Source organism: Paraburkholderia sacchari, assembly GCF_000785435.2.
GTDB lineage: Bacteria > Pseudomonadota > Gammaproteobacteria > Burkholderiales > Burkholderiaceae > Paraburkholderia > Paraburkholderia sacchari.
In genome coordinates, this window is sequence record NZ_JTDB02000003.1 from 115,172 (window position 1) to 171,244 (window position 56,073).

The 56,073-nt window shown below is 62.4% G+C and carries 54 protein-coding genes, 1 tRNA gene, 1 pseudogene and 1 riboswitch (2 of these 57 only partly in view); of the genes and pseudogenes, 29 read left to right on the forward strand and 27 right to left on the reverse strand.

From position 1 onward, the window contains the following. The 3 genes in view from NH14_RS12730 to rsmA are tightly spaced (at most 23 nt apart) and all read left to right on the forward strand, a layout consistent with a single transcriptional unit that may run on beyond the window. Nucleotides 1-554, forward strand: partial view of a peptidylprolyl isomerase gene (locus tag NH14_RS12730; protein ID WP_084226013.1) — the final stretch only. It extends 808 nt beyond the left edge of the window; 554 of the gene's 1,362 nt are visible here — the last part of the coding sequence; its start codon lies beyond the left edge, outside the window; it ends in the stop codon at nt 552-554. 23 nt (nt 555-577) lie between these two features. Then, the gene (gene pdxA / locus NH14_RS12735) at nt 578-1,600 is read left to right on the forward strand and encodes a 4-hydroxythreonine-4-phosphate dehydrogenase PdxA (RefSeq protein ID WP_035534703.1); all 1,023 of its coding nucleotides are present in this window, start codon (nt 578-580) and stop codon (nt 1,598-1,600) included. Between the two features lie 22 nt (nt 1,601-1,622). Further along, nucleotides 1,623-2,468, forward strand: a complete 846-nt coding sequence (rsmA, locus tag NH14_RS12740; RefSeq protein ID WP_035534705.1) for a 16S rRNA (adenine(1518)-N(6)/adenine(1519)-N(6))-dimethyltransferase RsmA — start codon at nt 1,623-1,625, stop codon at nt 2,466-2,468. 51 nt (nt 2,469-2,519) lie between these two features. On the opposite strand, the gene panE is transcribed toward rsmA, so the two are convergent. Further along, a complete protein-coding gene (panE, locus tag NH14_RS12745; protein WP_035534709.1) occupies nt 2,520-3,473 on the reverse strand; it encodes a 2-dehydropantoate 2-reductase in 954 nt (317 codons plus the stop codon). Nucleotides 3,474-3,656: 183 nt separating this feature from the next. On the opposite strand from panE, the gene gloA reads away from it, so the two are divergent. After that, the gene (gene gloA / locus NH14_RS12750; RefSeq protein WP_035534725.1) at nt 3,657-4,040 is read left to right on the forward strand and encodes a lactoylglutathione lyase; all 384 of its coding nucleotides are present in this window, start codon (nt 3,657-3,659) and stop codon (nt 4,038-4,040) included. Here gloA and NH14_RS12755 read toward each other — a convergent pair. Continuing rightward, nucleotides 4,024-4,254 carry a hypothetical protein gene (locus NH14_RS12755; protein ID WP_152617364.1) on the reverse strand — a complete coding sequence of 77 codons (231 nt, stop codon included), beginning with the start codon at nt 4,252-4,254 and terminating at the stop codon, nt 4,024-4,026. The two genes, gloA and NH14_RS12755, sit on opposite strands and share 17 nt — an antisense overlap. 524 nt (nt 4,255-4,778) lie before the next feature. Here NH14_RS12755 and NH14_RS12760 point away from each other — a divergent pair. The 14 genes from NH14_RS12760 (at nt 4,779) to NH14_RS12825 (ending at nt 20,466) form a co-directional block, all read left to right on the forward strand. Further along, nucleotides 4,779-6,188: an undecaprenyl-phosphate glucose phosphotransferase gene (locus NH14_RS12760; RefSeq protein ID WP_052148611.1), complete on the forward strand. Its 1,410-nt coding sequence runs from the start codon at nt 4,779-4,781 to the stop codon at nt 6,186-6,188. Between the two features lie 158 nt (nt 6,189-6,346). After that, the gene (locus NH14_RS12765) at nt 6,347-7,447 is read left to right on the forward strand and encodes a polysaccharide biosynthesis/export family protein (protein WP_052148612.1); all 1,101 of its coding nucleotides are present in this window, start codon (nt 6,347-6,349) and stop codon (nt 7,445-7,447) included. Continuing rightward, on the forward strand, nt 7,444-7,884 hold the full coding sequence (locus tag NH14_RS12770) for a low molecular weight protein-tyrosine-phosphatase (RefSeq protein ID WP_035534712.1): 441 nt from the start codon (nt 7,444-7,446) through the stop codon (nt 7,882-7,884). The genes NH14_RS12765 and NH14_RS12770 overlap by 4 nt, the downstream gene beginning before the upstream one ends. 3 nt (nt 7,885-7,887) lie before the next feature. Then, complete coding sequence (locus NH14_RS12775) at nt 7,888-10,104, forward strand: polysaccharide biosynthesis tyrosine autokinase (RefSeq protein WP_035534714.1); 2,217 nt, start codon at nt 7,888-7,890, stop codon at nt 10,102-10,104. A 48-nt stretch (nt 10,105-10,152) separates the two neighbouring features. After that, nucleotides 10,153-11,304 carry a non-hydrolyzing UDP-N-acetylglucosamine 2-epimerase gene (wecB, locus tag NH14_RS12780; RefSeq protein ID WP_035534734.1) on the forward strand — a complete coding sequence of 384 codons (1,152 nt, stop codon included), beginning with the start codon at nt 10,153-10,155 and terminating at the stop codon, nt 11,302-11,304. A 29-nt stretch (nt 11,305-11,333) separates the two neighbouring features. Beyond that, nucleotides 11,334-12,578 carry a UDP-N-acetyl-D-mannosamine dehydrogenase gene (wecC, locus tag NH14_RS12785; protein ID WP_035534737.1) on the forward strand — a complete coding sequence of 415 codons (1,245 nt, stop codon included), beginning with the start codon at nt 11,334-11,336 and terminating at the stop codon, nt 12,576-12,578. Next, nucleotides 12,571-13,179, forward strand: a complete 609-nt coding sequence (locus tag NH14_RS12790) for a polysaccharide biosynthesis protein (protein WP_168727143.1) — start codon at nt 12,571-12,573, stop codon at nt 13,177-13,179. Before wecC ends, NH14_RS12790 begins: the two co-directional genes overlap by 8 nt. Before the next feature lie 30 nt (nt 13,180-13,209). After that, nucleotides 13,210-14,481, forward strand: a complete 1,272-nt coding sequence (locus tag NH14_RS12795; protein WP_407947146.1) for an IS256 family transposase — start codon at nt 13,210-13,212, stop codon at nt 14,479-14,481. A 143-nt stretch (nt 14,482-14,624) separates the two neighbouring features. Next, the gene (locus NH14_RS12800; RefSeq protein ID WP_152617274.1) at nt 14,625-15,374 is read left to right on the forward strand and encodes a polysaccharide biosynthesis protein; all 750 of its coding nucleotides are present in this window, start codon (nt 14,625-14,627) and stop codon (nt 15,372-15,374) included. Continuing rightward, on the forward strand, nt 15,371-16,495 hold the full coding sequence (locus NH14_RS12805) for a glycosyltransferase (protein WP_052148421.1): 1,125 nt from the start codon (nt 15,371-15,373) through the stop codon (nt 16,493-16,495). Before NH14_RS12800 ends, NH14_RS12805 begins: the two co-directional genes overlap by 4 nt. Further along, nucleotides 16,492-17,757, forward strand: a complete 1,266-nt coding sequence (locus NH14_RS12810; RefSeq protein WP_035532301.1) for a VpsF family polysaccharide biosynthesis protein — start codon at nt 16,492-16,494, stop codon at nt 17,755-17,757. The genes NH14_RS12805 and NH14_RS12810 overlap by 4 nt, the downstream gene beginning before the upstream one ends. A 26-nt stretch (nt 17,758-17,783) precedes the next feature. Further along, nucleotides 17,784-18,860: a glycosyltransferase family 4 protein gene (locus tag NH14_RS12815; protein ID WP_161790880.1), complete on the forward strand. Its 1,077-nt coding sequence runs from the start codon at nt 17,784-17,786 to the stop codon at nt 18,858-18,860. A 72-nt stretch (nt 18,861-18,932) separates the two neighbouring features. Then, a complete protein-coding gene (locus tag NH14_RS12820) occupies nt 18,933-19,682 on the forward strand; it encodes a WecB/TagA/CpsF family glycosyltransferase (RefSeq protein WP_035532308.1) in 750 nt (249 codons plus the stop codon). A gap of 7 nt (nt 19,683-19,689) precedes the next feature. Next, a complete protein-coding gene (locus tag NH14_RS12825; RefSeq protein ID WP_084225855.1) occupies nt 19,690-20,466 on the forward strand; it encodes a heparin lyase I family protein in 777 nt (258 codons plus the stop codon). Nucleotides 20,467-20,491: 25 nt separating this feature from the next. Here NH14_RS12825 and NH14_RS12830 read toward each other — a convergent pair whose 3' ends face one another. From NH14_RS12830 to NH14_RS12865, 8 genes are all read right to left on the reverse strand, one after another. After that, entirely contained in the window at nt 20,492-20,929 is a 438-nt protein-coding gene (locus NH14_RS12830) for a serine O-acetyltransferase (protein ID WP_084225856.1), read from the reverse strand. 118 nt (nt 20,930-21,047) lie between these two features. After that, entirely contained in the window at nt 21,048-21,941 is an 894-nt protein-coding gene (locus NH14_RS12835) for a M48 family metallopeptidase (RefSeq protein WP_035532311.1), read from the reverse strand. A gap of 94 nt (nt 21,942-22,035) precedes the next feature. Next, nucleotides 22,036-22,797 carry a lysophospholipid acyltransferase family protein gene (locus NH14_RS12840; protein WP_035532314.1) on the reverse strand — a complete coding sequence of 254 codons (762 nt, stop codon included), beginning with the start codon at nt 22,795-22,797 and terminating at the stop codon, nt 22,036-22,038. Between the two features lie 44 nt (nt 22,798-22,841). Beyond that, the gene (gene gmhB / locus NH14_RS12845; RefSeq protein ID WP_035532317.1) at nt 22,842-23,405 is read right to left on the reverse strand and encodes a D-glycero-beta-D-manno-heptose 1,7-bisphosphate 7-phosphatase; all 564 of its coding nucleotides are present in this window, start codon (nt 23,403-23,405) and stop codon (nt 22,842-22,844) included. A gap of 30 nt (nt 23,406-23,435) precedes the next feature. Beyond that, the gene (glyS, locus tag NH14_RS12850; protein WP_035532319.1) at nt 23,436-25,535 is read right to left on the reverse strand and encodes a glycine--tRNA ligase subunit beta; all 2,100 of its coding nucleotides are present in this window, start codon (nt 25,533-25,535) and stop codon (nt 23,436-23,438) included. 16 nt (nt 25,536-25,551) lie between these two features. Further along, nucleotides 25,552-26,559: a glycine--tRNA ligase subunit alpha gene (gene glyQ, locus NH14_RS12855; RefSeq protein ID WP_084225857.1), complete on the reverse strand. Its 1,008-nt coding sequence runs from the start codon at nt 26,557-26,559 to the stop codon at nt 25,552-25,554. Nucleotides 26,560-26,788: 229 nt separating this feature from the next. Continuing rightward, nucleotides 26,789-28,480 (reverse strand): apolipoprotein N-acyltransferase, encoded by a 1,692-nt coding sequence (lnt, locus tag NH14_RS12860; protein WP_035532322.1) that lies wholly within the window; start codon nt 28,478-28,480, stop codon nt 26,789-26,791. 237 nt (nt 28,481-28,717) lie between these two features. Then, complete coding sequence (locus tag NH14_RS12865; protein WP_035532325.1) at nt 28,718-29,611, reverse strand: CorC family transporter; 894 nt, start codon at nt 29,609-29,611, stop codon at nt 28,718-28,720. 426 nt (nt 29,612-30,037) lie between these two features. On the opposite strand from NH14_RS12865, the gene NH14_RS12870 reads away from it, so the two are divergent. From NH14_RS12870 to NH14_RS12880, 3 genes are read left to right on the forward strand one after another with little or no spacing between them, the layout of a single operon-like run. Next, a complete protein-coding gene (locus NH14_RS12870; protein WP_035532479.1) occupies nt 30,038-30,697 on the forward strand; it encodes a CsgG/HfaB family protein in 660 nt (219 codons plus the stop codon). A 43-nt stretch (nt 30,698-30,740) separates the two neighbouring features. Next, the gene (locus tag NH14_RS12875) at nt 30,741-31,121 is read left to right on the forward strand and encodes a DUF4810 domain-containing protein (RefSeq protein ID WP_052148422.1); all 381 of its coding nucleotides are present in this window, start codon (nt 30,741-30,743) and stop codon (nt 31,119-31,121) included. Nucleotides 31,122-31,131: 10 nt separating this feature from the next. Further along, complete coding sequence (locus NH14_RS12880) at nt 31,132-31,812, forward strand: DUF799 domain-containing protein (RefSeq protein WP_035532328.1); 681 nt, start codon at nt 31,132-31,134, stop codon at nt 31,810-31,812. 28 nt (nt 31,813-31,840) lie between these two features. Here NH14_RS12880 and NH14_RS12885 read toward each other — a convergent pair whose 3' ends face one another. The 4 genes from NH14_RS12885 to miaB all read right to left on the reverse strand — a co-directional run bounded on the left by NH14_RS12885 (nt 31,841) and on the right by miaB (nt 35,611). Next, the gene (locus NH14_RS12885; RefSeq protein ID WP_035532481.1) at nt 31,841-32,464 is read right to left on the reverse strand and encodes a gamma-glutamylcyclotransferase; all 624 of its coding nucleotides are present in this window, start codon (nt 32,462-32,464) and stop codon (nt 31,841-31,843) included. A 108-nt stretch (nt 32,465-32,572) separates the two neighbouring features. After that, complete coding sequence (gene ybeY / locus NH14_RS12890) at nt 32,573-33,034, reverse strand: rRNA maturation RNase YbeY (protein WP_035532330.1); 462 nt, start codon at nt 33,032-33,034, stop codon at nt 32,573-32,575. A gap of 46 nt (nt 33,035-33,080) precedes the next feature. Next, entirely contained in the window at nt 33,081-34,208 is a 1,128-nt protein-coding gene (locus NH14_RS12895) for a PhoH family protein (protein WP_035532334.1), read from the reverse strand. A 29-nt stretch (nt 34,209-34,237) separates the two neighbouring features. Continuing rightward, nucleotides 34,238-35,611: a tRNA (N6-isopentenyl adenosine(37)-C2)-methylthiotransferase MiaB gene (miaB, locus tag NH14_RS12900; RefSeq protein ID WP_035532337.1), complete on the reverse strand. Its 1,374-nt coding sequence runs from the start codon at nt 35,609-35,611 to the stop codon at nt 34,238-34,240. 442 nt (nt 35,612-36,053) lie between these two features. On the opposite strand from miaB, the gene NH14_RS12905 reads away from it, so the two are divergent. Together NH14_RS12905 and ribB are read left to right on the forward strand one after the other, a co-directional pair. Then, a complete protein-coding gene (locus tag NH14_RS12905) occupies nt 36,054-36,935 on the forward strand; it encodes a helix-turn-helix domain-containing protein (RefSeq protein WP_237179624.1) in 882 nt (293 codons plus the stop codon). Between the two features lie 120 nt (nt 36,936-37,055). Continuing rightward, nucleotides 37,056-37,222: riboswitch (FMN riboswitch) on the forward strand. A gap of 172 nt (nt 37,223-37,394) precedes the next feature. Further along, on the forward strand, nt 37,395-38,120 hold the full coding sequence (gene ribB, locus NH14_RS12910; protein WP_035532340.1) for a 3,4-dihydroxy-2-butanone-4-phosphate synthase: 726 nt from the start codon (nt 37,395-37,397) through the stop codon (nt 38,118-38,120). Nucleotides 38,121-38,254: 134 nt separating this feature from the next. Here ribB and NH14_RS12915 read toward each other — a convergent pair whose 3' ends face one another. Continuing rightward, nucleotides 38,255-38,941 carry an HAD family hydrolase gene (locus NH14_RS12915; RefSeq protein ID WP_035532341.1) on the reverse strand — a complete coding sequence of 229 codons (687 nt, stop codon included), beginning with the start codon at nt 38,939-38,941 and terminating at the stop codon, nt 38,255-38,257. Nucleotides 38,942-39,216: 275 nt separating this feature from the next. On the opposite strand from NH14_RS12915, the gene NH14_RS12920 reads away from it, so the two are divergent. Continuing rightward, nucleotides 39,217-39,597 (forward strand): hypothetical protein, encoded by a 381-nt coding sequence (locus NH14_RS12920; protein WP_035532343.1) that lies wholly within the window; start codon nt 39,217-39,219, stop codon nt 39,595-39,597. Between the two features lie 243 nt (nt 39,598-39,840). Here NH14_RS12920 and NH14_RS12925 read toward each other — a convergent pair whose 3' ends face one another. Further along, entirely contained in the window at nt 39,841-40,038 is a 198-nt protein-coding gene (locus NH14_RS12925; protein WP_035532345.1) for a hypothetical protein, read from the reverse strand. A gap of 700 nt (nt 40,039-40,738) precedes the next feature. Between NH14_RS12925 and NH14_RS12930 the strand changes: the two genes are divergently transcribed. Then, nucleotides 40,739-41,542: a ferritin-like domain-containing protein gene (locus NH14_RS12930; RefSeq protein ID WP_152617282.1), complete on the forward strand. Its 804-nt coding sequence runs from the start codon at nt 40,739-40,741 to the stop codon at nt 41,540-41,542. 114 nt (nt 41,543-41,656) lie between these two features. On the opposite strand, the gene NH14_RS12935 is transcribed toward NH14_RS12930, so the two are convergent. The 4 genes from NH14_RS12935 to NH14_RS12950 form a co-directional block, all read right to left on the reverse strand. Next, nucleotides 41,657-43,303 carry a DEAD/DEAH box helicase gene (locus NH14_RS12935; RefSeq protein WP_035532350.1) on the reverse strand — a complete coding sequence of 549 codons (1,647 nt, stop codon included), beginning with the start codon at nt 43,301-43,303 and terminating at the stop codon, nt 41,657-41,659. A 278-nt stretch (nt 43,304-43,581) separates the two neighbouring features. Continuing rightward, a complete protein-coding gene (gene trhA / locus NH14_RS12940) occupies nt 43,582-44,202 on the reverse strand; it encodes a PAQR family membrane homeostasis protein TrhA (protein ID WP_035532352.1) in 621 nt (206 codons plus the stop codon). Nucleotides 44,203-44,310: 108 nt separating this feature from the next. Then, complete coding sequence (locus tag NH14_RS12945; RefSeq protein WP_035532354.1) at nt 44,311-45,606, reverse strand: c-type cytochrome; 1,296 nt, start codon at nt 45,604-45,606, stop codon at nt 44,311-44,313. A gap of 21 nt (nt 45,607-45,627) precedes the next feature. Then, nucleotides 45,628-46,383 carry a c-type cytochrome gene (locus tag NH14_RS12950; protein ID WP_035532356.1) on the reverse strand — a complete coding sequence of 252 codons (756 nt, stop codon included), beginning with the start codon at nt 46,381-46,383 and terminating at the stop codon, nt 45,628-45,630. 587 nt (nt 46,384-46,970) lie between these two features. On the opposite strand from NH14_RS12950, the gene NH14_RS12955 reads away from it, so the two are divergent. Next, entirely contained in the window at nt 46,971-47,897 is a 927-nt protein-coding gene (locus NH14_RS12955; protein WP_035532357.1) for a CopD family protein, read from the forward strand. A 65-nt stretch (nt 47,898-47,962) separates the two neighbouring features. On the opposite strand, the gene NH14_RS12960 is transcribed toward NH14_RS12955, so the two are convergent. Both NH14_RS12960 and dgoD read right to left on the reverse strand, forming a co-directional pair. After that, nucleotides 47,963-48,262, reverse strand: a complete 300-nt coding sequence (locus NH14_RS12960; RefSeq protein ID WP_035532359.1) for a hypothetical protein — start codon at nt 48,260-48,262, stop codon at nt 47,963-47,965. Between the two features lie 290 nt (nt 48,263-48,552). Continuing rightward, entirely contained in the window at nt 48,553-49,701 is a 1,149-nt protein-coding gene (gene dgoD / locus NH14_RS12965) for a galactonate dehydratase (RefSeq protein ID WP_035532363.1), read from the reverse strand. Between the two features lie 162 nt (nt 49,702-49,863). On the opposite strand from dgoD, the gene NH14_RS12970 reads away from it, so the two are divergent. Continuing rightward, a complete protein-coding gene (locus tag NH14_RS12970; protein WP_035532364.1) occupies nt 49,864-50,562 on the forward strand; it encodes a FadR/GntR family transcriptional regulator in 699 nt (232 codons plus the stop codon). 113 nt (nt 50,563-50,675) lie between these two features. Continuing rightward, a pseudogene (locus NH14_RS12975) lies at nt 50,676-51,198 on the forward strand (GAF domain-containing protein); the annotation flags it as partial. 50 nt (nt 51,199-51,248) lie between these two features. Here NH14_RS12975 and NH14_RS12980 read toward each other — a convergent pair. The 3 genes from NH14_RS12980 to NH14_RS12990 all read right to left on the reverse strand — a co-directional run bounded on the left by NH14_RS12980 (nt 51,249) and on the right by NH14_RS12990 (nt 53,924). Next, nucleotides 51,249-51,989 carry a class I SAM-dependent methyltransferase gene (locus tag NH14_RS12980; protein WP_035532366.1) on the reverse strand — a complete coding sequence of 247 codons (741 nt, stop codon included), beginning with the start codon at nt 51,987-51,989 and terminating at the stop codon, nt 51,249-51,251. Nucleotides 51,990-52,184: 195 nt separating this feature from the next. Continuing rightward, entirely contained in the window at nt 52,185-53,525 is a 1,341-nt protein-coding gene (locus NH14_RS12985) for an MFS family transporter (RefSeq protein ID WP_052148425.1), read from the reverse strand. Between the two features lie 102 nt (nt 53,526-53,627). Beyond that, nucleotides 53,628-53,924: an HTD2 family dehydratase gene (locus NH14_RS12990; RefSeq protein WP_035532370.1), complete on the reverse strand. Its 297-nt coding sequence runs from the start codon at nt 53,922-53,924 to the stop codon at nt 53,628-53,630. A 111-nt stretch (nt 53,925-54,035) separates the two neighbouring features. Between NH14_RS12990 and NH14_RS12995 the strand changes: the two genes are divergently transcribed. After that, nucleotides 54,036-54,962: a LysR substrate-binding domain-containing protein gene (locus tag NH14_RS12995; RefSeq protein WP_035532373.1), complete on the forward strand. Its 927-nt coding sequence runs from the start codon at nt 54,036-54,038 to the stop codon at nt 54,960-54,962. A gap of 92 nt (nt 54,963-55,054) precedes the next feature. Here the strand turns inward: NH14_RS12995 and NH14_RS13000 are convergent. Next, a tRNA-Met gene (locus tag NH14_RS13000) sits at nt 55,055-55,131 on the reverse strand. A 115-nt stretch (nt 55,132-55,246) separates the two neighbouring features. After that, a protein-coding gene (locus NH14_RS13005; protein WP_035532376.1) for an MFS transporter crosses the window boundary here: on the reverse strand, nt 55,247-56,073 show its end. The gene runs 832 nt beyond the window's last position; only the last 827 of its 1,659 coding nucleotides appear in the window; its start codon lies beyond the right edge, outside the window; its stop codon occupies nt 55,247-55,249.

A 56,073-nucleotide genomic window follows, 5' to 3' on the forward strand; every position in this document is an offset into this window, starting at 1 on the left:
ATCCCTCGGTGATTCGCACCAACGACGGCTTTGAAATCGTTCGCCTCGTCGAGCGCCGCCAGGGGCAGGGCACGAGCGCCTCGGCGCCGCAACTCGTGCAGACGCACGTGCGCCACATCCTGCTGCGCGTGGGCGACGGCACGTCCGAGCCGCAGGCGCGCCAGAAGCTCCTGGAAATCAAGAAGGAAGTGCAGGCGGGCGGCGACTTCGCGAAGTTTGCGCACACGTACTCGCAGGACGGCTCGGCCTCGCAGGGCGGCGACCTCGGCTGGATCAGCCCGGGCGAAACCGTGCCCGAATTCGAGCGCGCCATGAACACGCTCCAGGACGGCCAGATCAGCGACCCGGTGCGCACCGAATATGGCTATCACCTGATCCAGGTGCTGGGCCGCCGCGAGGCCGAAGGCTCGATCGCGCAGCAGATGGATCTCGCGCGCCAGGCCATCGGCCAGCGCAAGGCGGAACAGGCCTACGCCGACTGGCTGCGCCAGTTGCGTGACACCGCCTACGTCGACTACAAGATCGGCGGCCTGACCCCGCCGCAGCAACACTGACCCATCCTCAAAGGAATCGCGCCGTGAATGCTCCCGCCTCATCGTCTTCTGCGCCGCGGGGGCCGCGGCCGGTTCGCATCGCCATCACCACCGGCGAGCCGGCCGGCGTGGGCCCCGAGCTCACGGCCGCCGCGCTCGCGGGCGCCTCGGCGCACTGGCCCGGCGCGCAATTCGTCGTGCTCGGCGACCCGAACCTCATGCAAACGCGCGCGGCGGCAGCCAGCGTCGACTGGGCCGCGGTGCTGGCGGGCCAGCATGTAAGCGTCGAGCCCATTGCGCTCGCCGCGCCGGCGAAAGCCGGCAAGCTCGACGCCGCCAACGGCCCGTACGTGCTCGCGCTGCTCGATCGCGCCATCGACGGCGCCATGACGGGCGAGTTCGACGCCATCGTGACCGCGCCGCTGCAAAAGAGCACGATCAACGACGCCGGCGTGCCGTTTACCGGCCATACCGAATACCTGGCCGAACGCACGAAGACGCCGCGCGTCGTCATGATGCTCGCGGGCACCGGCGCGCGACCCTTGCGCGTCGCGCTCGCTACCACGCATCTGCCGCTCAAGGACGTGCCGGCGGCGCTGACGGTCGACGGGCTGCTCGAGACGCTGCGCATCGTCGACCACGACTTGCGCTATCACTTCGGCGTGGCTACGCCGCGCATCCTCGTGACGGGCCTGAATCCGCATGCAGGGGAAAACGGCTACCTCGGGCGCGAGGAAATCGACGTCATCGCGCCGGCGCTCGCGCAAGCCACAGCCGCAGGCATCGACGCGCGTGGCCCCTATCCCGCCGATACCCTGTTCCAGCCGCGTTACCTCAACGAGGCCGACTGCGTGCTGGCGATGTTTCATGACCAGGGCCTGCCGGTCCTGAAATACGCGACGTTCGGCGAAGGCATCAATGTGACGCTGGGCCTGCCGATCGTACGCACGTCCGTCGATCATGGCACTGCGCTCGATCTCGCCGGCACCGGCCGCGCGGACGCGGGCAGCCTGATCGCCGCCATCGACACCGCCGTTTCGATGGCTCGCCACCGGCGCGCTGTCTGATTGGCTCATTGACTTGACCAGGATGTCCAATAGCAGCAGACAGCACCAGGGCCACTTCGCGCGCAAGCGCTTCGGCCAGAACTTTCTCGTCGACGCGGGCGTGATCGACTCGATCGTCGACGTCATTCGCCCGCAGCGCGGTGAACGCATGGTCGAGATCGGGCCAGGCCTCGGCGCGCTCACCGAGCCGCTAATCGAGCGCCTCGCCACGCCCGAAGCGCCGCTGCACGCGGTCGAACTCGACCGCGACCTCATTGCGCGCCTCACCAAAAAGTTCGGGCCGCTGCTCAAACTGCACGCGGGCGATGCGCTGGCGTTCGACTTCGGCTCGCTCGCGGCGCCGGGGGAGAAGCCCACGCTGCGCATCGTCGGCAATCTGCCGTACAACATTTCGAGCCCGCTGCTGTTCCATCTCGCGACTTTCGCTGAACGTGTGATCGACCAGCATTTCATGCTGCAGAACGAAGTGGTCGAGCGCATGGTGGCCGAGCCCGGCAGCAAGGCGTTCAGCCGGCTCACGGTGATGCTTCAGTATCGCTATGTGATCGACAAGCTGCTCGACGTGCCGCCCGAGTCGTTCCAGCCGCCGCCGAAGGTGGATTCGGCGATCGTGCGCATGATTCCGTACGCGCCGCACGAACTGCCGCGCGTGGACGAGGCGATTCTCGGCGAACTCGTGACGGCGGCGTTCTCGCAGCGGCGCAAGATGCTGCGCAACACCCTTGGCGACTACCGCGAGCGAGTGGACTTCGAAGCGCTCGGCTTCGACCTCGCGCGTCGCGCGGAAGACGTGCCGGTGGAGGAGTACGTGCGCGTCGCTCAGGCAGTCGAGGCTGCCCAGGCATCGGGCAGCGCACCGGCGGCGTAGGCGTGCGAGTAAACGTGCGAGTAAGCGGGCGCCGCGCCTTCTTCTCCGGCCTCAACTCGCTTCGGCGCGTTGCGCCTCGTACGCCTTGAGCTGGCTATAGACGATCCGCAGCACCGAAAGCTCGCTCGACGCGCGTTGGGCCGCGCCGCCGCGCCGGATCAGGTCGCCGAGAATGTGGTCGGCTTCGATGCGCGAGCCGTTCTGCACGTCGCGCATCATCGAGGCCGTGAGCGTCGACCCGGTGGCGAACAGCATGGCGCGCGAGCGCTCGAGGAAGCTTTCACGCACGGCGTGCCCATGTTCGGCGGCCACCGCGCGGCATTCGGCGAAAAGACGTTCGATCGTGGCCGCACCGTCCGGCGTCGCGACGATGACACCTACGGGCGCGCGAAACAGACACGTGCTGCCTGCGAGCGTCGCGAGGAACACCCACTTTTCCCACATTTCCTGCAGGATGTTCGCGCTGGCTTTCACGTTGAAGCCGGCGTTGCCGAAGGTGCCGGCAATGGCCTCCACGCGCGGCGTGACACCGTTGCCGAGCTCGCCAAACGAGATGGCATGCGCGTCGTTCAGATGCACGATTTCGCGCTTTTCGTTGAGCGTGGAGGCGATCAGGCAGACGCCGCCGAGCACGGCCTGCGTGCCGAAGCGCGCCTGCAACAGTTCCAGATGGCCCATTCCGTTGAGCAGCGGCAGGATCACGGTGTGGGGCCCGACAGCCGCCGCGAACGAATCGATGGCGTTGTCGAGATCGTAGGCCTTGCAGCTCAGCAGCACGACATCGAATGGCTGAGCGCCCGGTGACTCGAGCGCCTCGCGTGTCACGGTCTTGGGATCGCGCAGCGTGAGATCGCCGGCGTGCGGGCTGCGGATCACGAGGCCGTCCTTGCGCAACTGCGCGGCGCGCGCCTCGCGCACCAGAAACGTCACATCGCGCCCCGCGGCGGCGAGTCGCCCGCCGAAATAACCGCCTGTCGCGCCTGCACCCACTACCAGAATCCGCATGTCGGCTCCTTTGCTTCGCTTGTTGTCGGCAACGCTGGCCGGGTTGCATCGCACCCCGGCTGCTTCGAGATGGCGTTCATGCTAGTGCAAATCGGTGTGGCCTGCCTGGCGCGGCCGGCGTCGGCAGGGCCGAGCGGATTTTGGTACAGTCGCGTTTTTGACGATGGCAAAACGGAGTACATGATGCGCCTTCTGCACACGATGATCCGGGTTGGCGACCTGGACCGCTCGATCAAGTTCTACACCGAATTGCTCGGCATGAAACTGCTGCGCCGCGACGACTATCCCGACGGCAAGTTTACGCTCGCGTTCGTCGGCTACACCGACGAGCGCGAGGGCGCCGTGATCGAGCTCACGCATAACTGGGATACGCCCTCGTACGATTTGGGCACGGGCTTTGGCCATCTGGCGGTGGAAGTGGACGATGCCTACGCCGCCTGCGAGAAGATCAAGGCACAGGGTGGCACCGTCGTGCGCGAAGCCGGGCCGATGAAGCATGGGACGACGGTGATCGCGTTCGTGACCGATCCGGATGGGTACAAGATCGAGTTTATTCAGAAGAAGTAAAATTGCTTCGCTCTGTGGCGTCAGATTTTTCTGGCGTCACCACCTTGTTTTTCGGGATAAGTTGTAAATCGGCGAGGCGCTTGACAATAAAAAGAGAAATATAGCGCGATTTAAACAAATTTAAAAATCCCATCGTGAATTGAATGAAGGTTCGGATGTTATTCACCGAACGCATTCGATTGACGCGCCCGGCATCGCTAAAATTTCGACGCATTTCCGCTTTTCATCCTGCTGGATACAAATCGATACATTTACTTCGATATCCTAATTTTGCGATGGCGGATCTTTGTGCCTAAAGCCGCCGGCTTGAATATGAGGCGTATTTCAAGACACCTTTGCGGCGTTCGGGCGTTACTTCGCAAGACCAATTCAGAGCATTCCTATATACGAGAATAGCTCGGAAGACGAGACTCTGTCCCTCGGATATTAACTAACTACAAAACAATTCTGGGGAGGTATCCCGCGTGTGAAGCCGGCGAAGGTGTCGCCTTCGGCAGCTTGCGGATATCAAGTTGCTCTCGACGCGCGAGCACCCAGGGTTTTCTGAGAGCGATTCACGAAATGCAGGCTTTCCTTCAATCAGGCAGTTCTACGTTCTACGCGTGTTCGGGTGCGCTATGTGGCTGGAACCTTATCGAATGATCCGTCCGCTTGTGGCCGCCAATCGGCAGTACCCGGCCTCTCAAGCAGCCGCGCGGGCGCTATCGCGCGGGAACACGAACATCCGAAGGAAATGCGATGAACTTGCCTATTCAAACCGAGGCTGGAGCACCGTCCACCCACAGCAGTCTTTGGGCTCGCCTGCTCGACATGCTGGTTATCGCAGTGGGGGCGCAGATCACGATGTCCGGCGAAGGCATGCCAGGGCACGCCGGATATGACGCCGCTCTTGTTGCATTCACGCTGCTTGCCGCGTTGCTGGTGTTTCCCTTCTTCGGGCTGTACCGCACCGCGCGCGCGCACCTGTTCTGGCGCTGCGTTTGCGTGCCCGGCATCGTATGGCTCTTCACGCTCGCAGGCACCACGTTGATCGCCTCCGTGATGCACCGGCCGTATCATCCTTCGCTTGCGTGGTTCTCCGAATGGACGCTCGTCTCCGGTCTTGGGCTCATCGCGTGCCGGTTGCTGGATTCCGCGTTCAGCTTGCGCCGGGCGGATCAGGCGGCGAGCTATCGCAGTGTCGCGATCGTCGGCAGCGGCATGCACTGCCGCCAGTTGTTGCGCAAGGTCCATACGACGCCCGATTCGGTTTATCACATCGCCACCCTGTTCGACTCCGGCCCGGATCTCGGCGAGCCGCCTGGTAACGTGCCGGCGTTTCGCGACCAAGAAGGTTTCGCGTCTTATGTGCGCCGCTACGGCATCGACGAGCTTTGGCTTGCGCTGCCACTTTCCGAAGAAAAAACCATTCTTGAGTTCACCGAGCTCTTCCGCAACGATCTGGTCAACATCCGCTTTATTCCCGACGTCAGCGGCCTCGCGCTCTTCGAAGGCGAGATGGTGAATCTGGGCGGCACACCGGCGATCAATCTCGTTGGCTCGCCGATCTCGGAGGAGGCGCTCGCGCAAAAGGAAGTATTCGACCGCCTGTTCGCCTGCTTCGTGTTGCTTGCGATCTCGCCGCTCCTGCTCGCCATTGCAATTGCGGTGAAGCTGACTTCACGCGGCCCGGTGTTTTTCACGCAGCGGCGCAAGGGCGCCAACGGCAAGGTCTTCAACATCTATAAATTCCGCAGCATGCGTCTGCACGCCCAGACCCACGGCGTAGTCGAGCAGGCGAAGCGCGGCGACCCGCGCATCACGCGCGTGGGCGCATTCCTGCGTCGCACGAGCCTCGACGAACTGCCGCAGTTCCTCAACGTGCTGCGCGGCGAGATGTCCGTCGTCGGCCCGAGGCCCCACGCCATCGAGCACGACACGCTCTATCAGGACATCGTGGACAACTATATCCATCGCTATCGCATCAAGCCAGGCATCACGGGCTGGGCACAAGTGAACGGATTTCGCGGCGAAACCGATCGCATCGAAAAGATGCGGGGCCGCGTCGAGCACGATCTGTATTACCTCGGCAATTGGTCCTTCTCGCTCGACATGAAGATTGTTGTCGCGACGATTTTCAAGGGACTGGTTCATCGCAATGCTTATTGATTGGCTGGAACGCTGAAGTGTTGAAACGATTGAATAAACTCTCGGCTCCCGTGCACCGTGGCATATATCGCGCTGGAACCCTTCATATTTCCCGGAAGAGCATCGCGGTTGCGATGTGTTCCGTGCTGGCCGCGTGCGGAGTGGCGCCGGGCATGCGCATGGACACCACCTCCCGGCAAGCGGTGAATGCCGTGCCGACGGACGCTTCGTTCGCTGCCGCGGAGGGGGGGGCGAAGGCGACACAGGTTGCCAACGCAACCAGTGCGACTCCCGAGATCGCCATCACCGAAATGGACGTGGCGCTCGTGCGGCGCATTCAGGAAGAGCGCCGCGCAACGCAGCAGGCTCAGGTCAAGTTGCTTTCCTCCGTACCGCAGCCCTATAGCATTGGCCCGGGCGACGTGCTGCAGATCGTGGTATGGGATCACCCGGAGATCGCGGCTGCCACGGGTTCGGGCCAGATGCAGGCATCCACGCGGCCCGGCGATCCGTCTTCGGGCTTCGTGGTGGATCAGGCCGGCGAGCTGACGTTTCCCTATGCGGGAACGATGCGCGTTGCCGGGATGCGCACCGAGGAAGTGCAGCGCCGCTTGACCACCGTGCTCGCGCGCTACTTCGTCAAGCCGCAGGTGACCGTGCGCATGGCCTCGTATCGTGCCCATGAGGTGTACGTCGACGGCGAAGTGCGCAGCCCGGGCGTGGTGGCGGTGAACGACGTCCCGATGTCGTTGTACGAAGCCGTTTCGCGCGCCGGCGGCTTTGCCGATACGGCCGATCAGAGCGATCTCGTGCTCGTGCGCGGCGGCGCTTCGCATCGTATCAATCTGACGCAAATGCTGGCGGGCGGCGTGAGCCCGTCGAAGCTCTATCTCCAGCCCGGCGATCTGCTGCGCGTGATCGCGCGCGACGAAAACGACGTTTACGTCATGGGCGAAGTCAACAAGCCGATCTCGGCCATCCCGCGCCGCACAGGTCGCATCACGCTGGCGGATGCCATTGCGCAGGCCGGCAGCGTCAATTCGTCGACAGCCGATGCTGCACAAATGTTCGTGATTCGCGGGTCGCTCAGCGGCACGCCCGAGGTCTTCCATCTCGACGGCCGCTCGCCGGTGGCCATGCTGGTCGCCAAGGAATTCGACCTGCAGCCCAAGGATGTCGTGTATGTCGACGGCAACGGTCTTGTCCGCTTCAACCGCGTGCTGACGCTGTTGATTCCGGCCATTAACGCGGGCTTGACCGCAGGGTTGGTGGCGAAATGATCGATCGCGTTCTGGTGGTGTGCGAAGGCAATATCTGCCGTAGCCCATTGGCCTGCGCCATGCTCGCGCAGGCGCTGCCCGATATCGGCTTTAGTTCCGCAGGCACGCATGCGCTGGTTGGAGAGGGGGCGGACCCGCGTGTTCTCGAAATGGCGCGTGAGCGTGGCGTGCAGCTAGAAAAGCACGTCGCCACGGCGCTCACCGACGAACAGGTGCGCGCGGCCGACCTCATTCTGACGATGACAAAAGTGCAGCGCGAGCAGATCGAGCAAGCGTGGCCGTATGCGCGAGGCAAGGTCTATCGGCTCAACGAGAACGATGGCGTCGATGTCGTCGACCCGTATCAGCGCCATCGCGTCGCATTCGAACTGGCTTTCGCGCAGATCGAGCACGGCGTCGCGCACTGGAGTGATGTACTGGCAGGACTGGCTCACTGAATCATGACCCTTCTTAAGCAAAACCATCCGGCTGAACAGTCGGACGACGACGAGATCGACCTTTCCGAAATCTTCAATGTCCTTCGCGAAGGTTGGCAGCAGATCGTCATCGTGGCGGTATGCGTGCTGCTCCTAGGTACGACGTACGCCTTTCTCGGCGCACCGGTTTATCGCGCGGACGCCATTATTCAGGTCGATGACGATTCGGGTGCCGGGTCGATCAACGACAAGCTTGGCGATCTCGCGTCGCTGTTCCAGAACAAGGCGACCGCCGACGCGGAAATCGAATTGATCCGTTCGCGCATGGTCGTGGGCGAGACGGTGAACCGGCTGCATTTGGATGTGAGTGCGAAGCCGCACTATTTTCCGTTGATTGGCGGGGCGATTGCGCGGCGATCGCAGGGCGATGGCCGCCCCGAACTGGCGAAGCCGGCACTCGGCTTGGGTAGCTATGCATGGGGTGGAGAACGCATCAGTGTTTCGCAGTTCGAGGTACCTGCGGCGTTGTATGAAAAGACGTTCAGACTGCATTCAATCGATGCCGAGCGTTATGAACTAACGGACCCGGATGGCAGCGTTGTGCTGCGCGCACGCGTGGGCGAAGCGGCAAGCGGTACGGTCGCCGAGGGGCCTGTGCAGCTGACCGTGGCCTCGTTGGTGGCGAGGCCAGGCACGCGCTTCGATCTCAAGCGCTATTCGACCCAGCAGACAGTTGAGGAGCTGCAAAAGAAACTGGACCTTGCCGAGAAGACGAAGCAGTCGGGCATTATCGGCGTCAAGCTCGATGGCGAGGACGCGCAGCGCATCACCGCAACGATCAACATGATCGCGAGCCTGTACGTGCAGCGTAACGTCGACCGCAAATCGGCGCAGGCGGAGCAGATGCTCACCTTCCTTGGCGACCAGTTGCCAAAGTTGCGTGCCGATCTCGATCAGTCGGAGGCGCGCTACAACGCCTATCGCGCGAAGACGGGCGCCATCGATCTTGACGCCCAAGGCAAGCTTCTGTTGCAAGCTGTCGTGGACACGAAGTCCCGCTTGACAGAAATGCAGCAGCAACGTGCCGAACTGGTTCAGCGATATACACCCTCGCATCCTGCGGTAGCGGCTGTTGATGCGCGCATCGCCGAACTGGACCAACTGCAGGATCAATACGAGCACCAGGTGAGCGGTCTGCCGCAGACGCAGCAAGAGGCGCTGCGCCTCATGCGCGATGTGAAGGTGAACACCGATCTCTATATGAAGCTGCTCGACAGCACGCAGCAATTACGTGTATTGAAGGCGGGGCAACTGGGCAACGTGCGCACGGTGGACTTTGCTGTCGTGCCGGAAAAGCCCGTGCGTCCCAAGAAGCTCCTCGTAATTCCGCTCGCGGCGTTGCTGGGGCTGCTGCTTGGCTGCGCCGTGGCGCTGGGGCGTCGCATGTTCAATCGTGGTCTGGAAAGCCCCGCGGAAATCGAGCACGCTGTGGAGGTGCCTGTCTACGCGATCATCTCGCATAGCGACAAGCAACTTGCGCTCGAGCAGTCGGTGCGCCGCAATCCGTCGAAGCCAGGCGTGCTGGCGGTGGCGTTTCCGGACGATGTCGCGGTTGAAGGGCTTCGCAGCCTGCGCACGGCGTTGCAGTTTGGCGTGCTCAAACCCGAGAACAACATTGTCATGATCACGGGGCCGAGGCCCGGCGTGGGCAAGTCGTTCGTCTCGGTGAATCTGGCGACGGTGCTTGCTTCGACGGGCAAGCGCATCTTGCTGATCGACGCCGATATGCGGCGCGGTGACGTGCATTCCTACTTCTCAATCAACGGCAAGCCGGGTCTCTCTGAGGTGTTGACGGGGCGTGAGTCCGCCGAGGTCATCCATCGTCAGGTGCTGCCTAATCTCGACGTCATGATGGCGGGCGCCATACCGGAACGGCCCTCGGAACTTCTGTTGCGTGAGCGCTTTGCAACGGTACTCAAATCGCTCGCCGCAACCTACGACATGGTGATCGTGGATTCGCCACCTGTGCTTGCGGTGACCGATCCCGTGCTGATCGGCAAGGAGGCCGGCGCGACGCTCATGGTGGTGCGCCATGGCCGGCATTCCGCTGCTGAGCTGAGGGAGACGACACGTCACCTCGCCAGCGCTGGCGTTGCGGTGGATGGTGTGCTGTTGACCGACGTGCCGCAGCGTGGCGCGGCTTACGGCGCGTATTCGGATTATCGGAAGAAGGGCGACTAACGCAAGGAGTCCGGCCTCCCTAGAGGCCGGTTGTGCGAGATCACAACAATGAATAAAAAAGTACTGCTAACGTTTGGGACAAGGCCTGAAGCGATCAAAATGGCGCCGCTCGTGCAGCGTTTGCAGCGTGATCAGGACTTCGATTGCAAGGTTTGCGTGACCGGCCAGCATCGCGAAATGCTCGACCAGGTTCTTGCGCTTTTCAACATCGAACCGGATTTCGATCTGAATGTCATGAAGCCCGGTCAAGACCTCTATGGCGTGACAACGTCGATTCTATCCGGCATGAGCGGCGTGCTGGACGAGGCCAGGCCGGACGTGGTGCTCGTGCATGGCGATACGACCACGACGATGGCGGCTGCGCTTGCAGCGTTCTACAAGCGTATCCCGGTCGGTCACGTGGAGGCGGGACTGCGCACCGGCAATTTGCTTTCGCCTTGGCCGGAGGAGGCAAATCGCAAATTGACGGGGGCGCTGGCGACGCTCCATTTCGCACCCACGGCGCGGGCTCGGAAGAATCTTTTGGCAGAGGGTGTGAGTGACGCCTCAATCAACGTGACCGGGAACACAGTGATTGATGCACTTCTGCATGTGCGTGGTCGTCTCGCTGATGACGCAGATTTGCGGGCTAAAGCCCAAAGGGGCTTGCCTGCGCTGCTGGACGGGGACAGACGTCTGTTGCTGGTCACAGGGCACCGCCGCGAGAGCTTCGGCGACGGCTTCGAGCGCATCTGTACCGCGCTTTCGCAATTGGCTCACGCGTATCCCGATGTCGACATTGTTTATCCCGTGCATCTGAATCCGAGTGTGCGCGAGCCGGTGAATCGGCTGCTCACGGGCATTGCCAACGTCCATCTGATCGAACCGCTCGACTACTTGCCGTTCGTGAGCCTGATGGACCGCTCGTATCTGATCCTGACCGACTCGGGCGGCATTCAAGAGGAGGCGCCTTCGTTGCACAAGCCGGTGCTGGTGATGCGCGATACGACTGAGCGTCAGGAAGCGATCGACGCCGGTGTCGTTGAACTTGTCGGGACCGGAGTGCAGGCAATCGTCGAGGGCGTTTCGCGACTGCTCGACGACCACGCGGCGTATGCGGCGATGAGCCGGGGCAGCAACCCGTACGGAGATGGACAAGCCTGCGGCCGTATTGCCGAGGCATTGAAAACCAGTTGGAATCCCGCGCCTCGCGTGGCGTGAAGGCAACGACTAATCAAGGCATGAACATCATGAACTTCGAAACGATCTCGGTTGTAGGTCTAGGCTACATTGGTTTGCCGACGGCAGCGGCATTTGCCGCGCGGCGCAAGAAAGTGATTGGCGTCGATGTGAATCAACATGCCGTCGACACCATCAATCGGGGTGCCATTCATATCGTTGAGCCTGAACTCGACATGCTCGTGCATGCTGCGGTGACGCAGGGTTATTTGCGAGCGACCACGACTCCCGAGCCCGCCGACGCGTTCCTCATCGCAGTTCCCACGCCGTTTTCGGATGGCCACAAACCTGACCTTTCCTATATCGAGGCGGCGAGCCGTGCGGTAGCGCCTGTCCTGAAGAAGGGCGACCTGATCGTGCTCGAATCGACCTCGCCAGTTGGTGCAACGGCAAAGATTGCCGAGTGGATGGCGGAGATGCGGCCGGACCTGACGTTTCCGCAGCAGATGGGCGACGCCTCCGACGTGCGCGTGGCGCATTGCCCCGAGCGCGTGCTGCCGGGCCATGTGATTCGCGAACTGGTCGAGAACGACCGTGTGATTGGCGGCTTGACGAACCGTTGCAGTGAAGCAGCGCGCGAACTCTATCAGGTGTTCGTGCGAGGCGAATGCATCGTCACGGATGCGCGTACGGCAGAGATGTGCAAGCTTACGGAGAACTCGTTCCGCGATGTGAATATTGCCTTTGCGAACGAGCTTTCGCTGATCTGCGACCGGCTGGATATCAATGTGTGGGAACTCATCAAGCTGGCGAACCGCCATCCGCGCGTGAACATTCTTCAGCCGGGACCGGGCGTGGGCGGTCATTGCATCGCTGTGGATCCGTGGTTCATCGTGGATTCGGCGCCGGAGCAGGCTCGCTTGATTCGTGCAGCCCGTAATGTGAACGACGACAAGCCGCATTGGGTGATCGACCGGGTGGAGAATGCGGCCAAGCGTTTCCGTGAGCCGGTTATTGCGTGTCTTGGCCTCGCGTTCAAGGCGAATATCGATGATCTGCGCGAGAGTCCGGCGGTTGAGATTGCGAAGGCGCTCGGCCAACGCTTCCCGGGCCAGGTGATGGCCGTCGAGCCGAATATTCGTGAGTTGCCGGCGGGTTTGCAAGGCGCACTGCATCTTTGCGATTTGCGCACTGCGTTGGCCGAGGCCGACGTGATCGTGATTCTCGTTGACCACTCGCAGTTCAAACAGGTCGATCCGATTCGCTTGCAGGCGAAGGTTGTGATTGATACGCGTGGGGTGTTGGCGCGTGGCTAAGAAGGGTTTTGGGCTGACGATTGGCTATGGCATGTCTCTAATTGGAGGCGTGTTTTCGCTAACGATCTACGCACGGATGCTCGGCCCGCAAACCTACGGTCGCTTGGCAGTCTACCTGGCGCTTGTCGAGGCGTTTCAGGGCGTCCTCTTCCAGTGGCATAGGCTCGCTCTCGTTCGATACTGGAACACCATTGGCGACGGCGAGGCAGATTCATATCTCGTGACCAGTCACTTGGCATGGATCTGTGTCGCAATTTTAGGCGCTCTTATTTGGTTCGTTGCATTAATGTTAGCCGATGGCTCTCGTGTGGAATGGGTGATGGTCGCTATGGTGGCGATTGCCAAGAGCGCCGCACTATATACGCAGGAGATCGCGCGTGCGTCAGGTGCGGTATTGCGATATGCGCTGGCCTCGTTGCTGCTAACGGTCGGTGCGACCTCGGCTGGCATAGTCACATGGTTGGCCACCCATTCGATGCCTCTGATACTGTGCGCGACTGCGATGGTTTTCATCCTGCAGACCGTGTTGTGCGGATACGACCATGTCGCCGTATTTAGGCGGGCCCATTTCGAAAGGACCTGTCCGGCATTTTGTGGGTGAGGCATATCATGAGAGGTAAAAATCATGGATATGCCGATGAAGAAGAAACGTACGGTGGCGTCTCAGGCAGCGGCCCGAGGGCCGCTGCCTGAACTGCCCAAGGCGCTGCTGGACGAACTGGTCAAGGGACCGATGACGCCGGCCCAGGTGCAGGATCTGATGCTGGCGTTCAACAAGGCGGTCATCGAACGCGCGATGGGTGCCGAGATGAACCTGCATTTGGGCTACCCGCCGGGCCAGTCCAAACCAGCCGGGCAAGCCAACGAGCGCAACGGCGCCAGTGGCAAGACCGTTATCACGGATCGCGGCCCCGTGCGCGTGGAGGTGCCCCGCGACCGTGACGGCAGCTTCGAACCCATCCTGATCCCCAAACACGAACGCCGCTTCACCGGATTCGACGAGCGCATCATCGCGATGTACGCGCGCGGCATGAGTGTGCGCGAGATTCAGGCCTTTCTGGCCGAAAGCTACGGCACCGAGGTATCGCCCGATTTCATCAGCTCGGTCACCGATGAGGTGATGGCCGAAACGCTGCTCTGGCAGAGCCGTCCGCTCGATGCGATGTACCCGGTGGTGTTCTTCGACGCCCTGCGCGTCAAGATCCGCGACGACGGCGTGGTCAGCAACAAGGCCGTCTATCTGGCACTGGGCATTCAGGCGGATGGTCAGCGCGATGTATTGGGCCTGTGGATCGAGCAGACCGAGGGCGCGAAGTTCTGGCTCAAGGTGTTCAACGAACTGAAGGTCCGTGGCTGCCAGGACATCCTGATTGCGGTGGTCGACGGCCTGAAGGGACTGGCCGATGCAATCAGCACCGCTTACCCCCGCACGGCCGTGCAGACCTGCATCGTGCATCTGATCCGCAACAGTCTGGATTACGCCAGCTACAAGGACCGCAAGGCCCTTGCCGCGGCACTGCGGCCGGTCTACTCCGCCGCCAGCGAGCAGGCCGCGCAGCAGGCGCTGCAGGCGTTCGCGGACGGCCCATGGGGCCTAAGATACCCAATGATCGTGCAGTCATGGCAGCGCGCATGGGAGCACGTCACGCCATTCTTCGCGTTTCCACCGGAGATCCGGCGCGTTGTCTACACAACGAATGCCATTGAGAGTCTGAACATGCAGTTGCGCAAGATCATCAAGACCCGTGGCCACTTCCCGAATGACGAGGCAGCCATCAAGCTGCTCTGGCTGGCGCTACGCAATGTCCTGGCAAAGTCCGTTCGTGCCGCCTTCGACTGGAAGTCGGCGATGAACCAGTTTGCTATCCTGTTTGGCGACCGATTCACGCAGGCGCGCGGGTAACGATTCCTTTAACCGCCTCGCCCACAAAAATGCGGACAGGTTCTTTCGAAACGGCGCAACTACGCACAATGCTGCAGTATGGGCTTCCGCTCGTACCTGTATTTCTCGCGACGACTGCGCTTACACGGATCGACAGGCCAATCTTGGCCGTGTTCGAGGGTGCCGCGCTTGTCGGCGTTTACGCTGCTGCGAGCGGCCTGGTGACCAACGCAATCTCTGCGGCATGCCTGCTCGTCGTGACACCTTCATATCCGTGGCTGCTGAGGGAAAAGAAAAACCGCTCTGAAGCGGGACATCGGACGTTGCATACTCAAATAGGTTTGATGACGCTGGCCGGCATGTTTGCCATTTGTCTCACGTTCTTTCTTGCGCGGGATATTGCGCTCCCACTCCTTCTCGGTCGCACAATCGGCGTTGCGGCCGAACCTTTGGTTTTTCCTCTGCTGGTCATCGCTGTAGTCGGTGCATTTCGCACACATTTCTTTGATCAGGCTTATCACTTACACGCCCGGACCAAAATACTGATGGTAGTCAATATATCTACGCTCGTTGTGGCAGGGTGTTCCGTCTACATTGGGACTCATTTTGCCGGTCTGCATGGTCTGCTAGCGGGGCTATTGGTTGCCAATCTATTTTCACTCGGCGCAAGTGCCACGTTTGCTCGTGCGTTGGTAGATATGAGGCGGGTAATGATGAGTGGCATGTTTCTCGTGGGAATCACGGGCGTTGCAGCATGGTGCGGTAGTCTGTCGCGGTTAGCGCTGACGCATTTTCTTTATTCGAACGTGTGGATTACGTGCGTTTCAACGATGATTGGCATCGTACTATTTGCTGGATTGTATTTTGGAGGAAACGTCGGATCGATTCGTTCAGCATTGGTGGGACGGTTATGATTCAGAATAGCAAAGTCATTTTTCACATTCCTCACCTGGCGGGTGGCGGAGCAGAGCGTGTTGCAGTAGAGGTTGCCCGATATTTCTTGTCGAAAGGCGTTTTGGTAGTTTTCTTTATTCACAGTGAAAAGCAAGCGTATGTCCTGCCCGAGGGAATCAGGGTCGTTGCAGCACGTAGTACCAGCCATTTCGGCCGACTATTAGAACTCCGGGCGTTGATAAGGAGCATGAAGCCCGCCGCTGTATTGTCCTTTATGCCTTATGCGAACTTGATCTCCCTGTTTGCGAATATTGGGCTTCGGAACGAAATGCGGCTGGTAATCAGCGAACACCTGACCGTTGTTGGCGACCACAGCACGGGCCCGATGGACCTGTTGAAGCGGGTATTAAGACGTTATCTGTATCAAACAGGTGACGCAATCGTGGCGGTATCCGGTGGTGTCGCCGACGATCTCCGGCGTACCCTTGCCGGTCGCGTGGATGAGAAAATCACTGTCATTTACAACCCATGCTTTATTCCCGACGAAACAAGGAGTGTGGGGGCGCCATCTCGAGCCGGCAAGACGATTCTGGCTGTCGGTCGACTGTGTGATGACAAAGGATTCGATGTCCTGCTGCGAGCATTTGCTCAGGTACGGTTGAGGGCTGGCGGCGTAAGGCTGGTCATTGCGGGGGAAGGACCGAGCCGCCGCGAGTTGGAGAGCCTGGTTGGAGAACTGGGATTGTACGATTGCGTCAGCTTGCCCGGTTTTACGAATGATATTCGTAGCCTCTATCGCGACGCGGATCTGTTTGTCTGTTCATCGAGGCGAGAGGGATTTGGAAATGTCATCGTCGAGGCAATGTCTTTTGGATTACCTGTTGTTGCCACTCGATGCCCTCACGGTCCAAATGAGATTCTCGAAGACGGCCGGTATGGTCATCTTGTGGACGTCGATGACGTGCGGGGTCTCGCGGACGCATTAGTTGAATCCTTGGCCTCTGCTGGCGATCCACTAATGCAGATTTCTCGGGCAAGAGAGTTTTCTCTCGATGTGATCGGAAGCCGATATCTCGAACAGGTCGGCCTGTCAAGATTCGCCAAGGAAGAGTTGCACACCAGAACCGGTTACCCGACATGAGACTCTCTAAGTCGCGGTGTGTCGCTGGGTTGTTCAGCATGGCGGTGGTATTTGCACTTTTTGTCAGTGGGGCAGCCCTTAACTATCTGGGCCTGAATTACTCTGGTGACGAAAGCGTGTCGGGTTTGAAGGTTCACCCGTATGTTGTGTTTACCTTAATCGGCGTGCTTGTTTTTGGTGTCTCCTTCGGAACGCGTCAGTCAAAAATGTCAGACAGACGGTTTGTTACTCCGGTCTTCTGTTCCGCCCTCGTTATCGGTGTCCTCATTTTCAAGTCGATGGGAAGTGGGCGCCAATCATTGGGATTTGCAGTCGATACGTTGGTGTCAGCCCTTTGGGCGGCTTCGATTGTTCCGTTCCTGAATGAGAGGATGGCAAGGCGTGTCTGGAAGATGGGATTCGTCTTCGTCATCGTGGAATGTACGATGGCCATCATCGAAGTTTTTACCAAAATCGAATTTATCCCCATCGACACATGGTATGGGAGTTACTTTCGGGCGACGGCGCTCCATGGCCATCCATTGAATAATGCGCTGGTTCTTGTGACGGTGGCAGTTTCGCTCCAATTGAGTGCGACGAAGAAGGCATCGGTCGTTATTTTTCTTCTTACGATTGGTGCATTGTCAGCGTTTGGCGCGAGAGGTGCACTAGCAGTCTATTTGATAACGAACGCGGTCTGGTTCGTCCGATATGGGTTGCAGTCTGTCAGACGTCTGCCATTTGTCATGACAGGTGTTCCGGTTGGAGTGGCAATACTGAGTTGGGTATTACTTTCCGGAGCGTTTGGCGATCGCATCGCGAATGTGGGAGCCTATGACGACAGTTCCGGTGTTCGTCTCCAGTCCATTCAAATGCTTCAAAGCATAAGTTGGGGAAATCTGATTGTCGGTACAGATCCGGATCAGATTCTGAGGATTATGGAAAATGCCAATGTCAGTGTCATTGAGAATTTTCTTGTTGCATATATTTTCATGTTTGGTCTGGCGTGCACGCTTTTGCTGTTCCTGTGCTTCTGGACCAGTGCCAAGGTTTTGGCTCGTCGTTGGAGCAGTGGGTCTGGTGGCTCAATTTACTTAATTTTCATGGTGTTCTTTGCGACGGCCATGACTAATAACTCATTGGTGACCAAGACGCCAGCACTCTACCTGTGTGTCGTATTTTCATGGGCAAGCGCATATATCCGAAATGAGCATAAAAGAACGGGCTGGCATGCGATGTTAGCGGAGGATAGGCTGCATATTGTCAGTTCGGCAAACACATGAGCATATCTCCACAGACGAGCCTAAGAGTGCTCCATATCGGTCCTGACAGGGAGGCGCGTGGTGGAATCGCATCCGTGCTTCGCGTAATGGGCGAGAGCTCAGCGTTATTCGAGAATGTTGGCGTCGAGCTCCGGTTCGTGGGTACGACGCTATCTGGAGGTCGCAGCCTGCTTCCTAAGGCGATGGTATTCCTGCGGGCGATCTGGTGTTTAGTAATAGCGCTGGCCAGATCGGAAATCGATATCGTTCATATTCATAGTGCCCTCAAGGGATCACTGGTTAGAAAGACATTGTTCGCGGGGATCTGTTGCCTGTTTAGAAAGAGATATGTCTTTCAAATTCACAATGGAGGATTCTTCGAACGCTATTCGAAGATGGCAGGTACCAGTCGCCTCATCGTGCGGTTAGCCTTACGACGCGCTGAACGCGTGATCGTACTCTCGGACCATATGCGGGAACGTGCGGTAGAGGGGGGGATTTTGTCGGCGGATCGATGTGCAATTGTTTACAACGGAATCGCAGATCCACTTCACGGACATGTACCGTTAATGAGAAGAGATCACGGCGCCGTACGAATTGTATTTCTTGGGCTGATATCCGAGGCAAAGGGAATTGGGTCGCTTTTGAGCGCAGTTGAGAATCTTGCGGACATGACTGGGGAATTCTTCGTTACCGTCTACGGTACTGGTGAGATCGCATCTTTCGAAAAGGAGTTGATGTCGCGCCGACTAAATGAGGTCATCTCATATGGAGGTTGGATTGATGGGGAAGAGAAGCAAGCGGTGCTGGCGAGTGCCGACATTTTCGTACTTCCATCAAGGAGTGAAGGATTTTCTGTTGCTGTGCTGGAGGCCATGGCACACGGTCTGGCGATAGTGTCGACTGCGATCCCCGGCATTGTCGACGCTGTGCGAAATGATATTGAAGCCATGCTTGTCGCGCCCGATGACGCAGCAGCACTGGCGACGGCAATCAGAGATCTGCTCGGAAATTCAGAACTTCGGGTGAAGCTAGGTGCTGCCGCGCGTCGTCGTTACCTCGAGTGTTTCACCGTGGAAAAGATGGCGTGCGATTTGAGCGAAATTTATACGTCGTGTGTATAGCGGAATTCAGCAAACTCTTACGGATTGTTGTTCGTCGGCATTGGTAATCTAATTTCTGTGGATGAGGGAGTGATGAAGAGAATCAATATATTTTCGTGTCCAATGGATATTGCATCGATAGATGAAACAGTAGATTGGATTGCGGATAGAGCAAGCCGCAGGCAGTTCACTCAGCACGTTGTAGTAAACGTTGCAAAACTGGTGAATATGAGCAGCGATTCAAGCCTTGCGGCGTCCGTGCGAAATTGCGATTTGATAAATATCGACGGTATGGGGGTGGTCTGGGCCGCACGTCTGCTGGGGCACGCGGTTCCAGAGCGTGTGGCTGGCATTGATCTTTTCGAGCGGTTGGTCAAGATGTCTGCTGTGAGAGGCTTTCCGGTGTTCTTTCTTGGGGGGACAGAGGAAGTGGTCGAGCAGACATGCGCAAAATTGAAAGCTCAATTCCCGACACTAAAGGTAGCGGGATTTCATCACGGCTATTTCTGGGATGATGAGCAGGAAGTCGTAGAAAAGATCCGCTCGTCGGGTGCGATGTTGCTCTTTGTGGCGATAACGTCGCCAAAGAAAGAGATATTTATTGAGCGCTGGAAGGAACGACTCGGCGTCGATTTTGTAATGGGTGTCGGGGGAACCTTTGATGTTATTGCTGGAAAAGTTCGCCGAGCGCCGAAATGGATGCAGATGGCTGGTATGGAATGGCTGTTTAGGGTAATTCAGGAGCCGCGCAGGATGTGGAGACGGTATCTGATTACGAACAGTAAATTCGCACTAATGCTAATTAAGGCGCGAATTGTCGCTAGAGTCGGATCAACCATCTAATACTGCCATGAAAAAAATACTGTTACGCGCGGGGATGGTTGTCATTGTCCTGGCGAGTACGGGCTGCACGTCGCAGGTTACGACGGGTGCCAAGAGTCACGAGCAATCTTACAGCAGTACATGGACACAAGGAATTGACCCACGCTTGGTTGTGCAAGCTCCGCGTAATGCAATATCAATCGTTGATAATCCGGTATCTCAAGCGCCGATGATGCGGATCTCCATCCATCAATCCGACGATTTTCGTAGCGTCGCGAACGGTACGCCACGCGGAGAAATCGCGTTCAATCGAATTTTTCATTTCGAACCCAATCGGCTGTACCAGATTACTTGGTCAACAGTGATCCCACAGGACTATCAATTCGATTCCATGCAGCCTGAATTATTTACTCAGATACTGCAAGGACCAGAAGGCGGCCTTGGCCCGCCGCCATTTTCTATTCGATTTGTAGATAAGCGCTATCAGGTTGAAATTCGAAGTGCCGCCAAAGCCGTGCCACGCGTGTTTGTGTTCGGTGACCCGTCGGTAGATCGGGGCAAGGTCGTACACTGGGTTTTGCGCTATCGGCCGGATCATACTGGCGCAAATGCTGTAATGGATTTGTCGATGAATGGCGTCAATGTCGTCAACTGCCAAGGTTGTGGGAATGCTTATGCCAACGATCGGGAAGCCTATCTTAAGATGGGAATCTATAAATGGTGGTGGCAATCGAGACCGTCAGATGTCAAGGACCGGACGCTCTTTTTTGGAAACGTGGAAGTCAAATGGTTTCAGGTGAAATAGCCCAAAGTCACGGAGTAAAGACTAATCAGAGAGACGAAACACTCTCGACTTTTTGTGTGACCGACCGCGCTGGTATGCCGACAACCGTTGCTTGTGGTTCTATGTCTGTAAGCACAACAGAGTTTGCACCGATAACCGCACCACGTCCAATGCGGACATTGCCAAGGATGCAGGCACCAGCGCCGATTACGACATCGTCCTCGATGACGGGCGCCCCCGGTTTGCCTCTGCCCTTACCGCCAATAACGACATTGGGCGAGATGATGACGTTGGAGCCGATACGCGCATTCTTATGAACCACAATGCCAAGACCTTGATAACCGAATGTCACGTTCTTTCCGACCTCCACCGACGGCGGTAGCGATACTGAGAAGAGGATGCGGTTCGTGATCTTAAGGATCCACGGCAAAACGGGAATTCGTAGCCGAAACAGGAGGTGCGCCAACCGATAGATATAAATCATTGCAGGACCAGCTAACAATCAGGACATTTGTTAGCATGTCACGAGACAACGGCGCAATTCAATAATACTGTTCCTAATCTTCCAATTGATCCGGGCATTGACCGATGGAGTGCCCCCCTCACATCCCCGGCACCATCTCCGGCGGATGCTGCTTGAGCTGCTTCCTGGCCTCCCTGAACTCAGGAAAGATCGACTCCACAGTCTGCCAGAATCGCGGACTGTGATTCATCTCGCGCAAATGCGCGAGCTCATGCGCCACGACGTAATCCACAACCGAAAGCGGAAAATGAATCAGCCGCCAGTTGAGCCGAATTCTTCCTTCGCTCGAGCAGCTTCCCCAGCGCGTCATCGCTGCGGAAAGCGCATAGGACCGAAACGTCACCCCAAGCCTGGCCGCATAAACCCCAAGCCGCTCGCCAAAAATACGCATCGCCTCGCCCTGTAGCCACCCGGTCACGCGATCCTTGATCTGCTGCGCATCCGCATGCAGCGGCAGCGGCAACGCCAGCACGCGCGTCACCTCGTCAAAAGCCAGTACAGAAGCCCCAAGCCTCACGCGCATCGGCTTCCCGAGATAAGGCAACTCGGCCCCATCGCCCCATTCCACGCGCGGCAGCGCTCGCTGCTCCACGCGCGTTTGCCACTCGATCAGCTTCGCAAAGATCCAGCGCTGTTTTTCGGCAATGGCCGTTTCGATATCGGCAATCGTCACCCATCGGGGCGCGGTGATCGTGAGCCCAGTCCCGTCGATGGCAAATCCAATCGATTTGCGCGACGACCGCTTGAGCCGATAGTGCAACGTGCGCGCGCCCATCTCGAGCGTGCGCACGCGCGTGCCATCCGGCGCAAGCGGCCCCTTGGGCGATTTGAACGGCGATGGTGGGGAAGGGGGTGCGAGGAAGGGCGATGCCGGGGAGGGAGCGACAACGGGCGCCGGCTCGGCAAAGAGCGGCAAATCGAGTTGCCCGTTATCGAGCGCCGCTGAAGGGCGCGGCGTGGGTGACTTCTGCATCGTCAGGCTGGGTGCGGATTTGCGTGCGTGGCGTATGACGAGTGTGGATAACGCAGCGGGCGGTGAGGTGGGCAACAGCCTTGCCGCCGGAGCATCAAGTCCGCGCGGCGTCCACCGATGCGCTATCCGATTCGCGATACGCGCCAGGATCGATGCGCCGCATTTCGGTTTCGATCCATTGCTCCACGCGGGTGTTCAACTGGTCGGGCGTGAGCCCGGTTGTGTCGATCGGCTTGCCGATCGACACCGTGACTATACCCGCATATTTGAGGAACGAGTTGCGGGGCCAGACATGTCCCGCGTTGTGCGCGATCGGCACGACGGGCGCGCCCGTGGAGATGGCGAAGCGCGCGCCGCCGGTCTTGTACTTGCCTTGCTTGCCTACCGGCGTGCGCGTGCCTTCCGGGAACATGATGACCCACGCGCCTTCGGCCATACGCGCCTTGCCCTGGCGCGTCACGGACGCGAACGCGTATTTGCCTTCTTTGCGGTCGATATGAACCATCTTCAGCATGCCCAGCGCCCAGCCGAAGAACGGCACATACAGCAGTTCGCGCTTGAATACGTAGCACATCGGGCGTGGCATCAGCGCCGGAAAGGCGAGCGTTTCCCAAGCCGACTGGTGCTTCGAGAGCAGTACGGCGGGCCCGTCGGGCAGGTTCTCCATGCCCTCGATGCGGTACTGGATACCGTTGAGCCAGCGCGCGACGAACAGTGTCGAACGGCACCAGCCGGCGGCCATCCAGTAGCGCCGCTCGGCGTTCAGGAACGGGAACGCAATGAAGCACGCAATCGCGTACGGGATCGTGTAGACGACCAAATAGATCGACAGCAGCAGGGAGCGGATGAAGCGCATCGGTATCGGTTGGACCGTTTGGGAGGCAGGGCTACAGGGCCAGGCTAAGCAGGCTCGTTCGCGAGGAAGTCGAGGACGAACGCGCGCAAGTCGTCGTGCACTTTCGTGCCGTCGGGCAGGCCGCCTGCCGCGAGTGTTTTCTTGCCCTTGCCGGTGAGCACGAGGTGCGTGGGAAAGCCGAGCACCGCGCCGGCCTGGAGGTCGCGCAGCGAATCGCCCACCACGGGCGTATCCGCAGGATCGATCTCGAAGCGCTCGGCGATCATCTTGAGCATGCCGGGCTTGGGTTTGCGGCAGTCGCAATGGTCCTGCGCGGTGTGCGGGCAGAAGAACACGGCGTCGACGCGTCCGCCCACCGCAGCGGCCTGGCGTTGCATCTTCGCGTGCATCTCGTTGAGCGCCGTTGTGTCGAACAAGCCCCGGCCGATGCCGGACTGGTTCGTCGCGACGGCGACACGGTAGCCCGCCTGGTTCAGGCGGGCGATCGCTTCAAGGCTGCCCGGCAGCGCGATCCATTCGTCCACGGACTTGATGAACGCGTCGGAGTCGACGTTGATCACGCCGTCGCGGTCGAGGATCACGAGTTTGCGGCTGTTGCTGGTCGGCATGGCGTCGCTCAGTGAAGTGTCACGACGCCATCACGCCGCAAGGCGCGAGATGTCGGCAACGCTGTTCATCTGGCGATGCAATGCCTTGAGCAGCGCGAGGCGGTTCGCACGCAGCGCGGGGTCTTCGGCATTCACCATCACGTCGTTAAAGAACGTGTCGACGGTTTCGCGCAGTGCCGCAAGCGCCGTGAGCGCGCCCGTGTACTCGCGCGCGGCCAGTTGCGTCTGCACGCGCGGCGTGACCTGTTCTAGCTGCGTGAAGAGCGCCTTTTCCGCGCTTTCCACGAAGAGCGCGCTTTGCACGTCAGCGTCCACGGCGCCATCGGACTTCTTGAGGATGTTCGAGATGCGCTTGTTGGCCGCCGCGAGCGAGGCCGCTTCCTCGAGCGCCGCGAATTCGCGCACGGCGTCGAGGCGCGCGAGGATGTCGTCGAGGCGCGTGGGGTTCATCGCGAGCACTGCGTCGATTTCCTGCGCCGCGTAGCCGCGTTCGCGCAGCATGCCGCGCAGGCGGTCCATGCTGAAGTCGTAGATCGCTTGCGTCGATTCCGTTACTGCGTCGATGCCTCCAAATTGCGCGTAAGTCGTGCGCAGCAGTTCGACGAGATCCAGCGGCAGTTGCTTCTCGACGAGAATGCGCAGCACGCCCAGCGCGTGGCGGCGCAGCGCGAACGGATCTTTTTCGCCGGTCGGCGCGAGGCCGATGCCCCAGATGCCCACGAGCGTTTCGAGCTTGTCCGCGAGCGCGACGAAGGTGCCCGTGGCCGTGCCCGGCAGCGCGTCGCCGGAGAAGCGCGGCTGGTAGTGCTCGGAGCACGCGAGCGCCACTTCTTCGGGCTCGCCGTCGTGGCGCGCGTAGTAGGTGCCCATCGTGCCTTGCAGCTCGGGGAACTCGCCCACCATGTCGGTCAGCAGGTCGGCCTTGGCGAGGCGTGCGCCGCGCTTCGCGAGCGCGACATCGGCGTCGCACATGTCGGCGATAGCGCCCGCGAGCGCTTCGAGGCGCTCCACGCGCTGCAGCGTCGAGCCGAGCTTGTTGTGATAGACCACGTTCGCGAGCAGCGGCACGCGATCGGCCAGCGGCTTCTTCTTGTCCTGCTCGAAGAAGAATTTGGCGTCGGCGAGGCGCGGGCGCACGACGCGCTCGTTGCCTTCGATGATTTCGCCAGGCGTTTCGGTTTCGATGTTCGAGACGATCAGGAAGCGCGAGCGCAGGCGGCCTGCGGCGTCGGTGAGCGCGAAGTACTTCTGGTTCGTCTGCATCGTGAGGATCAGGCATTCCTGCGGCACTTGCAGGAATTCGTCCTCGAACTTGCACGCATACACGACGGGCCATTCGACGAGCGAATTCACTTCGTCGAGCAGCGCTTCAGGCATGACGGCCTTGTCGTCGCCGGCTTGCTCGATGAGCTGTTCGCGGATGGCTTCGCGGCGGTCCGCGTAGCTCGCGATCACGCGGCCCTTGTGCTGCAGCGTGTGTGCGTAGTCGTCGGCGCGCGTGATGGCGACGTTGCCGTGCGAAAGAAAGCGGTGGCCGCGCGTGGTGTCGCCCGAGTCGATGCCGAACGCGGTGACCGGCACGATCTGCTCGCCGTGCAGTACCGTGAGACGGTGCACCGGACGCACGAACTGCACGTTGCTGCCGTCGGGGCGCTGGTACGTCATGACCTTCGGAATCGGCAGCTTGCCGAGCGTTTCGTCGAGCACGGCCTGCAGGCCGTCGGCGAGCGTGGCGCCCGGCGCCGAGTAGCGCAGGAAAAACGCTTCGTTCTTGCCGTCGCTCGCGCGTTCGAGGTCGCTAACCGGGAAGTCGGGAAAGCCGAGTGCGGCGAGCTTCTTCGCGAGCGGCGCGGTGGGCTGGCCGTTGGCGTCGAGCGCGACCGAAACCGGCAGCACTTTTTCGCGCACCTGTTTTTCGGGCGCGACGTTGCGCACGTTCTTGATCGTCACGGCGAGACGGCGCGGCGTGGCGTAGCGTTCGAACGAGAGATCGCCTTCGATCAGGTCGCGCGCGGCGAGGCGCTGCGCGATGCCTTCGGCGAATGCGTCGCCGAGGCGTGCGAGGGCCTTCGGCGGCAGTTCCTCGGTCAGCAGTTCGACGAGGAGGGTGGCGTGATGAGCTTGCGTCATTGTTCTTGAGATCCGGTCATGCCTCGTCGAACTTGCGTTCGACCTTCAGCGGCGGCGCCCAGGCGGGCATCGCGGCGTCCTGTTCGTCGGTGGTCAGGCCCGGCACGCCGTGCACCGGATTGCCGAGCATCGGGAAGCCGAGCTTCTCGCGCGATTCGTAGTACGACTGCGCGACGCTGCGCGAAAGCGCGCGAATGCGGCCGATATAGGCCGCGCGCTCTGTCACGGAGATCGCGCCGCGCGCGTCGAGCAGGTTGAACGTGTGGCCGGCCTTGAGCACGAGTTCGTAGGCGGGCAGCGCGAGCTGGAGCTCGATCATGCGCTTCGCTTCGCTTTCGTACGCGTTGAAGAACGTGAACAGCAGATCGACGTTCGCGTGCTCGAAGTTGTAGGTCGATTGCTCGACTTCGTTCTGGTGGTAGACGTCGCCGTAGGTGAGGCGGCGCAACTCGGGGCCATTCGGGCCTTCTTCTTCCCACTCGGTCCAGATCAGGTCGTAGACGTTCTCGACCTTTTGCAGGTACATCGCGAGACGTTCGAGACCGTAGGTGATTTCGCCGAGCACCGGCTTGCAGTCGATGCCGCCCACTTGCTGGAAGTACGTGAACTGCGTGACTTCCATGCCGTTGAGCCAGACTTCCCAGCCGAGGCCCCAGGCGCCGAGCGTGGGGTTTTCCCAATCGTCTTCGACGAAGCGCACGTCGTTTTGCTTCAGGTCGAAGCCGAGCGCTTCGAGCGAGCCGAGGTACAGGTCGAGGATGTTTTCCGGCGCGGGCTTGAGCACCACCTGGTACTGGTAGTAGTGCTGCAGGCGGTTCGGGTTCTCGCCGTAGCGGCCGTCCTTCGGGCGGCGCGACGGCTGCACGTAGGCCGCGCGCCACGGCTCGGGGCCGATTGCGCGCAAGAAGGTGTGGACGTGCGAGGTGCCGGCGCCGACTTCCATGTCGATCGGCTGGAGCAGCGCGCAGCCCTGCTTGTCCCAGTAAGACTGGAGCGTCAGGATGATTTGCTGAAACGTGAGCATGTGTGCCTGCAGTGTCTTTTAGGGCGAACGGCGTGGGCTGCGGCGGCAAGGACGGCCACGCGCGGCCGGGTTGGCCTGGTGTGGCCGGTGTTTCGCGCGTGACGGGCGTTCCTTGCGTGCTGCGGTCCCGGCCCCGGTCAGGAGGGGCGGCCCGGTGCTAAAACCTTGAATTTTACCGGATTGGCGCAGCGTTGAGACCGGCGCGGGGTTCGGGGCGCATTTTGGCGCATCAAGCCTTCTTCCGACCGGGCCGGGCGGGCCCGAATGCGAAGCCGAGCGCGAGCAGCACGAGCGACACGGCGATCACCGTGTTGTTGCCGCTCGTCACGTAGGGCGTGAAGCCCTGGGTGCCTTCCACGCGCACGTCGAGCGAGCCCTCGGTGAAGGCGGGCAGGCGCGCGATCACGTTGCCGTGCGCATCGATGGCGGCGGTCGCGCCCGTGTTGGTTGCGCGCAGCATTGGCCGGCCGGTTTCGAGCGAGCGCATGCGCGCGATTTGCAGATGCTGGTCGAGCGCGATGGTGTCGCCGAACCACGCGAGGTTCGTCGAGTTGATGAGGATGCCCGGCGAGGTCGGATTCTCGCGCACGGTGCGCGCGATTTCCTCGCCGAAGATGTCCTCGTAGCAGATGTCGACGGCGACGGGCTGGTTGTGCACGAGGAACGGCGGCTGCACGGGGGCGCCGCGCGCGAAGTCGCCGAGCGGAATGTTCATGAGGTTCACGAACCAGCGGAAGCCCCATGGCACGAATTCGCCGAAGGGCACGAGGTGATGCTTGTCGTAGCGGTACAGGCCGTTCTGGCCGGGCGTGATGCCAAAGAGGCTGTTGGTGTAGTCGACCACGCGCCGCTCCGGCGTGATCGTGCCGCCCACGGCGCCGAACAGGATCGCGGTGTGGGTGCCGTCGGCGAACGCGCGGATATCGCGGCCGAATTTTTCGGGCATCTCCTGCAGCAGCACCGGAATAGCGGTCTCGGGCGTGATGACGAGGTCGGCGGGCTTTTCGGTGATGAGCCGCTGGAATTCGGCGAGCGATTCCTCGAAGCCGGATTCGGTGAACTTCATCTCCTGCTTCACGTTGCCTTGCAGCAGGCGCACGTTCAGCGGGGTGTTTTCAGGGTGCGTCCAGCTGACGAGCGGCAACAACAGACCAACGACGATCACGGCCACGGCAATCCCGGCCGGCGTGGCCACTGATCCGATCGTGCCGATGGAACCGGTGGTGGCGCCGGCAGGCCCTCCGATTGCATCGGACCCTGCCTTGCGCACGTGGACGAGCGCCTGCACGACGAACGCCGCGACGAGCGCGAGCACCCAGCCGACGCCATAGACACCGACGATCGGCGCGAATCCGGCCAACGGCCCGTCCACCTGCGCGTAGCCGCTAGAAAGCCACGGAAAGCCGGTGAAGACATAGCCGCGAGCCCATTCACCCAGCGCCCACGCGCTCGCGAAGGCAAACGCGCCATGCCATGTCGGCGAAAACGGCAGGGTGCGCCCGTTCTTTGCGTGTCCCGCGCAAAACGACCAGACCAGCGCGGCCAGCGCCGGATAGAGCCCGAGGTAGAGCGAGAAGAGCACGAGCGCCGTGCCTGCAAGCACGGCGGGCATGCCGCCGTAGAAGTGCATGCTCACATAGAGCCACCAGACGCCGGTCACGAAGTTGCCGAAGCCGAACGCCCAGCCGGTGAAGAGCGCGCTTTTCCACCCCGTGGTGCGCGTGAGCCAGAAATAAAAGCCCGCGAAGATCGCGATTTCGAGCCAGCCGCCGTGCGGCGTGGGCGCGAACGAAAGCGTGTTGAGCGCGCCCAGGACGGCGGCGGCCGCGTAGTGCCATACGGGCAGCGCGCGGCGCGCGGCGATGGGGGTGTCTGCGGCGCGCGCGCCGTCGCGCGCGCGGGAATCGATTGGTTCAGCCATGGGTATGCTTGGGCGCTGCAGTCCGACTGCAGGGGCGCGCGGGGCGCGGGTTGCAAAACGTTCGCTGCACGCGCCATGCGCGCAGCGAGCGCAACGATAGCATTTTCACGCGTCGGCATTGTGTGACGCCGGGGGCGTTTCTGGGGCGGCGTTTGGGGCTCGATCGCGCTTCGGCGGCTTGAAAAGCGCAACGCCGGCCCGCAGGCCGGCGTCGTCCAAAGCACGCGCAGCAGGGTGTCAGGTGCCCTGCGGCTGCAACTCGGCTTCACGCTGGCCCGCGAGCGGATCGCGGCGCACCAGCAGCATATGTACCTGGCGCGCGTCGGCGCGCAGCACCTCGAAGATCAGGTCGTCGATGCGGACCTTTTCGCCGCGATGCGGCACGTGCCCGAAGTGATTCGTGACAAACCCGCCGATGGTGTCGACTTCCTCGTCCGAGAAATGGGTGCCGAACGTTTCGTTGAACTGCTCGATTTCGGTGAGCGCGCGCACGCGGAAGCGCCCATCGGGCGAGGCGATGATGTTGCCGCTTTCCTCGTCGAAGTCGTATTCGTCCTCGATGTCACCAACGATCTGCTCGAGCACGTCCTCGATTGTGATGAGGCCGGCCACGCCGCCGTATTCGTCGACGACGATGGCGATGTGGTTGCGGTTCTGGCGAAAGTCGTGCAGCAGCACGTTCAGGCGCTTGGACTCGGGAATGAACACGGCCGGGCGCAGCATGCCGCGCACGTCGAATTCTTCCTCGGCGTAGTAGCGCAGCAGGTCTTTCGCGAGCAAAACGCCGATGACGTTGTCGCGATTGCCTTCGTAGACCGGATAGCGCGAGTGCGCCTTGTCCAGCACGAAGGGGATGAATTCGTCGGGGCTATCGGCGATGTTGATCGCATCCATCTGGGCACGGGGCACCATGATGTCGCGCGCGCAGAGCTCGGACACCTGGAACACGCCTTCGATCATCGAAAGCGAATCGGCGTCGATCAGATTGCGCTCGTGCGCGTCCTGGAGGATTTCGAGAAGCTCGCTGCGCGAGTCGGGCTCGGGCGAGATGAGGTCGGTCAGCCGCTCGAGCAGCGAGCGCTTTTCCTGGGGTTTGCCGGTTTGTCGTCGACTGGGATAAGAGTCGTTCATGGTGGTGCGCCCTGAACCTCTTGATGGCTGGGCGCGCTGTTGCGGATAGGAAAGGATACAGCATGCGTGTGGCGCGCCTGTGTAGGGCATGCCCGTGGTTCATCGTAACGCAGATGCGGGGTGCCCGGGGACGCTCGGCATGCGGCAACGGTTGTCGATGTGCCTGCCCGGCCCCCCTTGCCATATCTCACGAATCTTCGGGCCTCGGATTTAGATGATTTTGGACATGGGTTTGATGGGTGTCACCTGTACCAGAATGTTTGACATTTGCCTTTCAGTGACGTTGCTCTAATTCGGACCTTCACGCGGAACCCCCAATCGTTCCGCGCGTCGTTGACCGGGCACGAGGTCCGGTCCAGGTGCGTAAGGAGAACCATCTTGCAGGTGTTATCGAAGCAGCGCGCAACGCGGTGTGCGGCATGGCTCGTGCCGTCTTTGTTCATTGTCCTGGCAGGTTGCGCGACCGAAGCGTCGCGCACGCTGCCGGTCCCGGAAGTGGCAGTGGCGCGCACGCCATACGCCGGCAAGCCGGTGGCGGTCGCCGTCGGCAAGTTCGACAACCGTTCGAGCTATATGCGCGGCATTTTCACGGACGGAATCGACCGTCTGGGCGGCCAGGCCAAAACCATTCTGATCACGGCGCTCCAACAGAGCGGGCGCTTCAACGTGCTCGACCGCGACAACCTCGACGAGATCCGCCAGGAGGCTAGCTTCGCGAAGCAGGCGCAGGCGCTCAGGGGCGCGCGCTACATCCTCACCGGCGACGTGACGGAATTCGGCCGCAAGGAAGTCGGCGATCAGCAGCTATTCGGCATCCTCGGGCGTGGCAAGAGCCAGGTGGCCTACGCGAAGGTGAGCCTCAATGTGGTCGATACGGTTACGTCGGCGGTCGTGCTGTCGGCGCAGGGCGCGGGCGAATACAGCCTGTCGAACCGCGAGGTGATCGGCTTCGGCGGCACGGCGGGGTATGACTCGACCCTCAACGGCAAGGTGCTCGACCTGGCGATTCAGGAGGCCGTCAACCGCCTCGCGGAACGCGTCGATGCTGGCGCGCTCGCCCCTGCAGGGCAGCCCCTCGTGAAGTGACGACCGCGTGAATCCATCCTGTTTGAACAGAAGAATCAGACCCATGACCCAAACCCCCACCACACGGCGGTCCGTTGCTGGGCCGCTCGGCGTTGCCCTGGCCGTTGCCGGCGTGTTGCTCGCCGGCTGTGCGACGCGCCCGCAACCCACGCTCTATCAATGGGATGCCTACCAGCCGCAGGTCTATGCGTACCTGAAAGGGCAGACGAGCCCTGAAGAGCAGATCACGGCGCTCGAACAGGCGCTTCAACAGATCCGCGCCAAGGGCAACCGGCCGCCCCCCGGTTTCCACGCCCACCTCGGCTCGCTTTACGCGAGCGTCGGCAAGGGCCAGCAGGCGCAGCAGGAATTGCGTGCCGAGAAGGAGGCCTTCCCTGAGTCGTCCGCATACATGGACTTTTTGTTGAAGAACCTCTCGAAGTAGGCACGCCATCATGCTCAAATTTTCGATACTGAAATGCCTGCCGGTGCTCGCGGTTTCCGCGCTGCTCGCCGCGTGCGTGGCGCCGCAGAAGCAAACTGCCGGCTACGACTACACCGCGTTCAGGAGCGCAAAGCCGCGCTCGATTCTCGTGCTGCCGCCGCTGAACGAAACCGTCGATGTGAATGCCACCAACGGCATGCTGTCGCAGATGACGATGCCGCTCGCGGAGTCCGGCTATTACGTGCTGCCCGTTGCCGAAGTGGCGGAGACCTTCCGCCAGAACGGCATTGCGTTGCCCGTGGAGATGCAGGCTATGTCGCCGAAAAAACTGCGTGAAATCTTCGGCGCCGATGCCGTGCTCTACACGAAGGTCACGCAGTACGGCTCCGTCTATCGCGTGGTTGACAGCAATACGTTCGTCTCGGCGACCGCGAAGCTCGTCAGCCTAGGTACGGGCGATGTGCTCTGGCAAGGCACCGCGACAGCCAACGGCAAGGAACTCGGCAACGTGGACTTCGGCAGCGGCAGCATTATCGGCATGATGGTGCAGGCGGCGGTCAAGCAGGTCGCGCATTCGCTCGCCGACGAAAGCCAGGAGGTAGCGGGTTTGACGAGCCAGAGGCTGTTGTCCGCCGGGCAGCCGAACGGAATCCTCTACGGCCCGCATTCGCCGAAGTACGGCAGCGATTGAGTTTGCTGCGCCGAACCGGGCCAGGTGCTCACGCGCAGCGCGCGAGCAAGCGCTCCAGCGCCCGGTCGGGCATGCCGCTCTCGCGCAGGGCTTCGACGGTGCGACGCACGTAGTCGAGCGTCGTGCCGTAGCGGCCCGATGCGCAGCCGAACACCTGGCGCACCGTGTCTTCGCCGAGCTTGCCCGTGTAGGTGGGCACGTCGCGGCGCATCACGAAGGCGAGCGCCGCGACGCGTCGGCCATCGGCGAGCGAGCAGGGAAGCCAGGCGGGCCGGTACGAACCCATCGGCATTTCGCGGCGCCACAGGGCTTCCAGATGCGGCATGACGCCGTCGGCGGCCAGCCGGAACGCCACGCCGGCGCACGAGCCGCCGCGATCGAGCGCGAGCACGAGTCCAGGCTGCTCGGGCGTGCCGCGATTCACGCGCGACCAGAGATACAGCCCGCGATGATAGCCATGCACGCGCGAGCGCACGTTTTCGACGGTCGGCAGGCCCGGGTTCCAGATCAGCGAGCCATAACCGAACAGCCAGATGTCGCTCGTGCGGTCCCATTGCTGGAGTGTGCGCTCAAGCGATGCGCGCAGCTCCTCTTCGCTGAGCAGACGCGACTCGCCGAGCGACGGCGGATAGCCAGGGCAGGGTTTGGGCATGCCGCTGGCGGGCGCGCCATCCACCAGCGGTTCGGCAACAACACTGGAATCGCTCGCGCGCTTGTCGTTCATGTCTGAAGGGCTCGGGCCGGAAGGGGGCGTGTCGCCTTACTTGTACGGATCGGGAAAGCCGAGTGAGTTGAGCACCTCGGTTTCGATGCCCTCCATCTCCTCCGCTTCGGCGTCGTCCTCGTGATCGTAGCCTTGCGCGTGCAGTGTGCCGTGCACGAGCAGATGCGCGTAGTGCGACGAAAGCGGCTTGCCCTGTTCGGCGGCTTCCTTCTCCACCACCGGGCAGCAGAGGATCAGGTCACCGGTCACCGGGTCATCCTCGCTTTCGGCGTAGGCGAACGTGAGGACGTTGGTCGCGTAGTCCTTGCCGCGATACGTGCGGTTGAGCGTGCGGCCTTCCTCGGCGTCGACGAAGCGCACGGTCAGCTCGGCATCGGCGAAGAGCGCGGCCTTTATCCACGCTGCCACGGTGGCCCGTGGCAGCGCGGCCTTGTGCTCGGGAAACGCCTTCGCGGCGGGGAACTGCACGTTTAGTTTGAGTTTCGGTGCGCGGGCCATGGATGCGTGGTTCTTTGCTACTCGAATTCGGGCTCGATCTCGCGCTTTAGCGCGCGTCGCCGCCGCTTTCATCCTTCTTCGAATGCGCGTCATAGGCCTCGACAATACGCGCGACGAGCGGATGGCGCACGACGTCCGCGCTCGTGAAGCGCGTGAGCGCGATGCCGCGCACGTTGGCGAGCACCTGCTGCGCCTCGATCAGCCCGCTCTTGTGGCCGCGCGGCAGGTCCACCTGGGTGGTGTCGCCAGTCACGACGGCCTTCGAGCCGAAGCCGATACGCGTCAAGAACATCTTCATCTGCTCGGGCGTGGTGTTCTGCGCCTCGTCGAGGATGATGAACGCGTGATTGAGCGTGCGTCCGCGCATGTACGCGAGCGGCGCGATTTCGATCATCTGGCGCTCGAACATCTTCGCGGTCTTGTCAAAGCCAAGCAGGTCGTAGAGCGCGTCGTACAGCGGGCGCAGATACGGATCCACCTTCTGCGCGAGATCGCCGGGCAGGAAGCCGAGACGCTCGCCCGCTTCCACGGCGGGGCGCGTGAGGACGATGCGCTTGACCTGATCGCGCTCGAGTGCGTCCACGGCGCAGGCCACCGCGAGATAGGTCTTGCCCGTGCCCGCCGGCCCGACGCCGAAGGTCACGTCGTGCGAGATGATCTGCTTGAGGTATTCGCGCTGTGCAGGCGTGCGGCCGCGCAGGTCGGCGCGTCGCGTGTAGAGCTTCGGGCCGAGTTCTTCTACGTCGACGCCTTCGCGCGCGGGCTCGTCGAACGGGTGGTCGGGGTCGCCGCGAAAACGCGGGTCGATCTCGGTGGCGTCGATGCCGTTGTTGCCACCGCTGTTTCCACCGCTGTTTCCACGTACGCCGCCGTTGCCATTGCCGCGCGGGTCATTGGCGGGATTGCCCGGGTGCCGCGCCTCGACCAGCGCGAGCTGAATGTCGTCGACGGAGAGCGGGTCACGCGCCTGGTTGTAGAAGTTTTCGAGCGCGGCGAGCGCGAGTTTCGCGCCGCGGCCGCGGATCGAGATGCGATGGCCGCGCCGCGCGAGGGTCACGTCGAGCGCCTGCTCGATCTGCCGCAGGTTTTCGTCGAGCGGGCCGCAGAGGTTCGCGAGCCGCGCATTGTCGTCGCGCGGCGCGTTGAATTCCAGATGCTGCTGATTGGGCTTCAAGGTATCAGTGAACTCCGTTCAGGCGCCGCTCAATGCGGGAGCGCCGAAGTGTCCTCGTGCGCGAGCACGAGTTCGCCGCGCAGCGAGTGCGGATAGGCGTGATTGATCTTCACGTCGATCATCTGGCCGATCAGGCGCGCGTGCGAGGCCAGCGGCGCCGGGAAGTTGACGACGCGGTTGTTCTCGGTGCGGCCCGAGAGTTCGCTCGGGTCCTTGCGCGACGGGCCTTCCACGAGAATGCGCTCGACCCGGCCAACCATCGACTGGCTGATGCGCTGCACGTTTTCTTCGATCGTGGCCTGCAGATGCTGGAGGCGCTTCAACTTGACCTCGCGCGGCGTGTCGTCGTGCAGATTCGCAGCGGGCGTGCCTGGGCGCGGGCTGTAGATGAACGAGAAGCTCGTGTCGTACTTCATTTCCTCGACAAGCGCCATGGTCTTCTCGAAGTCCTCCTCGGTCTCGCCGGGGAAGCCCACGATGATGTCCGTGGAAAGCGACAGGTCCGGGCGAATCGCGCGCAGCTTGCGGATGACCGACTTGTATTCGAGCACGGTGTAGCCGCGCTTCATTGCCATGAGCACGCGGTCCGAGCCGTGCTGCACCGGCAGATGCAGATGGCTCACGAGCTTGGGCACCTTGGCGTAGGCGTCGATGAGGCGCTGCGTGAATTCCTTCGGGTGCGAAGTGGTGTAGCGGATGCGCTCGATGCCGGGAATGTCGGCGACGTATTCGATCAGCGTGGCGAAGTCGGCGATATCGGGCGAGCCTTGCGTGAGCGCGCCAAGATAAGCGTTCACGTTCTGGCCGAGCAGCGTGACTTCGCGCACGCCCTGGTCGGCGAGGCCGGCGATTTCAGTGAGCACATCGTCGAGCGGACGCGAGACTTCCTCGCCGCGCGTGTACGGCACGACGCAGTAACTGCAGTACTTCGAGCAGCCTTCCATGATCGAGACGAACGCGCTCGGACCCTCCACGCGTGCGGGCGGCAGATGGTCGAACTTCTCGATTTCGGGGAAGGTGATGTCGACCTGCGCGCGGCCCGAGGCGCGGCGCGCGTCGATCATCTGCGGCAGGCGGTGCAGGGTTTGCGGGCCGAACACGAGGTCCACGTAGGGCGCGCGCTGCACGATGGCCGCGCCTTCCTGGCTTGCCACGCAGCCGCCCACGCCGATCAGCAGGTTCGGGTTCGCTTCCTTCAGCTCGCGCACGCGGCCGAGGTCGGAGAACACTTTCTCCTGGGCTTTCTCGCGCACCGAGCAGGTGTTGAAGAGAATCACGTCCGCATCTTCGGGCGTGTCGGTTTTGACGAGGCCTTCAGCGGCGCCGAGCACGTCGACCATTTTGTCGGAGTCGTACTCGTTCATCTGGCAGCCAAAGGTCTTTACATAAACTTTCTTGGTCATCGGGGTCGCCGTTCGCAGTGGTTTACCTGGGGGCGTCGTCCGGTTGATGCACTCGTGCACTTCGGGACTACGGTGATAAAGGGGCTGAAACAGGTGGCCGGCCGGCCTGGGCCGTGGCGCACCTCAGCGGGCGCGATTCGCGGGCCGATTCAGGTGCCGATTCACGTCCTTTTGCGTACTTTTTGCCGCCAGTTCGCGGTGCAAATCGTGCTTTCAGGTGCTTTCAGCGCAATCCAACATTATAGCCTCATGCGCTGTCGGGATATGCACGGGCGTGCGGTGCGCGCGCATATCGCCGGAGGGCAAAAGCATTTCCGGAACCGCGTTCGGCAATGCTGATATCAGTGTGAAGATAACTTCGTTGGGCGTGGCCGGACGCGATGCTACTCTGGCCTCCGTTCAAGCTCTTGCGCCCTCTGGCGGCGCGCTACGGAGGCATGCCATGCATTCAACGCTCGCGTTCGTGAGGGACGCGCAGGCCGATCGCGCTGATCGGCTCGATCGTGTCGACCGTCTCGATCGCCTCATTACGCATCGGAGTGCGAATCGTCCCGCTGACGATCTTCCCATCGCCGACTTTCGCGCGGACCGAATCGCCGACGACAACCACGCACCGGCTCTGGCCGTGCATCCATCGGTGCAATCCAATGCTGCCGCGCGCACCGATGGTGCTTTCGACTCACTCGAATATCTCGTCGGTGTAAACCTTGCGCGGCTGCGCGCCGAGCGTCAGTTCTCGCTCGACGCGCTCGCCCGCGCCTCGGGCGTTTCGCGCGCGATGCTCGCGCAAGTGGAGTCCGCGCGCAGCGTGCCGTCGATCAAGGTCCTCTGCAAGGTGGCGGCGGCGCTCAAGGTCTCGGTGTCGGCGTTCCTGCGGCGGTACGCGGTGAGCGGGTTCGAGCACCTGCCCGCCGACCGCGCGTCGCGCCGCGTGAGTGCCGATGGCCGCTACTCGGCGCGCGCGCTCTATCCGGAGGACAGTCCCGCCGCCGCCGAATTTCACGAGCTTCGCATCGCGCCGCTGCATACCGAGCCGGGCACGCGCCGCGCGCCGGGCACGACGGTGAACCTCGTGGTGAGCGAAGGCACGCTCGAGGTGAGCGTGCACGACCGGCGCCAACTGCTCGCGACCGGCGATGCGATCGTCTTCGACGCGGATCAGCCGCACAGCCTGCGCAATCCCGGCGACACCGAAGCGCGCGTTTTTCGCGTGACGCTCAACGCCGAAGCGCCGCCTCGCTGGGCCGTGCCGCCGGCGAGCGATTACCGGAACGCGGGGGACGCCGGGAACGCCAGGCCGGCAGCGCCCGTGCAGCCGATATAAGGGTGATATCGCGCGCTGCGCAATGCGCGAGACGCGCGCCGCCCGTTTACTGGTTTTTACTGCGCTGCACAACGGCGCAACTCTGCGGTATCCTTTGCCAGCCGGTTCAACCGGCAATCAGTGCGTCTTCAGGGCGGGGTGAAATTCCCCACCGGCGGTATGCCGGCCGCGCCGCAAGGCAAGGCCGACGAGCCCGCGAGCGCCTGCGCGAAGCCTTTCGCGCAGGGTCAGCAGATCTGGTGCGATGCCAGGGCCGACGGTCATAGTCCGGATGAAAGAAGATGTGCAGATAGTCATGTTTGCCCAACCGCCGCGGCTGTTCTGCCTGCGCGGGCCTCGCGCGCGACGTTCCGGCGTCGTGCTCCGGCACGCGCGCGCCAAAGCCGTTCGCCGGGGATTCCTGTCTGTTTGCAATGCCCTGAAACGTTTTTCGCCCAACTCTTGCGAGGAGCGTTTCACATGTCCCTTACCCGCAACCGCAACGCCACGGCTGTCGAGCCGCCGCTTGATGCCATCGAAGATCTTCCCCTGCTTGACACCGAACCGGTGCCGCCGCGCATCGCCGCCGCGCTGCAAGCCATGCGCGAGGGCCGTCCGGTCGTGCTCCAGGACGACCACGACCGCGAAGACGAAGCTGACCTCGTGCTGGCCGCCGAGCGCCTCACCCCGGAAACGATGGCGCTGTTCATCCGCGAATGCAGCGGCATCGTATGCCTGTGTCTGTCCGACGAGAAGGTGCGCGCGCTCGAGCTGCCGCCCATGGTCGCGCACAACGAAAGCCGCAACCGCACCGCGTTCACGGTATCGATCGAGGCGCGCGACGGCGTGAGCACGGGCGTGTCCGCCGCCGACCGCGTGACGACGATCCGCGCCGCCATCGCCCCGAACGCGCAGCCGGCCGACATCGTGCGCCCGGGCCACGTGTTCCCGTTGCGCGCGCAGCCGGGCGGCGTGCTGGCGCGCCGCGGCCACACCGAAGGCACCGTCGATCTGGCCGTGCTCGCGGGCCTTGCGCCCGCCGGCGTGCTGTGCGAGCTGATGAACCCGGACGGCACGATGGCGCGCGGCCAGCAGGTCGACGACTTCGCGAAGCGGCACAACCTGCCGATGCTGACGATCGCCGAGCTGGTGGCGTTTCGTGAATCGCTCGCGCTGGCACGCGAGCGCTGCGCCGAACCTGCATAAGGCGCCTGGCTCATTTCGATCCAGACCGGGTAGTGAAAACGGCGCGTGAGCCCAAGCGACCTTGCGGCTCACGCGCCGTTTGCCGTTTTGCTTGCGTGCACGCGCCGCGTTACGGCTCGCGCGCAGGCAAGCGGCTACGACTGTTGATCGCCGAATTCCCCGCGTACGCCCGCCTCGACTAGCGCGGGCAGCTCATCCATGCGCTTCATGATGCGCGTGATGCCCATCTCGCGCAGTACGTCGGCATAGCCCGACGGGATATGGCTTGCGCCGACGAACGCAATCGTCTTCATGCCGGCCACGCGCGCGGCGTTCAGGCCCGAGAGGCTGTCCTCGACGACGAGGCAGCGCTCCGGTTCCACGCCGAGTGCGAGCGCCGCGTGCAGATAGACGTCCGGATAAGGCTTGGGCCGCTCGACCTGCTCGGCGCTGAAGATGCGCTCGCCGAAGATCGCGTCGAGCCCGGCACGCCGCACCGAGGCGTGCACGCGCGTGAGCCGGCTGTTCGACACCACGGCGGCGGGCAGCGTGACCTGGCGCAGTGCGTCGCGCACGCCGTTGATCGGGCTCACGGATTCGGCGATGGCGATTTCGCAGTTGTGTTCGATGGTTTCGAGAAAATGCTCGGGCAGCGTGAGATCGAAGCGCGCCGCGACGTCGGCGAGAAAGCGCGAGGTTTGCTGGCCGAATGCCGTGGCCACGGCGGCACGGAAGTCGATGTCGGGAAAAGTGCGGCTGAGCGTATCGAAGAGGACGTGGTCGGCAATGACTTCGCTGTCGACGAGTACGCCGTCACAGTCGCAGATGAGATGGTCGATCATGCGCAAGACGAAAGGGCGGAGAAGCGGGGCGGCCGGGCCAGGCGCGGCGCGGGTGGCCGCGCAAGACGGGAAGGTTGAAAACGTCATGATACGTGCTTTTGCGGGGGCCGGCCCACGGCCGCGGCGGCCTTCTATCCGACTTTCCAGTGAGGCATGGGCCTGCGCGGTCAGGGTGTGGCGCGCGCCGCGCGATGCGACAATAGCCAGCGTGACCGAACGCCGTCGAAACCGGCGGAAATCGGTCGCGCCAGGCGAATAAAGACGAGGGGATAGCGATGCGTGGACTTGCGATGATCGGTGCGGCGGTGCTGGCCGTCGGGTGTGCCGGATGCGCCGGCGGACCGGGGCTCCTGGGCGGGAGCGCGCCGCCATTCGCCCAATTGCAGCAGATGTGCAGCGCTCAGCAAGCCGACTATGGCGGCGATACGCCGGCCGTCTATTCGGCTGTCTACGACGCCTGGGTGGCGAACCGTCACGGCAAGCTGTCGCAGGCGCAGTTCTGCAGCTTCCAGGCCGCTCTGGCGCAGCAGTACGCCGCGCACGGTGCGGGCGAGAACGCACCGGCACGCAACCAATGGGTGACGTATCTCAACGAGCAGCGCGCCCTGGCGCTGTCATGGCGCGCAGCGGCCGACCCTACGCTGCGCGGGGGCTGAACGCGGCGTAGCGGCGCATCATTCTTCTGCGCAGGCACGAAAAAAATGGTCACGCGGGCATGAAGCGCGCGGGTCCGCGTGACCATGCACTGCAGGCGTACGTCTACAGCCGTGCGCCTGCATCGGGGAAGGTCCCGACACATCCCGCTCGCGGACGGTTCCGACGTCCGCGCAGGTCGAGAAAAATTAGCCAGGCGTCAGCGAGAGGACGCAGGCCGGCGCGCGTGCCACGTGCCGGTTCCTCTATGACAATCGTTTGATGGCGCGCAACGCGGAGTCGCCGATTTCTGTCAGTCGCCACTGCTGGAGACCGGACGCGAGGCGCTCCAACTGGACGAGCTGTCGTTCGAGGAGGGCGTCCAGTTCTTCACGTTCCATGTCGATCTGGTTGGGGGCGTCCTTCACTAGCAGCAGGGTGGCGAATTCATGCGGACTCAGCATCGTTCTCTCCGTGTTGCCGCATCAGAGGTCGTCAATCGCGGCCCGCTGGGCGGCGTGACGACAATCATGCGGTGGGTGTGAGCGAAAGCCTGCAACGGCGCGATTTGTGTGCCGGATGTGCGGTCCATTTGCTGTCGTGCGTCACGGAATCTGCAAAGCGGCGACACACAATGCAAACGGCATCCAGCCCGGATCGACGCCGGGGAACTGGAGTGTAGTCAACCGCCCTGCGTTGTACAAATCACTCTCTGAAAATATTCTGTTTGACATTCCGTGCATGCTGCGGCGGTCGAGCTCTGCGCGCAGATCCTTGATTTCACTTCAAGTTTTTGCCGCAGCGCGGGAGAGCGCAGCGACGGCGCCCGGCGCATGTGCGGGTGCGTAGCGGGAGCCTGCACGCGCGGCGCAAGGTCGCCGGTGCCCCCGCCGCCACGCGCTCTGGCGTCTAATCGGGGCATGACAACGCGCTCGCATGCGCCTTACAAGTCGACTCTTCCTGGAACTGCGGTAAGCGGGATCGGTCTGTGCTCTCAGACTGCAGCTTCGCGAAACAACATCTAAGATGAAGTAATGACGGCTGGTGCCTTTCACCGCGCGGTGCAAACGCAAGTCCGGGTTGCCACCCCGGTGGCGCGCCACGCGAAAAGGGGCCGCTTTGGAGCAAGACAGAATGCGCAACAAGACCGAGCCTCGCCACGTAATGCCCTGGCGTATCGAAGATATCGACCTCACGCGGATCGACTGTCAGCGTGCCCGCACCAACGAAGACCTGCTGTTGCTGCTGTGTGCGTCGTCGTTCATTGAAAGCGGTTCAGACCTGTACACGAGCAACCTCAGCGTCTTCTTCAACGGTGACCCAGAAGTTTCCGAGTGGCTCAACAACGAGTGGGAACACGAGGAGCTTCAGCATGGACGCGCGCTGAAGACCTACATTCAGTATGTCTGGCCCGAATTCGACTGGGACACGGCATTCCGAAACTTCATCGAAGAGTATTCGAAGACCTGCTCATTCGAGGAGTTCGAGCGCACGCGCGCGCTGGAAATGGTCGCGCGCTGCGTGGTGGAGACGGGCACGGCCACGCTCTATCGAGCGATCGGCGAATGCTCGGACGAGCCGGTGCTCAAGGAAATCACCGACAACATCCGCAGCGACGAAGTGCGCCACTACAAGCACTTTTTCCGCTACTTCAAGAAGTACAACCAGGTCGAAGGCCATGGGCGCCTCGCCGTGCTCGGCGCGCTCATGCGTCGTGTGATGGAGATCAAGAACGAGGACTCGGAGATCGCGTTGCGTCACGTGTTCGCGGTTCGCTATCCCGACCGGGTGAAGGATCTCGCCTACAACCGCGAACTGACGGCGCGCGTGAACAAGCTCGTGCGCCACAATCTTTCCGCCGACATGTGCGTGAAGATGCTGCTCAAGCCGCTCGACATTCCCGCGAAGATTCAGCCGGGCGTGCACTATCCGCTCGCGAAGATCACGCAGCACGTGTTCTTCCGCTGAAGCGCCGTCTTGCTGCTTGGCCGGCTATCCGGCTTGAAGTTCGGTTGAAAACGCAAAGGCCCGCTAAACAGCGGGCCTTTGTACGTTCAGCGACTAACGGCTATTAACGCACGATCAACGGTCGCGCTGGCCGTTGCCGTCGCGGCGCGAGCTTCCGCCCGGGCGGCCGCCGAGCAGGGCGCCCGGATTCGATTGCGGCTTGCGTTGCGGGCGTCCTAGCGCGCTTTCGTGCGACACCCCGCGCTGGCTTTCGCGGCGCGTGTGCTCGCCGCGGCTGCCCGGCGCGCCGTGATTCGCGCTTTGCTGCTTCACCGGCTTGGCCGTGCGCACGCCGTTCGGCGCGGCGGGCTTGGCTGGGCGCTGGCCGCCGCCGTTGCCACCGCTGTTGTCACCACGATTGCCACCGCCGTTGGCGCGATTTCCACCGCCATTGGCCGCCTGAGCGCGGTTCCCGTCGCGGCCACCCTCGCGGTTGCCGCCACGCGTGTCGCGTCCTTCACGTCCCTGTGCGGGTTTGGCCGCCGCGGCATTGCCGGCCGCAGCACGCCCCTGGCCTTGCCCTTGACGCTGCCCACGGCCTTGCTGCTGGCCACGGCGCAAGATCGGCTCGGGCTTTGCGTTCGGGTCCGGCTCGAAGCCCGCAATGACCTCTTGCGGCACCGCGCGCTTGATGAGCTTTTCGATGTCCTTCAGCAGCTGGTGCTCGTCCACGCAGACGAGCGAAACCGCTTCGCCTGTCGCGCCCGCGCGTCCGGTGCGGCCGATGCGGTGCACGTAGTCCTCGGGCACGTTCGGCAGGTCGAAGTTGACCACGTGCGGCAACTGGTCGATGTCGATGCCGCGCGCGGCGATGTCGGTGGCCACGAGCACCTGCAGTGTGCCATCCTTGAACTCGCTCAAGGCGCGCGTGCGGGCCGACTGGCTCTTGTTGCCATGGATCGCGAGCGCGCTGATGCCGTCCTTCGTGAGCTGCTCGGCAAGGCGATTCGCGCCGTGCTTGGTGCGCGTGAACACGAGCACCTGGAACCAGTTGTGCTGGCGGATCAGGTGCGTGAGCAGGTCGCGCTTGCGGTCGCGATCGACGGGGTAGATCTTCTGCGCGACGGTTTCCGCCGTGGTGTTGCGGCGCGCGACTTCGATGAGCGCGGGCGAGTCGAGCAGGCTGTCGGCGAGCGCCTTGATCTCGTCGGCGAAGGTGGCCGAGAAGAGCAGGTTCTGGCGCTTCGGCGGCAGTTTCGCGAGCACGCGCTTGATGTCGTGGATGAAGCCCATGTCGAGCATGCGGTCGGCTTCGTCGAGCACGAGGATTTCGAGATGCGCGAGGTCGATGGTCTTCTGCTGCATGTGATCGAGCAGACGGCCCGGCGTCGCGACCACGATGTCCACGCCGCGCTTGAGCGCGTCGATCTGCGGATTGATGCCCACGCCGCCGAACATCACCGTCGACTTGAGCTTCAGATACTTGCCGTAGGCGCGCACGCTTTCCTCGACTTGGGCGGCCAGCTCGCGCGTGGGCGTGAGAATGAGCGCGCGCACGACGCGTTTGCCTGAAGCGGCGGGCGGCATATCGGACAGACGCTGCAGGATGGGCAGCGTGAAGCCGGCGGTCTTGCCGGTGCCGGTCTGGGCGCCGGCGAGCAGATCGCCGCCGTTCAGCACGGCGGGAATGGCTTGCAGCTGGATAGGCGTGGGCGTGGTGTAGCCCAGTTCGTTGACGGCGCGGACCAGCGGTTCGGACAAGCCGAGAGAATCAAAAGACATAAAGACCTGTTGTATTGCAGTGGCGCGAGTGGCAAGGCGCTGCTGGCCGAGGCAACAACACGGCGCGGCGCGCGAGATGCGGTTGCGCCCGCTCGCGTTCATTCGGACGGCGCGCCAGTGCGCGCGCCGGGTGTCGGCGGTCTATGCAGACCCGCCTGCTGGCGTAAAGTTGCATCGCGCAGCTGCGGACACTGCGGCCGCCGCGCGATGGTCTTCGTATGGGCAACGTGCGCCCTGTGTGCGCCCTGTGTGCGTCCGGTGAATGTGCCGGCGGCGCATCACGCGACGTAGGCCGCGACGCTCACGAATTGACAGACGCTCCCGGCGAGCACGAACAGATGCCAGATACCATGTCCGTGCCGGATGCGTTCGTCGTTGACGAAAAAATAAATGCCGACGCTATAGATGATGCCGCCTGCCAGCAACCACGCTGTACCGGCGGCCGGCAGCGCGCCAAGGAGCGGCCCGGCCGCGACCAGCGCGAGCCAGCCCATGATCACGTACAGCACCATCGAGAGCTTGCGAGTGCGGCGCCCGATCGTGAGTTCCTGCACGATGCCGAATATGGCAAGCCCCCAGCTTACGCCGAAGAGCGACCAGCCCCACGGCCCGCGCAGCGTGACAAGCGAGAACGGAGTATAGCTGCCCGCGATCAGCAGATAGATCGCGGCATGATCGCATTTCTGCATCACGGCCTTGATGCGCGGCCCGCGCACGCCGTGATACAGCGTGGAGACGGTGTACAGCGCGCACAGCATGGCGCCGTAGACGGCGAAGCTCACGACCTTGTACGCGTCGTGATCGAGCGCGGCGAGCGTCACTAGCGAAACCAGCCCGGCGACCGACAGCAACGCGCCCACGAGGTGCGTAATGCTATTCAGACGCTCACCCGGGTTCATGACGGCTACTCCTTGTTCTTCTTGCCCCAACAATAGCGAAGGGCGCAGCCGGCGGCGTTTTGCCGGCTGCGCCCTTGATCAGGCAGACGCCACTATAACAAACGAGCGTCAGTCGAGCGGTGCGGAGCGCAGATCGGCCACCTGTTGCGGGGACACCGGCGTGCCCTTGTTGCCCCACGACATGCGGATGAACGTCACGACCGCCGCCACTTCCTGGTTGGACAGCGATTGCGCGAACGGCGGCATGCCGTAGGGGCGCGCATTGCCCTGCGTGCTGGGCGGATAGCCGCCGTTGAGCACCATGCGGATCGGATTCACCGCCGAATGCATCTGGATCGACTGGTTGTTCGCGAGCGGCGGGAAGTTCGGCGGCATGCCGAGACCGTTTTCCGCGTGACACTTTGCACACTGGTCATGGTAGATCTTCTGACCTTGCTGTAAGAGTTCGCCTCCGAACGCTTCGGATGTTTCCATCTGCATGTTCTCAGGCGCTTCCTTCTTTTGTGGAATCGTCTTGAGGTAGGTCGCCATCGCCTGGATATCGTCGTCCGGGAGATATTGCAGACTGTTATGGACCACGTCCGCCATCGGACCGAATACCGCGCCGCGTTCCGAGACGCCGGTTTTCAGAAGGCTCGAAATCTCCTTGATGTCCCAGTCGCCGAGGCCGCCTTCGCTCGAGGTGAGCGACGGCGCGTACCAGTTCTGCAGCGGGATCAGGCCGCCCGCGAACGCCGACGAGTTGACCGGCCCGCCCATCATGTTGATGGACGTGTGGCACATGCCGCAGTGGCCGAGGCCCTCGACCAGATAAGCGCCGCGATTCCATTCGACCGACTTGGTGGGGTCGGCCTTGTACTCGCCTTCACGGAAGAACAGCGTGCGCCAGCCGATCAGCAGGTTGCGGTTGTTGAACGGGAACTTGAGCTCGTGCGGGCGGCTCGGCACGTTCACGGGCTCCACCGAGCGCAGGTACGCATAGATTGCGTCCGAATCGGCGCGCGTGACCTTCGTGTAGCTCGTGAACGGGAAGGCCGGGTAGAGCAGGCTCCCGTCCTTCGAACGGCCCGTGTGCATGGCGCGATAGAAGTCGTCGGCGGTCCATTTGCCGATGCCGTATTTGTCGTCGGGCGTGATGTTCGGCGTATAGAGCGTGCCGAATGGCGTCGCCATCGGCAGGCCGCCCGCGAAGGTCTTGCCGCCGCGCACCGTGTGGCAGGCCACGCAGTCGCCGGCGCGGGCGAGCAGCTCGCCCTTCTTGATGAGTTCGGACTGGTCGGCGGGCGTGGCTGCCCGCGCCGAGCTGTTGCGCAGATAGTCGGTGCCGTTCCACAGCACCGGCACGAGCGTGGCGGCGGCGGTGACGACGACTGCGGAAAGTGCGAACAGGGACTTGCGGTTCATATGGCTGTCTCCCCCGGCGCCTTATTGCGGTTCGCTGCCGCATGCAAGCGGCGTCTTCAACGAGCCAGCCGGTGCCGGCACGGGATTTTGCGGTGCGCTTTGCGTCGAGAGCCAGGCAGCGACCGAGTTCACGTCGTCATCCGTGAGGCGCGTGGCGATCTCATGCATGCAGTCGGGCGCCTTGGCGTGGCGCGAGCCCGAACGCCAGGCGCCGATCTGCGCGCTGATGTAGTCCGAATGCAGGCCGACGAGGCCCGGAATCGCGGGCTCCATGCCGGTGAGTTTCGCGCCGTGACAGGCCGCGCACGCGGGCACCTGTTTTGCCGGGTCGCCATGCAGCACGATCTCGCGGCCGCGCTTGAGCGTGCTTTCGGCGACCGCCGACTTCGAAGGCGGCGGGTAGGGTGGCCGCTGCTGCGAGAAGTACGTCGCGATCTCGTGCAGGTAGTCGTCGGAGAGATACGTGACCAGGTAATTCATCGGAGGGTACTTGCGGCGACCCTCGCGAAAATTCATCAGCTGGTTGTACAGGTACTCCGCCGGTTTGCCAGCGAGGCGCGGGAAGTAGTCATTGTCGGTCCCCTGGCCGTGCGTGCCGTGACACGCGGTACAGCCCTGCACGCGCGCTGCAATCGTGTCGGGGGCTTTGGGCTGCGGGGTCTGGGCGGACGCTGCGCTAAGGATACCGGTCGTGCCGAACAGGAAGGCGGCCAACAGCGGCGCGGCAAGCGTATTGAGCGGTCTGGAGATACGTCTTGGGGACACGCGCGACTCCATTCTTTATCGTGGACCTGACCAGGCTTCGAACGACCCGGCTAGTAGGCTGCGCGCGCTTGAAACAGAAGACCGTGCGCGCCGCGGCGACGCAGCAGATTCTATCATCGCGACCTGATAGTGACTATTTGCCACGCGCGCTATCGGGTCGCCTGCACAGGCCTGCCCGAACGCGATTGCGGCAGAGAGTCGCAACGTCGCCGGTTATGATTCTGCACCTGTTGGCCGATCCGCGACTCGGGATTGACCCTGCTTGCGCCTCACTGCATGCCATGCGCATCGGTGCGTGCCGCGCATGCCCGCAGCGTGTTCGCCGTTCGTTCGCGGCTCGTTCATGGGTTGTTCATGGTTGAACCGATCGGCGCGCCGGCTATCGAAGCAGGCACGTCGCGAACTGGCACGCATGCGCGCCACCGGAACGCGTGCATCGTTGCGCCAACGTCGATGTTGACTTCACCTTGTTTTCTTGTTGTTTCCTTGCCACTCGTCTCGATGACTCCAATTGCACATTCCCACTCGATGCCGCAGCCGCGCGCAGCAGATCTTGCCCCGCTCCCCGTATGTCGTGAATGCCTGGAGGTCGTGGTCCGATGAAAGCTGACTGGTTGTGGATCGGGCAGGTCGCGATGGCCGCCCTCGTGAACATCGCCTATGCGTTCGCGCTGGGTTCGACACTCTATGGCGCATGGCTCGAAAAAGACGCACGCAGCGCGGTTGCGCCGGCGCGGCCCGCATGGCTGCGCGCGCAAACATCGTTGCGGGCGGGCTCGTTCGTGCTCGTGGTCGCGCTCGCCATGTGGCTGTTGTACGAAAGCGCGTCAATCAGCGGCGGGACGCTGCCCGGTTCATTCGGCGTCGTGCCGACGGTGCTCGCGCAAACGCACGTGGGCCACGCGTGGAGCGTTGCGTTCGTGGGCGCGCTGGTGGTGGCCGCCATGGCGCTGATGCCGGCCAGTGCGGCACGCGACGGCGTGTTGTGGCTCGCGCTCATCGCCACGGCCGCCGGGCGCGCGGGACTCGGCCATGCCGCCGATGCCGGCTTTGCCTCGGCGGCGCTCGGCGTGCAGACGCTGCACGTGCTCAGCGCGAGCGCATGGAGCGGCATCGTGATGGCCGGCGGGCTGGCCGTGCTGCCGGCGCTCGGCGCATCGACGGCGCGCGGCGTGCTGATCCGCACGGCCGGGCAAGTGTCGAATGTGGCGCTGTTCGCCGTGGGGCTCGTGCTCGCGACGGGCGTGTTCAATGCGCTGCGCGGCACCGGCGGATCGCCTGAAGCGCTCGTGACGAGCGCATGGGGCCACGTGCTGCTCGCCAAGCTGGCTCTCGTCGTGCTGGTCATGTTGCTGGGCGGCTTTAACCGCCTCGTGGCGATGCCCGAACTGCGCCGCGCGGCGTCGACGGCCGCGGCGCGCCGCTTCGTCAACGTGCTGCATCTCGAAGCGCTGGTGATGATGGCGGTGCTCGTCGTCGCGGCGGTGCTTGGGCACAGCGTGCCGGGCTATGTGTTGCAGGGCTGAAACGCCGGATCAATGAAGGCGTTCGCGCATCGCACGTACACCTTCGTTCGAGCGTTAGCGCAGCCTCATTCGTAGCCGAGCCGGTGACTGAGGATCGGCGAAAAGAAGAGGGCGATGGCGCAGCCGATGGCCTTGCCTTCGAGTTCGGCGAGCGCGAGCGCTGACGAAGGGTGAGCGATCAGCTCGACGAGCTGCGGCGCGCACCACAGCACCGCGAGGCCGATCAGGCTCTGCTCGACAACGAGGATGCGCCAGCCGCGCGTGCACGCGACTGCGGCAACGATCACGCGCATCAGGCCAAAGACGACCAAAGCGCCAACGGCGGCCTGTTCGCGGATCAGATAGTCGGGGAGCATGGCTTGCATGTGAATCCCTGCGGCGGGTATGAGTGCCGCAGGGAATTCAGCAAGGAGCAGGCCAGCGAAGGCCGGAAGTCGCCGCCGATGGCGCCGCGCATGGCGCGCGGGCAGGGTCCGAAGCGCGCGGAGCCTTGCGTGACGGGCGTTCGCAGACGCTTTCGCTATGCGCGAAAGCGCCATTCGCAGAACCCGCCCGAAGGCATGTCGCGGCTTTTGGGCCGCAAAACGGCCTCAAACGTTACGGCGCTGAAACGCGCGACAGCGAGCGTGTCACGTAACGCGCGTTGGCAATGCGATCACCACTCGGCGACGCTGCCGTCCTCATGACGCCAGACCGGGTTGCGCCAGCGATGTCCCGTCTTCGCCATCTCGCGCACCTTCTCCTCGTTGACCTCGATGCCGAGACCCGGACCTTGCGGAATCGACACGAAGCCGTCCTCGTACTTGAAGACCTCGGGATTCCTGATGTAGTCGAGCAGATCGTTGCCCTTGTTGTAGTGGATGCCGAGACTCTGCTCCTGGATGAACGCGTTGTAGCTCACCGCGTCGATCTGCAAGCATGTCGCGAGCGCGATGGGCCCGAGCGGACAATGCAGCGCGAGCGCGATATCGTAGGCCTCGGCCATCGCGGCAATCTTGCGGCACTCGGTAATGCCGCCCGCGTGCGAGGCATCGGGCTGGATGATGTCCACATAGCCGCCCGCGAGGACGTGCTTGAAATCCCAGCGCGAGTACAGACGCTCGCCCAGCGCGATCGGCGTGCTCGTCTGATTGACGATGTCGCGCAGCGCCTCGACATTCTCCGAGAGCACCGGCTCCTCGATGAACATCAGCTTGTACGGATCGAGCTCCTTCGCGAGCACCTTGGCCATCGGCTTGTGCACGCGGCCATGAAAGTCCACGCCGATGCCGACGTTCGGCCCCACGGCCTCACGCACCGCCGCGACGTTGTTGATCACGCCCTGGACTTTGTCGAACGTGTCGATGATCTGCAGCTCTTCCGAGCCGTTCATCTTGACGGCCTTGAAGCCGCGCTCGACTACGGCGCGCGCGTTGTTCGCGACATCGCTCGGACGGTCGCCGCCGATCCACGAGTAGACCTTGATCTTGTCGCGCACCTGGCCGCCGAGCAGCGCGTGCACGGGCACGCCATGATGCTTGCCCAAGATGTCCCAGAGCGCCTGGTCCACCCCCGCGATCGCGCTCATCGAGATGGGACCGCCGCGGTAAAAGCCTGCGCGATACATCACCTGCCAGTGATCTTCGATAAGCAGCGGATCCTTGCCGATCAGATAGTCGGCGAGTTCGTCGACCGCGGCTGCGACCGTATGCGCGCGGCCTTCGACAATGGGCTCGCCCCAACCGACGATGCCCTCATCCGTTTCGATCTTGAGAAAGCACCAGCGGGGCGGCACGACGAAGGTTTCGAGCTTGGTAATTTTCATGCGGGGTCTCCCATCCCATCAAAGCCAATCAATTGCGCGGCGCGTGGCGACATCGTCACGTGTCGCCACGCTGAAGACCATGCTACTGCAAAAATCGCTTTTAAGTGCTATTAATAGTACTATTTCGTCTGGACTCCCAGTATCTGGGCTTTTACAGCGGACATAACCCCCAGGAGAACGGTCATTCAGCGCGATCTGCATGGAACGGTGGCGTTCGAACTCGGCAGCGCGATCCTGCGCGGCGACTACGCGCCCGCCGAGATACTGCCCCGCGAGGCCGACCTCATGGCGGCCTTCGACGTGAGCCGCACGGTGTTGCGCGAGGCTTTGCGCACGCTAACCTCGAAGGGGCTCGTGGAGTCGCGTCCGAAGGTGGGCACGCGGGTGCGCGAGCGCGCAGCATGGAATCTGCTCGACGCCGACTTGCTCGACTGGTACGCGCGCGTCGCGCCGCCGCTCGCGTTCGCGCTCAAGCTCCAGGAGATGCGCGAGATGATCGAGCCGTTCGCGGCGGGCCTGGCCGCGAGCGCGCACGATGCCCCCGCGCTCGAGCGGCTCGCAAACGCCCACACGGCAATGGCCGAAGCGCGCAACGTCGACGAATGGGTGCGCGCCGACTTGCGCTTTCACCTCGCGGTGCTGGCGGCGTGCCGCAATGAGCTGCTGGTGCCGCTCGGCACACTGATCGAACGCACGCTCGAAGGCCAGTTGCGCGTGAACGCGAAACGCGCGGACGTGTTCAACGCCGCGCTGCCCGACCATACGGCGGTGTTCGAGGCGATAGGTCGGCGCGATGCGCAGGCGGCGAGCGCCGCGATGGCCGCGCTGCTGCGCGTGACGCGCGAGCGGATCGAAGGCTGAGCGGCGTGGCAGCGAGGGTTTGCTATCCTGCTATAGATCAGACCTTTGGCTTTCAGAGCTGTCAGGCGCGCTCACGCAACGCCATTCGGCTCATTTCGCAACCGTTCGTCGCAATGAAAATCTCAACTGGCGTCTCGACCCTGGACAACGCAACGCTCCTCGAAATCATTCGCGCGCAATCGGATATCGCGAAGCTGGGACTGGATCTCGGCGGCGTGATGGCCTTCGTTGCACAACGCGCCGAAGAACTGACCGGCGCACAAGGCGCCGTGGTCGAACTCGCCGAAGGCCACGAGATGGTGTATCGCGCGGCCTCGGGCAGCGTCGGGAACATGCTGGGCCCGCGACTCGCGCGCGAAACGAGTCTCTCCGGGCTGTTCCGGGCTGTGTGTGAGCAGCGGCGAAATCCTGCGCTGCGACGACTCGGAAAGTGACCCGCGCGTGGATCGCGAAGCGTGCCGGCACGCGGGACTGCGTTCGATGATCGTCGCGCCGCTCAAGCACCTGGAAACCACCGTGGGCGTGCTGAAGGTGGTGGCGCCCGATGTGGATGCATTCGACGAAGCCGATATCGAAGCGCTCTCGCTGATATCCGGCCTGATCGCGGCGGCGATGTTCCATGCCGCGCGCCACGAGACGCCCGCCATCGCGGGAACCCTGCGCGTTGAAGGAGCCTGCCAGTAGCGTTAGCTCAGTTCCCTGGACAGCGCCTTGACGAATGTATTGGCACGCATGGGTCTCCCGAAATGCGCCCCATGGTTCGTCATGTGCGGCTCGAACGCGCAACGGACCTCTTTGATTCGTTCTGGCGTGAGCTGGAAATCGCTGTGCGTAACGCGCATGACCTTGCGTTCGAAGTCCTCGAAGTCCAGAAACTGGACGGGGACGCGGTAGTGCACTTCTCTCGCGCAGTCCCAGCGGGAATCGTCCGATGCGCGCACGAGCGCCTCGAACGCTGCTTGCCGGACAATTTCCTCGTCGTGAAACAGGCGGATGATTTCGTTCAGTTCTCCTGCAAACACGGGTTCGGCGAAATAGGCGACGCCGCCTGGCCGCAGCACGCGATGAATTTCGTTCAGTGCCTGATCGAGCAATGCGCCAGGCACATGGTGGAGCGACTTGAACATCAGCACTGCATCGAAGATGCGCGCGCCAAATGGTATGTGTTCGGCGGGGCCGCCGAGAAAGGTAATGTTGTCGTGGCGATTGCGTTGCTGGTTCTTCTCGAGTTGTATCGTGTCGACTTCCAGTGCGCAGACCTTGGTGTCGGGCCAGGCGTCGGCGATTCGTCGTGTCATGTCGCCGGTGCCGCAGCCGATTTCCAGCACGTTACGCAATTGTCCCTGCGCGTGTAGCGGTTCGAGGACGTCTTTCAGAACCGCGATCTCATCGCGGATGTCGCTGCAGTAAGGATCGTGGAGCTGCATGGGTTGAGATCATCAAGGTTGAACGGAGTGTGTCGTCTCATTCGTCGGCAGGTGCGAGTATCGTGAGAAGACTACGCGAAAAACTGACAGGGCAGGAGGGGTCGTTCGGGAGCCGCCAGGCACGGCGGCCGGGCAACGCCGGCTGTTGCACGTTGCCCGCGTGCGCAATACGTTGAGCCTTGCTCGTGGCCCGCGTTATCGCAAGCCGGCATTCGCTTCGACCTGGCCGTCGCCATCCAGATAACCGTGCTTGCGCAGGTCGGGCATCAGCCAGGCCGCGAGGAACGTGAGCGCGGCCATGAATGCCACGTAGTAAAAGAAGGCGTTTTCAACGTTGATGGAGCGCAGCCAGAGGGCGACGTATTCGGCGGTGCCGCCGCACAGGGCGTTGCCAATGGCATAGGGAAAGCCAACGCCCAGCGCCCGCACGCTTGGCGGGTACAGATCCGACTTGAGAATGCCGGTGACGGGCGTATAGAAGGCCGCGATCACCATGCCGACCATGACCAGCCCGAATGCGACCCAAGGGTTGGTGGTCTGCTTGAGCGCCATCATCAGGGGGACAACGGCCACCGCAGCCAGCGCGCCAAACAGCATCATGTTCGCGCGTGTTCCAATGCGGTCGCCTAGCAGGCCGAACACCGGCTGCAGCAACATGAAGATGACCAGTGCCGATGTCATGATCAAGCTGACGATCTTGGAGTCGATACCCGAGGACACGACCAGGAACTTCTGCATATACGTGGTGAAGGTGTAGAAGAACAGCGAGCAGCCCATGGTGATGAACAGCGTCACGAACACGGCCCGCTTGTGCCGCAGAAGCCCCCGAATCGAGCCCGCTTCCTTGCGCTTCGCCTCCTTGGTGTCCAGCGTTTCGATCATCGAGCGGCGCAGATAGACGACCACGACTGACGAGATGGCGCCGATGAAAAACGGAATGCGCCAGCCCCATTCGTGCATGGCGTCCTTGCTGAACAGATGCTGGAGCACCGTGATGGTCAGCAGTGCCAGCAATTGACCGGCAATGATGGTGGCGTACTGAAACGAGCCATAGAAAGCGCGGTTGCCCTTGCTGGAGACCTCGCTGATATACGTGGCGCCGGCTCCATACTCCGCGCCCACCGACAGACCCTGAGCCAGCCGGGCGATCAGCAACAACACGGGGGCCAAGCCGCCAATGCTTTCATAGGTCGGTATGACGGCGATGCCGAGGGAGCCCGCGCACATCAGGAAGACCGACAGAATCATCGCTCGCTTGCGGCCGTGGGTGTCTGCAATGGCGCCAAAGATCCAGCCGCCCAGCGGGCGCATGAGAAAGCCGACGGCAAAAATACCGGCGGTTGCCATCAATTGGCTGGTTTGATTCCCCTTCGGGAAAAATTGGGACGCGAAATAGATCGCGGTATAGGCGTAGATGAAGAAGTCGTACCACTCCACCAGGTTGCCGGAGCAGGCGCCCACGATGGCGCGAATGCGTCGAGTAACGGGGAGGGCCCGGATTTGGTCCGCTGGATTTGAAAGTTCAGAAAGTGTCATTGATTGGTCTCCTTAATAATATGTCGCCGGGCATCACGGACCGGCGGAGCATGCTTGTCACCCTGTGATCGGCAGCGGTTGCATCATGATGATCGCGCCGTCTTAATACGACCTGGGCAGGCCGGCGATGTGTTCGGCCGCAAAGCGGCTGGGCAATGGCACCAGTGGGAGGAAGCCGCCGCGCCGCGGGTGGCCGTTGAGGCCGATCTCGGATTGGCGCGTCGCGGGCAGGAAATAAAGCCAGTGCCAGCAGGCAGGCAAGGGGGCAGCGGGCATGACCGGCGAGTCGTTGCGATCCAGCGTGGCAGCCGATGCGCGCAGCGGTGCCGGCGCCGCGAAGTTGTCGATGGTCTCGGTGCGGCCGACCCAACTGCGCAAATGGTCCAGGTCCTGGGTCATGTGTGTCTCCTTACCGCGAAGAATTTTGGAGGTGCGTGCGGTAGTTGTGAAATACTTAATCGACCTATGCGCTATATGAAAATCAGCTAGCCAACGAAACAGGGGTATCGAATGGAGCTTCGCCAACTTCGCTATTTCGTGGGCGTCGCGGAAGCCGGCAGTTTGCTCAAGGCCTCGGGCCGGCTAGGCGTGGCGCAGCCGGCGCTTGGCCAGCAGATCGCCATGCTGGAGCATGAAGTCAGTGCACGCCTGTTCGATCGCTCCAGTCGCGGCATGAGTCTGACTGACTCGGGGAGGCTATTTCTGGAGCACGCGAGGGTGGTGCTTGCCGATGCCGAGCGGGCGCGCATGGCAGTACGGGATTGCGCCGCCGTGCCTCGCGGCGAGGTTGCTCTGGGCCTGCCCACCACCGTGGCATTGGCGGCCACCATGCCGATCCTGAGCGCTTGTCGCACAGAGTTGCCCCATGTGCGGCTAAAGCTGGTCGAGGCTTACAGCGGATTCTTGCGCGAGTGGCTGCAATCCGGACGGCTCGACCTGGCTTTGCTGTATGGCGAATCAGTCGATCCTGGCTTGTCCAGGCGCCCGCTGCTGGACGATCAACTGGTATTTGTCACCAGTACTGCCAAGGTGCGCTTGCCCAAGCGGCTTTTGTTGAAAGAGGTGGCTCGCTGGCCGTTGGTGTTGCCCGGACCGGAGCATGCGCTGAGGCGCATCATCGACGATGCTTGCGCTCCAGAGCGACTGGAGCTGAATGTCGTTGCGTTGATCGAATCGCTCAGCAGCGTCAAGCGCGCCGTGGAGGCTGGTATCGGCAGCACGATCTTGCCGCTGGGATCGGTGGCCCAGGAAGTCGCTGACGGGAAAATGCGTACCGCCGTGATCGACAATCCACACATGCAGCGGCGGGTGGTTTGCGCGACCAACGTTACGCGGCCCGCTTCGCTGGCTTGCGCGGCGGTGACCGCGCTGACTCAGCGCGTGATCCGCGAAATGGTCGAGTCCGGAGCCTGGCCTGCACGGTGGGTAGGCGGATAGCAGTCGGATGGTAAAGAGAGGGTTCGCGGGTAACCGGCAGAGCCAAAAGTGAAAAAGCCCGGTAGATCAAAGATCTACCGGGCTTTCGCATTTGGTGGCGAATCAGGGATTCGAACCCCGGACCTGCGGATTATGATTCCGTCGCTCTAACCGGCTGAGCTAATTCGCCTAAAAAGAAGAATTATGAAGATGCCTGGCGAAGCTGTCAACCCCTATCGCCATCTTTTTTCAAGATTCTCCGAACCGGCGTTTGCGCCGGTCCATCAGTGCTTCAAATCAGCGCATCAATCCTGCGCGTAGATATCCGAGTCCTTGGTCTCCTTCACGAACAGCACGCCAATCACGCAGGTCGCGAGCGCGATGACGATCGGATACCAGAGCCCCGAGTAGATATCGCCCTTGGCCGCCACGATCGCGAAGGCCGTCGCCGGCAGGAAGCCGCCGAACCAGCCGTTGCCGATGTGATAGGGCAGCGACATCGACGTATACCGGATGCGCGTCGGGAACATCTCCACCAGCATCGCCGCGATTGGCCCGTACACCATCGTCACGAAGATCACGAGGATCGTCAGGATCGCCACTGTCATCGGCCAGTTGAGTTGCGCCGGGTCGGCCTTGGCCGGGTAACCCGCGGATTTCAGCGTGCCCGAGAGCTTTTTCTCGAACGCCGCGCCCGCTTCCTTCGCGCCCGCCGCCTTGCCGTCATAGGTGTCGATCGTCGCGTCGCCCACCTTGATCTGCGCGAGCGTGCCCGCCGGCGCGGCCACGTTCGAGTAGTTCAGGCCCGCCTTCGAAAGCGCGCTCTTGGCGATGTCGCACGAGCTCGTGAACTTCGAGGTGCCCACCGGGTTGAACTGGAACGAGCATTCGTCCGGGTTCGCGATCACCACGATCGGCGCGCGCGCCGTCGCGGTTTCCAGCGCCGGGTTGGCGAAGTGCGTGAGCGCCTTGAAGAGCGGGAAGTAGGTGAGCGCCGCGATCAGGCAGCCGGCCATGATGATCGGCTTGCGGCCGATTTTGTCGGAGAGCGCGCCGAAGAACAGGAAGAACGGCGTGCCGATCAAGAGCGCCAGCGCGATCAGGATGTTGGCGCTCGCGCCGTCAACCTTGA

Excerpts from the sequence above, each read along its gene's own strand:
- rsmA (WP_035534705.1), top strand. The coding sequence starts at position 1,623 with ATGTCCAATAGCAGCAGACAGCACCAGGGCCACTTCGCGCGCAAGCGC.
- panE (WP_035534709.1), bottom strand. The coding sequence starts at position 3,473 with ATGCGGATTCTGGTAGTGGGTGCAGGCGCGACAGGCGGTTATTTCGGC.
- gloA (WP_035534725.1), top strand. The coding sequence starts at position 3,657 with ATGCGCCTTCTGCACACGATGATCCGGGTTGGCGACCTGGACCGCTCG.
- NH14_RS12755 (WP_152617364.1), bottom strand. The coding sequence starts at position 4,254 with ATGCGTCGAAATTTTAGCGATGCCGGGCGCGTCAATCGAATGCGTTCG.
- NH14_RS12760 (WP_052148611.1), top strand. The coding sequence starts at position 4,779 with ATGAACTTGCCTATTCAAACCGAGGCTGGAGCACCGTCCACCCACAGC.
- NH14_RS12765 (WP_052148612.1), top strand. The coding sequence starts at position 6,347 with ATGGACACCACCTCCCGGCAAGCGGTGAATGCCGTGCCGACGGACGCT.
- NH14_RS12770 (WP_035534712.1), top strand. The coding sequence starts at position 7,444 with ATGATCGATCGCGTTCTGGTGGTGTGCGAAGGCAATATCTGCCGTAGC.
- NH14_RS12775 (WP_035534714.1), top strand. The coding sequence starts at position 7,888 with ATGACCCTTCTTAAGCAAAACCATCCGGCTGAACAGTCGGACGACGAC.
- wecB (WP_035534734.1), top strand. The coding sequence starts at position 10,153 with ATGAATAAAAAAGTACTGCTAACGTTTGGGACAAGGCCTGAAGCGATC.
- wecC (WP_035534737.1), top strand. The coding sequence starts at position 11,334 with ATGAACTTCGAAACGATCTCGGTTGTAGGTCTAGGCTACATTGGTTTG.
- NH14_RS12795 (WP_407947146.1), top strand. The coding sequence starts at position 13,210 with ATGCCGATGAAGAAGAAACGTACGGTGGCGTCTCAGGCAGCGGCCCGA.
- NH14_RS12805 (WP_052148421.1), top strand. The coding sequence starts at position 15,371 with ATGATTCAGAATAGCAAAGTCATTTTTCACATTCCTCACCTGGCGGGT.
- NH14_RS12810 (WP_035532301.1), top strand. The coding sequence starts at position 16,492 with ATGAGACTCTCTAAGTCGCGGTGTGTCGCTGGGTTGTTCAGCATGGCG.
- NH14_RS12820 (WP_035532308.1), top strand. The coding sequence starts at position 18,933 with ATGAAGAGAATCAATATATTTTCGTGTCCAATGGATATTGCATCGATA.
- NH14_RS12825 (WP_084225855.1), top strand. The coding sequence starts at position 19,690 with ATGAAAAAAATACTGTTACGCGCGGGGATGGTTGTCATTGTCCTGGCG.
- NH14_RS12830 (WP_084225856.1), bottom strand. The coding sequence starts at position 20,929 with ATGATTTATATCTATCGGTTGGCGCACCTCCTGTTTCGGCTACGAATT.
- NH14_RS12835 (WP_035532311.1), bottom strand. The coding sequence starts at position 21,941 with ATGCAGAAGTCACCCACGCCGCGCCCTTCAGCGGCGCTCGATAACGGG.
- NH14_RS12840 (WP_035532314.1), bottom strand. The coding sequence starts at position 22,797 with ATGCGCTTCATCCGCTCCCTGCTGCTGTCGATCTATTTGGTCGTCTAC.
- gmhB (WP_035532317.1), bottom strand. The coding sequence starts at position 23,405 with ATGCCGACCAGCAACAGCCGCAAACTCGTGATCCTCGACCGCGACGGC.
- glyS (WP_035532319.1), bottom strand. The coding sequence starts at position 25,535 with ATGACGCAAGCTCATCACGCCACCCTCCTCGTCGAACTGCTGACCGAG.
- glyQ (WP_084225857.1), bottom strand. The coding sequence starts at position 26,559 with ATGCTCACGTTTCAGCAAATCATCCTGACGCTCCAGTCTTACTGGGAC.
- lnt (WP_035532322.1), bottom strand. The coding sequence starts at position 28,480 with ATGGCTGAACCAATCGATTCCCGCGCGCGCGACGGCGCGCGCGCCGCA.
- NH14_RS12865 (WP_035532325.1), bottom strand. The coding sequence starts at position 29,611 with ATGAACGACTCTTATCCCAGTCGACGACAAACCGGCAAACCCCAGGAA.
- NH14_RS12875 (WP_052148422.1), top strand. The coding sequence starts at position 30,741 with ATGACCCAAACCCCCACCACACGGCGGTCCGTTGCTGGGCCGCTCGGC.
- NH14_RS12880 (WP_035532328.1), top strand. The coding sequence starts at position 31,132 with ATGCTCAAATTTTCGATACTGAAATGCCTGCCGGTGCTCGCGGTTTCC.
- NH14_RS12885 (WP_035532481.1), bottom strand. The coding sequence starts at position 32,464 with ATGCCCAAACCCTGCCCTGGCTATCCGCCGTCGCTCGGCGAGTCGCGT.
- ybeY (WP_035532330.1), bottom strand. The coding sequence starts at position 33,034 with ATGGCCCGCGCACCGAAACTCAAACTAAACGTGCAGTTCCCCGCCGCG.
- miaB (WP_035532337.1), bottom strand. The coding sequence starts at position 35,611 with ATGACCAAGAAAGTTTATGTAAAGACCTTTGGCTGCCAGATGAACGAG.
- NH14_RS12905 (WP_237179624.1), top strand. The coding sequence starts at position 36,054 with ATGCATTCAACGCTCGCGTTCGTGAGGGACGCGCAGGCCGATCGCGCT.
- ribB (WP_035532340.1), top strand. The coding sequence starts at position 37,395 with ATGTCCCTTACCCGCAACCGCAACGCCACGGCTGTCGAGCCGCCGCTT.
- NH14_RS12915 (WP_035532341.1), bottom strand. The coding sequence starts at position 38,941 with ATGATCGACCATCTCATCTGCGACTGTGACGGCGTACTCGTCGACAGC.
- NH14_RS12920 (WP_035532343.1), top strand. The coding sequence starts at position 39,217 with ATGCGTGGACTTGCGATGATCGGTGCGGCGGTGCTGGCCGTCGGGTGT.
- NH14_RS12925 (WP_035532345.1), bottom strand. The coding sequence starts at position 40,038 with ATGCTGAGTCCGCATGAATTCGCCACCCTGCTGCTAGTGAAGGACGCC.
- NH14_RS12930 (WP_152617282.1), top strand. The coding sequence starts at position 40,739 with ATGCCCTGGCGTATCGAAGATATCGACCTCACGCGGATCGACTGTCAG.
- NH14_RS12935 (WP_035532350.1), bottom strand. The coding sequence starts at position 43,303 with ATGTCTTTTGATTCTCTCGGCTTGTCCGAACCGCTGGTCCGCGCCGTC.
- trhA (WP_035532352.1), bottom strand. The coding sequence starts at position 44,202 with ATGAACCCGGGTGAGCGTCTGAATAGCATTACGCACCTCGTGGGCGCG.
- NH14_RS12945 (WP_035532354.1), bottom strand. The coding sequence starts at position 45,606 with ATGAACCGCAAGTCCCTGTTCGCACTTTCCGCAGTCGTCGTCACCGCC.
- NH14_RS12950 (WP_035532356.1), bottom strand. The coding sequence starts at position 46,383 with ATGGAGTCGCGCGTGTCCCCAAGACGTATCTCCAGACCGCTCAATACG.
- NH14_RS12955 (WP_035532357.1), top strand. The coding sequence starts at position 46,971 with ATGAAAGCTGACTGGTTGTGGATCGGGCAGGTCGCGATGGCCGCCCTC.
- NH14_RS12960 (WP_035532359.1), bottom strand. The coding sequence starts at position 48,262 with ATGCAAGCCATGCTCCCCGACTATCTGATCCGCGAACAGGCCGCCGTT.
- dgoD (WP_035532363.1), bottom strand. The coding sequence starts at position 49,701 with ATGAAAATTACCAAGCTCGAAACCTTCGTCGTGCCGCCCCGCTGGTGC.
- NH14_RS12980 (WP_035532366.1), bottom strand. The coding sequence starts at position 51,989 with ATGCAGCTCCACGATCCTTACTGCAGCGACATCCGCGATGAGATCGCG.
- NH14_RS12985 (WP_052148425.1), bottom strand. The coding sequence starts at position 53,525 with ATGACACTTTCTGAACTTTCAAATCCAGCGGACCAAATCCGGGCCCTC.
- NH14_RS12990 (WP_035532370.1), bottom strand. The coding sequence starts at position 53,924 with ATGACCCAGGACCTGGACCATTTGCGCAGTTGGGTCGGCCGCACCGAG.
- NH14_RS12995 (WP_035532373.1), top strand. The coding sequence starts at position 54,036 with ATGGAGCTTCGCCAACTTCGCTATTTCGTGGGCGTCGCGGAAGCCGGC.